The following is a 55,883-nucleotide window of genomic DNA, read 5'->3' as shown; positions in this document are numbered from 1 at the left end:
TTTTAAGCTTGACGCTGCTGCACGGCCTGTTATGGAAACCGTTGCTGTCATCGTGTGTGACTTGCCCGAGGGGGGGCAATCGATGAAACGCCAACCGGATTTACTATGGATTTTGGTTATTTTGTTCGGTTTGGGCGTTGTGACCACCGGTTATGCGCAGAGCTTATGGGCCAACAAGACCGATGCCCCGATCGAGATTGCCCAACAGCCGCAACCCTTCAAGCGTTGAATCCGTCCCGGCGTCGCTGAGCCAGCGCGACGTCTATCGGGCGCAGTACCATCCCTGATCAGTCACGGTGCCCTGTAGCGGCACATCCCAGCTGGCCTGATCCAGTCTCGCGACCTTCTGACATTCATGGGCCAGCCCCAGCAGCTTCGGCTTGCACCAGCTCTTGCGCCGCGCCAGGTAAGCCAGGCTGCGGTCGTAGAAGCCGCCGCCCATTCCCAGGCGTCCACCGTCTTCGTCAAATCCCACCAAGGGCAGGAGCACCAGATCCAGCGCCCAGACCTTGCGTTGGCGTGCGACGTTGATCCTGGGTTCGAGGATGCGAAAGCGGTTGGGGCGCAGTTTTTCTCCGGGCCGTACGCGCTGGAAGACCATCTTGGTCCGTGGCCAGGCACTGAGCACAGGCAGGTACGTGGCCTTGCCCCGGCGTTGCGCGGCACGTAGCAGCAGGCGCGGATCGATCTCTCCGTCAGTGGGCAGGTACAGGGACAGGTGTCGGGCTCGGCGAAACACTGGATTGTGCGCCAGCTGGCGGTACAGTCCGCTGGCGGCCTGGCGTTGCTGGGCAGGTGTCAGGGAGCGACGGGCTTTACGCAGCATGCGTCGAAGTTGCGGGCGGGAAAGCGGCGCAGGTTCGGTCATGGAGGAGGCTATGGAAAGTCGGACATGGCAGAACAGCCTACCCGGAAAAACCAATGCCAGCATGGATAACTGGCATTGGCTGAGAATTCAGGCTCCCCAGGCGAACCGCTGTCGACTTAGCCCTTGAACCCGAAAGTTCAAGGCGGAAGATGCAGCAGGCTTTAAGGCTTTCCGTCTAGCGGACATGCACACCAGCCCAACGTGCAACTTCCAGGGTAGTGCGAATCGGCTCAGGGACATCGCCAACTGGCAAGCACCCCAGGGAGTGGCGGGAGTATACCGCAACCGCTGTCAGGAATCAGCCTTGCTTGCGTCCGAATCGGTGGCCAGGACCAGGTCGACGCGTTCCAGAAGATCGCGCACTTGTTCGCGAGTGGTGGCGCTGGCCTGCACATCCGGACGCTCCTGGCGGTGCAGCAGATCGTGGGTGATGTTCAGCGCGGCCATGACCGCGATGCGATCGGCACCGATGACTTTGCCGCTGCTACGGATCTCGCGCATCTTGCCGTCCAGGTAACGGGCTGCGCTCACCAGATTGCTGCGCTCTTCCTGGGGGCAGATGATCGAATACTCTTTGTCGAGGATCTGCACGGTAACGCTATTGCTTGAACTCATGAGTCTTGCTCCAGGGCCTTGAGGCGCGAAATCATCGATTCGACCTTACGCCGGGCGATTTCGTTTTTTTCAATGAGGTGCGCGCGTTCCTCGCGCCAGGTCTTTTCCTGAGCTAATAAGAGTGCGTTTTGACTCTTTAGTTGCTCGACCCGGGTAATAAGCAGTTCGAGTCTGGCCATCAGTGCGTGCAGGTCGGTGTCTTCCATTGTGTCCCACTGAAGTTGGTCTGATGAGTGGCAACTGGCTGGGCAGCGCCTGGACGGCCCGATCAGTCCTGGCGCATCGGGTGCTGTCGGTCGGCAATCTGTCCGTCGCCTCAGGCCCCGCGGACCGCTGTAACGGGGCGCAAGGCGCAACGCGGCGCTGGCAATGAATGATGACACGCCCTACGATACAAGGCCTTCATTCTAGACATTGCGCCGCTTGGCGCCTAGCTGCCCATGCCCATTCAGAATTCCCCGTACAACGCCTTCGCCACCCTGCTCAGCAGCAGCGGTCATCCTGTTTCTCCTGCCGAATTGCACGGCCTGTTGCTGGGCCGTAGTTGCGCTGGCGCCGGCTTCGAGGTCGACGGCTGGCTGGTGGACGCTTCCGAGCTGCTCGAAGGCGAGCCACAAGAAAATGTGCGCAACGCCCTGATCGGCCTGCAGGAAATGGTCAAGGGCGAGCTCACCAGCGACGACATGACCGTGGTCCTGCTGCTGCCCAGCGACGACGCGCCATTGACCGAACGTGCCGCGGCCCTGGGCCAATGGTGCCAGGGTTTCCTCGCCGGTTTCGGCCTCAATTCCCGTGACAGCAGCGCCCTGAGCGTCGAGGCCACGGAAGTGTTGCAGGACCTTGCAGCCATCGCTCAGGTACAGGATGCGCTGGAAGAGTCCGACGACGGTGAAAGCGACTACATGGAAGTGATGGAGTACCTGCGGGTCGCGCCATTGCTGCTGTTCACCGAAACCAACAAGACCGTTGCACCGGCTACCAAGCCTTCTCTGCACTGACTGACAGGGAACTGCATCTGCCCATGACTCATATCCCTAGAGCGGAATACAGCCGTCGCCGCAAGGCGCTCATGGCGCAGATGGAGCCCAACAGCATCGCGATCCTGCCGGCGGCGGCCGTGGCCATTCGCAACCGCGATGTGGAGCACGTCTACCGCCAGGACAGCGATTTCCAATACCTCAGCGGTTTTCCCGAGCCCCAGGCCGTGATCGTGCTGATGCCCGGTCGCGAGCATGGCGAGTACGTGCTGTTCTGCCGTGAGCGCAATGCCGAGCGGGAGCTGTGGGATGGCCTGCGGGCTGGCCAGGAAGGCGCGATCCGTGACTACGGTGCGGACGATGCGTTTCCCATCACTGATATCGACGACATTCTCCCGGGGCTGATCGAAGGTCGTGACCGGGTCTATTCGGCCATGGGCAGCAACCCCGAGTTCGATCGCCACCTGATGGACTGGATCAACGTGATCCGCTCTAAAGCGCACCTCGGCGCCCAGCCGCCGAACGAATTCGTTGCCCTGGATCATTTGCTGCACGACATGCGCCTGTATAAATCGGCGGCGGAAGTGAAGGTGATGCGCGAAGCCGCACGGATTTCCGCCCAGGCCCATATCCGGGCCATGCAGGCCAGTCGCCCCGGATTGCACGAGTTCAGTCTGGAAGCCGAGCTGGACTACGAGTTCCGCAAGGGCGGGGCGAAGATGCCGGCTTATGGTTCCATCGTCGCGGCCGGGCGCAACAGCTGCATCCTGCACTACCAACAGAATGATGCCCTGCTCAAGGACGGTGATCTGGTGTTGATCGACGCCGGTTGTGAAATCGACTGCTATGCCAGTGATATCACCCGGACCTGGCCGGTCAACGGTAAGTTCTCGCCCGAGCAGAAGGCGATCTACGAACTGGTGCTGGCGGCCCAGGAAGCGGCGTTTGCCGAGATCGCCCCGAACAAGCACTGGAACCAGGCCCATGAGGCAACGGTCCGGGTGATCACCGCCGGTCTGGTGAAGTTGGGTCTGCTGGAAGGCGCAGTCGACGAGCTGATTGCCAGTGAGGCTTACAAGACGTTTTACATGCACCGCGCCGGGCATTGGCTGGGCATGGATGTACACGATGTCGGCGAGTACAAGGTCGGCGGCGAGTGGCGGGTGTTGGAGGTCGGCATGGCGCTGACCGTGGAGCCGGGCATCTACATCTCCCCGGACAACCAGCAAGTGGCGAAGAAGTGGCGCGGCATTGGCGTGCGCATCGAGGACGACGTGGTAGTGACCAAGCAGGGCTGTGAAATTCTGACAAGCGGCGTGCCGAAAAGCGTCGCCGAGATCGAGGCGCTGATGGCAGCAGCCCGAGTTCAGGCCTCATGAGCCGGGTCAATCTGGCCATCATCGGTGGCGGCCTGGTCGGCGCAAGCCTGGCCCTGGCCCTGCAGGCCGGAGCCAAGGCCCGCGGCTGGAAGATCGTGCTGATCGAACCCTTCGCCCCTGGCGGCAGCTTCCAGCCCAGCTACGATGCGCGTTCTTCGGCACTGTCCTTTGGCGCCCGACAGATCTACCAGCGCCTGGGCTTGTGGCAAGCGATCTCCCGGCGCGCCGAGCCGATCAAGCAGATTCATGTGTCCGACCGTGGGCGGTTTTCCACTGCGCGCCTGTCGGCCATGGAAGAAGGGGTTCCGGCCCTGGGTTATGTGGTGGAAAACGCCTGGCTCGGTCAATGCCTGTGGCAAGGACTGGACAAGGACGTGATCAGCTGGCGCTGTCCGGCGGAGGTCACTCGCCTGGAGCCTCTGGAAGGCGGTTATCGCCTGACCCTGAATGACGAAACCACACTGGAATGCGACCTCGCGGTGCTCGCCGACGGTGGCCGCTCCGGCCTGCGCGAACAATTGGGTATCGGGGTCAAGAATCGCCCCTATAACCAGAGCGCGCTGATTGCCAACATCACCCCCAGCGAAGCCCACAACGGCATGGCCTTCGAGCGCTTCACCGATGACGGGCCGATGGCGTTGCTGCCATTGCCGGAAAATCGCTGCGCGCTGATCTGGACCCGCCAGGGCATGGACGCTCAGCGTCTGGCCGACCTGGATGACCGGAGTTTCCTCAGTGAGTTGCAGGGCGTGTTCGGTTACCGCCTGGGCACCTTGAAACAAGTGGGGGCGCGGCATTTGTATCCGCTGTCCCTGGTAGAAGCCGAAGAACAGGTGCGCTCCCATCTGGTGGTGCTGGGCAATGCCGCCCACAGCCTGCATCCGATTGCCGGACAGGGCTTCAACCTGTCGCTGCGTGATGCCCAGGCCCTGGCGGATGCCTTGCTGGCCAGCGAGCAGCTGCCGGGCGATTTTGCCGTGCTGCAGGCTTATCGCGAGCGCCAGCGCCTGGACCAGAGCCTGACCGTGGGTTTCTCCGATCAGGTCACGCGGCTGTTCGGCAGCAAGCTGCCGCTGCTGTCGGTGGGGCGCAATCTTGGCTTGCTCGGACTGGACCTGCTGCCCCCGGCCAAGCGCTGGTTCGCGCGCCAGGCCATGGGCCTGGGCACTCGTCCGGATGCGTGAGTGGCTGACTCGACGTGTCGGCAAGGCACGCTTGCTGCGCTGGGTGATGAACCTGTATCCGCCCTATCTGGGGGCAGGTGTGCGGATTCGCCAGATCAGCGCGGATTTCCGCGAAGTCCAGGTCTCCATGGGGCTGGGCTGGTACAACCGCAACTATGTCGGCACCCAGTTCGGTGGCAGCCTGTATTCGATGGTGGACCCGTTTTTCATGCTGATGCTGATGGAGAACCTGGGACGCGACTACATCGTCTGGGACAAGGCCGCGGCCATCGACTTCATCGCCCCGGGCAAGGGGCCGGTGTTTGCTCGGTTCAGCATTGACCAGGCGCTGCTCGACGAAGTGCGCCAGCAGACCGCAACGGGCGAGAAGTACCTGCCGCAGTTGCAGGTAGAGATTCATGACGGCTCCGGCACCCTGGTGGCGCGGGTCGATAAAACCCTTTATGTGCGGCTCAAGCCGCAAGCGAGACAGGCCTAAAGCATGGAAATGCGCGCAGATGTGCTGATTGTCGGAGCCGGAATGGTCGGCAGTGCCTTGGCGTTGGCGTTGCAGGGCAGCGGCCTGGAAGTGCTGCTGCTCGATGGCGGCTCCCTGAGTGTCAAACCCTTCGACGCCGAGTCGCCATTCGAACCCCGGGTCAGTGCCTTGTCGGCCGCCAGCCAGCGGATTCTGCAGCGCCTTGGCGCCTGGGACGGTATTGCCGCACGGCGCAGTAGCCCCTACTGCGACATGCAGGTCTGGGACGGCAGCGGCACCGGGCAGATTCACTTCTCGGCCTCCAGCGTGCATGCCGAGGTGTTGGGGCATATCGTCGAGAACCGCGTGGTTCAGGATGCCTTGCTTGAGCGTTTGCACGAGTGCGACATCGGTTTGTTGGCCAATGCCCGCCTGGAGCAGATGCGCCGCTCCGGCGATGACTGGTTGCTGACCCTGGCGGACGGCCGGGTCCTGCGGGCACCTTTGGTCATCGCCGCCGATGGCGCCAACTCGGCCGTGCGTCGCCTGGCCGGCTGCGCCACCCGGGAGTGGGATTACCTGCATCACGCCATCGTCACCAGTGTGCGCAGCAGCCAGCCCCATCAATTGACCGCCTGGCAGCGATTCACCGACACCGGCCCGTTGGCGTTTCTGCCGTTGGTACGGGACGGGCAGCACGACTGGTGCTCCATCGTCTGGTCCACCACGCCCACCGAGGCCGAGCGCTTGATGGCCCTGGATGACGCCGCGTTTTGCGCTGAGCTGGAGCGTGCCTTCGAAGGTCGCCTGGGCACAGTGCTCAGCGCCGACCCTCGGCTTTGCGTGCCGCTCCGCCAGCGCCACGCCAAGCGCTACGTGGCCGAAGGCCTGGCCCTGATCGGCGACGCCGCCCATACCATTCATCCGCTGGCGGGACAGGGGGTCAACCTGGGTTTCCTCGATGCCGCGGTGCTGGCCGAAGTACTGCTGCAAGCGGCCAGCCGTGGCGAGCGCTTGGCCGAGGTCAAGGTACTGAGCCGTTTCGAGCGTCGGCGCATGCCTCACAACCTGGCGCTGATGGCGGCCATGGAAGGCTTCGAGCGGCTGTTCCAGGCCGATCCGTTGCCGCTGCGCTGGCTGCGCAACACTGGCCTGAAGATGGTCGACCAGATGCCCGAGGCCAAGGCGCTGTTCGTGCGTCAGGCACTTGGCCTGAGCGGCGATCTACCGGAGCTGGCCCAAGCGTAGGCGCCGGCTGGCCGGCGGAGCTTCCTGGCGGACGACCCTACGCAACATCTGGTAACGTCTCGACGCCAGGTTCGGTTGAGAAGGCAAATGGGAGTCCTTATCATTTCGCCTCATTTTATAATTGAGAGACTGCTCCCATGTTGGCACCGAAGCGTCTACTGACCGCCCTGGCACTCACTTTCATCGGCACCGCCGCCCATGCTGCCGATGAAGTCGTGGTCTACTCCTCGCGTATCGATGAGCTGATCAAGCCGGTGTTCGATGCCTACACCCAGAAGACCGGGGTGAAGATCAAGTTCATCACCGACAAGGAAGCGCCGCTGATGCAGCGGATCAAGGCCGAGGGCGAAAACGCCACCGCCGACCTGCTGCTCACCGTAGACGCCGGCAACCTCTGGCAGGCCGAGCAGATGGGCATCCTGCAACCGTTCACCTCCAAGGTCATCGACAGCAACATCCCTCTGCAATACCGCTCTTCCAACCACGCCTGGACCGGCCTGAGCCTGCGGGCGCGGACCCTGGCCTACTCCACCGAGCGGGTCAAACCTTCCGAACTGACCACCTATGAAGCCCTGGCCGGCAAGCAGTGGGAAGGCCGTCTGTGCCTGCGTAGCGCGAAGAAGGTCTACAACCAGTCGCTGACTGCCACCTTGATCGAGACCCACGGCGCGGCGAAGACCGAAGAGATCATCAAGGGCTGGGTCAACAACCTGTCCACCGATGTGTTCTCCGATGACATCGCGGTGTTGGATGCGATCAACGCCGGCCAATGCGACGTTGGCATCGTCAACACCTACTATTACGGCCGCCTGCACAAGCAGAAGCCCGACCTGGCGGTAAAACTGTTCTGGCCGAACCAGGGCGATCGCGGGGTGCACGTCAACCTGTCGGGTATTGGCCTGACCAAGTACGCGCCGCATCCGGAGGCGGCCAAGGCGCTGGTGGAGTGGATGACCACGCCTGAAGCGCAGAAGATCTTTGCCGACGTCAACCAGGAGTTCCCGGCCAACCCGGCGGTGGCGCCTTCTGCGGAAGTGGCCAGTTGGGGCAAGTTCGTGGCCGATACCCTGCCGGTTGAGATCGCCGGCAAGCGCCAGGCCGAGGCCATTCGCTTGATGGACCGCGCTGGCTGGAACTGAGACTGCCGTTATACTGCGCCCCGCTTTTGCGGGGCGTTTTGTTTAACGGCCTGCCATAGGAGCGGGCTTGCCCGCGATGGCGCCGCCGCTTCCCCTTGTACGTTCCACCTGCCCGAGAGTTCTTTGTGGCCCATCCTGCCCAACGTCGCTGGTATCCCCTGGTCTTCGCCGTAGCGGCCCTGGTCCTGTTGCCGCTGAGTGTGCTGCTGCTGTCCTGGCAGGCCGTCGACCAGCAGATCTGGTCTCACCTGTGGGACACGCAGATGCCGCGTCTGTTGAGCAACACCCTGACCCTGGTGTTCGGGGTCGGCGTTGGCGTCACGCTGCTGGGGGTGAGCCTGGCCTGGCTCACCAGCCTCTGCGAGTTTCCCGGGCGGCGCTGGCTGGATTGGGCGCTGATGCTGCCCTTCGCGATCCCGGCCTATGTACTGGCCTTTGTCTTCGTCGGCCTGCTGGATTTTTCCGGACCGGTGCAAAGTCTGCTACGGGAATGGTTCGGCACAGGCTTGCGGCTACCGAGAGTGCGCTCCACCGGCGGCGTGATCCTGGTGCTGGTGCTGGTGTTCTATCCCTACGTCTACCTGTTGGCACGCAACGCCTTCCTGGCCCAGGGCAAAGGGTTGATGGAGGCCGCTCGGGTGCTTGGGCAGTCGCCCTGGCAGGCTTTTTGGCGCGTGGCGCTGCCGATGGCGCGGCCGGCCATCGGCGCTGGGGTCGCCCTGGCACTGATGGAGACCCTGGCGGATTTCGGCGCGGTGTCGGTGTTCAACTTCGACACCTTCACTACCGCTATCTACAAGACCTGGTACGGGTTTTTCAGTCTATCCAGTGCCGCGCAACTGGCCAGCCTGTTGCTACTGGCGGTGATGCTGGTGCTGTACGGCGAGCGGCGGGCCCGCGGCGCCAGTCGCACCGGCAACGAGCGGCCCCGGGGCAAGGCGCTGTACCACCTGTCTGGGCTCAAGGCCATGGCGGCTACGGGCTGGTGCCTGCTGGTATTTGCCTGTGCCTTCGTGATCCCGCTGCTGCAACTGCTGGTGTGGTTCTGGCAGCGCGGGCGCTTCGACCTGGATGAGCGCTATGCCGGGCTGATTGTCCACACCCTGTACCTGGGAGGCATGGCGGCGCTGATCACCGTCAGCGTGGCTTTGCTGTTGGCATTCGCCCGACGCTTGGCGCCGACCCGAGGCATCCGCGCCGGGGTTAGCCTGGCCAATCTCGGTTACGCCTTGCCCGGCTCGGTGCTGGCGGTATCGATCATGCTGGCCTTCAGCTATCTGGACCGGGAACTGGTGATTCCGTTGTCCGGCTGGTTGGGCGGGGCCGGCAAGCCGCTGTTGCTGGGTAGCCTGTCCGCCTTGTTGCTGGCCTACCTGGTGCGTTTTATCGCGGTGGCCTACGGACCGCTGGAAAACAGCCTGGAGCGGATTCGCCCGTCGCTGCCTGAAGCCGCGCGCAGCCTGGGGGTGGGTGGGCCGCGACTGTTTTTCAAAGTGTATCTACCGCTGTTGCTGCCCGGGACCCTGAGCGCGGCCTTGCTGGTGTTCGTCGATGTGCTCAAGGAAATGCCCGCCACCTTGCTGATGCGCCCGTTCGGCTGGGACACGCTGGCGGTGCGGATCTTCGAGATGACCAGCGAAGGGGAGTGGGCCCGGGCCTCGTTGCCGGCGCTGACCCTGGTGCTGGTGGGGCTGCTGCCGGTGATTGGCCTGATTCGTCGCTCGGCCCATCGAATCGGTTAGGTGCCAGCCTTCCACCTTGCGGCTACAATGCGCGGCATTCGGTGCGGCCTGTTGTTTGGCCGGGACGCTGAAATCGGCTGCAAGCCATCTATTTCAAGGCTTTCACCCTAGCAGCGCCAGTCCGCACCCTCGCCACGCCCGGAAGGAGAAACCCATGGGACAGCGTACGCCTCTGTATGACCTGCATCTCGCCCTCGGCGCGAAAATGGTCGATTTTGGCGGTTGGGATATGCCTTTGCATTACGGCTCGCAGGTCGAGGAGCACCATCAGGTGCGACGTGATTGCGGTGTGTTCGATGTATCGCACATGACCGTGATCGATGTCAGCGGCGCTCAGGCCAAGGCCTGGCTCCAGCACTTGCTGGCCAATGATGTCGAACGTTTGCAGCACCCTGGCCAGGCCTTGTACAGCACCATGCTCAATGAGCGCGGCGGCATCGTCGACGACATGATCGTCTATCGCCTCGAGGACGCTTATCGCCTCGCGCTCAACGCCGCCACCCGGGACCAGGATCTGGCCTGGATGCAGGCGCAGTTGGGTGAGTTCCAGGTGCAACTGCGCGAGCGACCGGAGCTGGCCATGCTGGCGATCCAGGGACCTCAGGCCCGGCACAAGATCGCCGAGCTGGTGACCCAGTCCCGTGGCGCCCTGATTCAACAGCTCAAGCCTTTCGAAGCCGGCACCGACGGTGACTGGTTCATCGCCCGCACCGGCTACACCGGTGAGGATGGACTGGAAATCGTCCTGCCCGCCGATCAGGCGCCGGCCTTTTTCAACGATCTGGTGGGAGCGGGGATCTCGCCCATCGGCCTGGGCGCCCGGGATACCCTGCGCCTGGAAGCCGGCATGAACCTCTACGGCCAGGATATTCACCAGGATGTTTCGCCCTTGGCGGCGAACATGGCCTGGAGCATTGCCTGGGAGCCGTCGTCACGCAAATTCATCGGTCGTACCGCTCTGGAGGCCGAGCGAGCGTCCGGGGTGAAGCAGAAACTGGTGGGGTTGGTACTGGAAGAGCGTGGGGTTTTGCGCGCGCATCAAGTGGTTCGCATCGCCGATGTTGGCGAAGGTGAGATCACCAGTGGTAGTTTCTCCCCTACGCTGAGTAAATCGATCGCACTGGCGCGGGTGCCGATGGCCACCGCTGACCGTGCCGAAGTGGAAATCCGCGGCAAGTGGTACCCGGTCCGGGTGGTCAAACCGACCTTCGTGCGCCACGGCAAGACCTTGATCTAACTATTTCCAGCCGGCATTGCGCCGCTGACACTTCTTTTTGAGGACACAGAACATGAGCGATATCCCTGCCCACCTGCGTTTTGCCGATAGTCACGAATGGGCCCGTCTGGAAGCTGACGGCAGTGTGACCGTGGGTATTAGCGACCACGCCCAGGAAGCCCTGGGTGATGTGGTATTCGTCGAGCTGACGGAAGTTGGCAACGTGTTTGGCGCAGGGGACCAGGCGGGCGTGGTGGAATCGGTCAAGGCCGCTTCCGACATCTATGCCCCGGTGGCCGGTGAAGTGATCGCCGTCAACGAAGAGCTGAGCGCCAGCCCCGAGCTGCTCAACAGCGACCCCTACGGCGCCTGGATCTTCAAGCTCAAGCCAAGCAACCCGGCCGATCTGGAGAAACTGCTGGACGCCGCCGGCTACAAGGCCGCTATCGGCGAGTAAGTCGCTCCTGCAAGCAGGCCCGCTCCCGTTGTGCAGGAGCGAGCTTGCTCGCGAAGGCCCTTTAAGCCTGCAACACCTCTTTCACCGCCGCCACCGCACGTTCCACGTCGGCCTTGCTCATGGCAGTGAACATCGGCAACGAGACGATCAGACGACCGACCCGTTCCGCCACCGGGAACATTCCCTCCTTGAAGCCGCGCTCGCGGTACAGGCTCAGCAAGTGAATCGGCGGATAGTGATAGCCGATGCCGATGCCCCGTTCCTGCATCTGCTTCATGAAGGCGGCACGAGCCGGCTTGCCGTCCTTGCGCTCCGGCAGCACCAGCTGGAACAGGTGCCAGTTGCTGTTGCTGAAGTCCGCCGGCGGTAGTTGGGCGCCATAGCGAGTTTCGAAGTCGCTGCCAAAGCACTCGAAGTAATGTCGGGCCAGCTCGCGGCGGTGGGCGGTGATTGCCTCGATATGGGCAAACTGCCCCAGGCCGATGGCAGCGGCGACGTCGGTCATGTTGAACTTGCCCCCCAGTACATCCACATCCAGACCGTCGAAGCCGTTGCGGGTGACCCCTTGCAGGCGGTACTTCTCGGCCAGGCGCACTTCTTCAGGTGTATTGAGTACCAGGCAGCCGCCCTCGGAGGAGGTGACGTTCTTGTTGGCCTGGAAGCTGAAGGACACGAAGTCGCCACCGGCGCCGATGCGTTGGCCATTCCAGCTGGAACCCAGGGCCTGGGCGGCGTCCTCCACGACTCGCAGGTTGTGTTGTCGGGCCAGGGCGTACAGGCGGGTCATGTCCACCGGCAAGCCGGCCAGGAACACCGGGATGATGGCTTTGGTGCGTGGCGTAATAGCAGCTTCCACCTGGGCCAGGTCGATGTTGCGGGTGATCGGATCAATGTCGGCGAACACCGGCGTGGCACCCACTTCGAGAATCACGTTGGCGGTGGCCACCCAGGAAATCGGCGTGGTGATGACTTCATCTCCAGGGCCGATGCCGGCGATGCGCAAGGCGATCTCCATGGTGCAGGTGCCTGAGTTGAAGGTACGCACGGTGCGTCCGCCGAAGAACTCCGAGAGCTGGGCTTCGAACGCCTGGACCTTGGGGCCGCTGGTGATCCAGCCCGAACGCAGCACTTCGCCGACGGCGGCGATGGTGGATTCATCGATGGTGGGTTTGGAGAACGGCAGGAAAGGCGGTTGGCTCATGACGATGGGGCACCCGATAAGCGGACGATGAGAGCAGGGGTTGCGGCGCACCGGGGCTGGCGCGCGGACGCCCTGCATGATGGTACCGATTGCCTCGGGATGCCAGCGCGTCGACGCGCAGAATCGGCTGCTATGCTGCTTGGCACCCTGTTGCATCGACGCTGAGCGCCGCTTATCGGAGAGAGCCTGCCATGTCCCCGTCGCCATCCCTGAGCCAGTTACGCGAGCCCAACGCATTTCTCCACCGGCACCTGGGGCCTGATGCCGAGGAGCAGCAGGCGATGCTCGCCAGCCTCGGGCTGGGGAGTCGGATCGAGCTGATCGAGCAGACGGTACCGCCGGGCATCCGCCTCAATCGCGCCCTGGACCTGCCACCGGCGCTGGATGAGCAGACGGCCCTGGCCAAGCTCAAGGGGTATGCCGCGCAGAATCAGGTCTGGACCAGCCTGATCGGCATGGGTTACCACGGCACCCTGACGCCGACGGTGATCCTGCGCAACGTGTTGGAAAACCCCGGTTGGTACACCGCCTACACGCCCTACCAACCGGAAATCGCCCAGGGCCGACTCGAAGCCCTGCTGAATTTCCAGCAGATGACCATCGACCTCACCGGCCTCGATCTGGCCAACGCCTCCTTGCTGGATGAGGCCACCGCAGCGGCCGAAGCCATGGCCCTGGCCAAGCGCGTGGCCAAGTCCAGGAGCAATCTGTTTTTTGTCGATGAACACTGCCATCCCCAGACCATCTCCGTGGTGCGCACCCGGGCCGAGGGGTTCGGTTTCGAGGTGATCGTCGACGCTGTGGATAACTTGCCCGCGCATCAGGTGTTTGGCGCGCTGTTGCAGTATCCGGATACCCACGGCGAGATCCGCGACCTGCGGCCGTTGATCGATCAGTTGCATGCCCAGCAGGCCCTGGCCTGTGTGGCCGCCGATCTGCTCAGCCTGCTGGTACTGACCCCGCCCGGCGAGCTGGGGGCCGATGTGGTCCTGGGCTCCTCCCAGCGCTTCGGCGTGCCCATGGGCTACGGCGGTCCTCATGCAGCGTTTTTCGCTTGTCGCGACGAGTACAAGCGGGCGATGCCCGGGCGCATCATCGGCGTGTCCAAGGATGCCCGCGGGCAGGTGGCCTTGCGCATGGCCCTGCAAACCCGCGAGCAGCATATCCGCCGCGAGAAGGCCAACTCCAACATCTGCACCGCCCAGGTGTTGTTGGCCAACATCGCTAGCTTCTATGCGGTCTATCACGGTCCGGCTGGCCTCAAGCGCATTGCCCAGCGGGTGCATCGATTGACCTGCATCCTCGCTGCGGGCCTTGAGCGCCACGGCATAACGCGGGTCAACCGGCACTTTTTCGACACCCTGACCCTGGAGGTGGGCGGCAGTCAGACCGCGATCATCGAGAGCGCCAAGGCGCTGCAGATCAACCTGCGAATTCTCGGCCGTGGCCAGTTGGGCCTGAGCCTCGATGAGACCTGTGACGAAACCACCGTGGCCCGGCTGCTGGACGTGTTTCTCGGCGCGGATCATGGATTGGACGTCGCCGAACTGGATGCCGAGGTGCTGGCCTCGGGTCTTCCTGACAGCCTGTTGCGCCGCAGCCCCTACCTGACTCATCCGGTGTTCAGCGCCCATCACAGCGAAACCCAGATGCTGCGCTACCTCAAACAACTGGAGAACAAGGACCTGGCGCTCAACCAGTCGATGATCCCCTTGGGCTCCTGCACCATGAAGCTCAATGCCAGCAGCGAGATGATCCCCATCACCTGGCCGGAATTCGCCAACCTGCACCCCTTTGCCCCTCGGGAGCAGGCCGTCGGCTACACCTTGATGATCGAGGAACTGGAGCGTTGGTTATGCGCCATCACCGGCTTCGATGCCATCTGCATGCAGCCCAACTCCGGTGCCCAGGGCGAATACGCGGGGTTGCTGGCCATTCGTCGTTACCACGAGAGCCGCCAGCAAGGCGGGCGGCACATTTGCCTGATACCGGCCTCGGCCCATGGCACCAACCCGGCCTCGGCACAAATGGCCGGGATGCAGGTGGTGATCGTCGAGTGCGATGAGGCCGGCAACGTCGACCTGGAGGATCTGACGGCCAAGGCCCAGGCCACCGGTGATCGGCTGTCCTGCCTGATGGCCACTTACCCCTCGACCCATGGCGTCTATGAAGAGGGCATCAGCCAGATCTGTGCAGTTATCCACAGCCACGGCGGCCAGGTGTACATGGACGGCGCCAACCTCAATGCCCAGGTGGGCCTGACTCGGCCTGCGGACATCGGCGCCGATGTCTCGCACATGAACCTGCACAAGACGTTCTGCATTCCCCATGGCGGCGGCGGGCCGGGGATGGGGCCGATCGGCGTGCGAGCCCATCTGGCGCCCTTTGTCGCCAATCACCCGGTGGTGCCCATCGACGGGCCGCTTGCAGAGAATGGCGCGGTCAGCGCGGCGCCCTGGGGCAGCGCTAGTATCTTGCCCATCAGCTGGATGTACATCGCTCTGATGGGGCCGCAACTGGCGGATGCCAGCGAGGTGGCGATCCTCGCCGCCAACTACCTGGCCGCCCAGCTCAGCGGCGCCTTCCCGGTGCTCTATAGCGGGCGTAATGGCCGAGTGGCCCATGAATGCATCCTCGACCTGCGGCCGCTCAAGGCGCTGACCGGGATTACCGAGGAGGATGTGGCCAAGCGTCTGATGGATTACGGCTTTCATGCCCCGACCATGTCCTTCCCGGTGCCGGGCACGCTGATGGTGGAACCCACCGAAAGCGAGTCCAAGGCTGAGCTGGACCGCTTCGTCGAGGCCATGCTGAGCATTCGTGCCGAGATCGCCCAGGTCCAGGAGGGCAATTGGCCGGCCGAGGACAATCCGCTCAAGGGCGCGCCCCATACCCTGGCGGACATCACCGGGATCTGGGAGCGGCCCTACAGCATCGAGCAGGCGGTGCTGCCCAGTGGTCATGCCCGGGCCCACAAGTACTGGCCTGCGGTGAACCGGGTGGACAACGTCTACGGCGATCGCAACCTGTTCTGCGCCTGCGTCCCGGTGCAGGCGTGATTGTGCGCAGGAACTGGCGTCCTGGCGGCTGAGCAGCGGGTCATGGATGTCATGACCCAGGCTGAAGCCGACAAAGCGCAGTTGCTTGAAGTGGTCCACCAGATACACGCAGAACACGCCTGGCTGACTGCAAATGCTCAGGGCGTGATACGGGATCATCAGCGCCTCGCCGTCGGTCTTGGGCAGGTTGCCGTTGCCCTTGTAGAACCAGCCCTGGCGGGTGTTCAGGCTGACCTCGCTGACCTGGGCCAGGAGGCTGTCGCTGGGTTTGAGTGGCGGACGCAGCGGCCCTTGCGGGTGTCCCTCGGAAGGCTGCTGCTCAGGGCCACGTACAGGATCGACGGCAGGCCGAAATGGCTGGCGGCAAACCCGGCCACGGCCGGGGACAGCACGGCAATCGAGGCCACCAGCACGCGGCGGGTGCCCAGACGTTCGATCACGCCGCCCATGCCCAGGGCGGACAGCCCCCAGGTGAAGGCCAGCGCGGCGGACAGGTAGCCCAGGTCCTGATAGTCCAGTTGCAGGTCGTGCATGATCACCGGAAACAGCGGCAGGATGATGAAGCGATCCAGCCCCACCAGCCCGAAACTCAGTGACAGCAACAGCACCATGGATCTTTCGTAACGGCTGTCGGCAGCCGTGGTTGGTATTCCAGCGTTCATCGCTCTGCTTCCTTGAAAACCATGAACCCGGCGCGGCGCGCCGTGAGGGTGCGGCCTGACGTTGCCTTACAGCCCGGCAACGTCAGGTCGGACAGACGCAGGTTTTCCCGTCAGGCGGTCCACTCACCGACGGCCATTTCCGCAGTGAAGCCTGGGCCGAAGGCTGCCAGCAGGCCGATATCGCCTCGATTCAGGTTGGAATCGAACTGCCGCTTGAGCACGTCGAACACCACCACGCTGGCGATGTTGCCGGCTTCCGAGAGGCTGCTGCGCGATTGCGAGACCCGGTTCGAGGCCAGGTCCAGGTGCATCACCAACTCGTCGAGGATCTTGCGTCCCCCGGTGTGGAAGATGAAGAAGTCGTTGTGCGCGCAGTTCTGTTCGAACGTCTCGTAGTTGAGCTTCTCCATCACCGGCGCCACGTCCTTGATGGAATTCATCACCGCCTTGTCCAGGGTGAAGTGGAAGCCGGTGTCCTTCACGTCATATTTGATGTAGTGCTCGCTCTTGGGCAGGAAGAACGACTCGGTCTTCTTGATCTTGAAACCGCCAGCCTGGTCGTCGGCGCGCAGCACGCAGGCCGACACCGCATCGCCGAACAGGGCCGCGGAGATGAAGGCATGCAACTTGGTGTCGTCTGGCTGATAGCACAGCGAAGAGAACTCCAGGGATACGATCAGCACATGGTTGCGAGCATCGAGCCGGGTGAAATCGTTGGCCCGGTTGATGGCCGCGGCACCGGCCACGCAGCCCAGCTGGGCGATGGGCAGTTGCACGGTGGAATTGGGCAGGCCGAGGTCGTTGATCAGGTGCGCGGTCAGCGACGGCATCATGAAACCGGTGCAGGAGGTGACGATCACCATGCGGATGTCGCTGATCTGCAACCCGGCATTCTCGATGGCCTGGCGCGCCGCCGCCGACGACATCTGCCGGGCTTCACGCTCATAGACGATGCTGCGGTGGGTGAAGCCGGTGTGTACCGCCAGTTCGTCGATCGGCAGCACCAGATGGCGCTCGTTGACTTCAGTGTTGGCGATCATGCGTTTGGCCAGGGCCATGCGCGGATGGTCGGCGTGGAGGTTTTCCAGGTGATCAACCATCTGCTGCTGGGTGATCTTGTGTTGCGGAAACATGACGTGTGGGAGGCAAAGAGTAGACATGATGGGTCCTTGGCTCTAAGTAAGCCAATAAGTTAAGGGGTGGGATGAACGAGCCCCATGAAAGACAGGACACCGTTTCCCCCTTACGATAAGGGATAGGCAAACGGTTATGTTTATGGCTAACAGCAACGATAAGAGTGGGGAGCTTTTGGGCCAGGAGCGGCGACGCCGCTGGAGCCCGGAGCAATAGCTGGTCATGGTTCGCGAGAGCCTTGAGCCAGGACAAAGTGTGTCGCTCGGCGCAACGGCATCAATGCCAACCAGTTGTTCCTGTGGCGCAAGCTCTATCAGGACAGGCAGCCTGTCGGCGGTCAGTGCGGGCGAAGCCGTGGTGCCGGCCTCCGAGCTGAGCGACGCGCTCAAGCAGATCCGTGAATTGCAACGGATGTTGGGCAAGAAGACGATGGAAGCAGAAATCCTCAAAGAGGCCGTGGAGATCGCCCGGTCGCGAAAATGGATTGCGCACTCACCCTTGTTGCCGGGGGACGACCAGTGAAGCTGGTCAGTGAATGTCTCGGTGTGGCGCGCTCGCAATTAACAGTTTGAATCAAGCAATCGGTGGTGCCCAAGGCACGGCGCAGCAAGCCTGTGAACGACGCTGAGTTGGTGGTCGAAACCCAACAACAGGTCAGCGAACTGCCCAGCTATGGTTACCGTCGTGTCTGGGGATTACTACGTCGTGCCCGTGAAACCCAGTTGCTACCCGCGATCAACGTACAGCGGGTTTACCGGGTCATGCGTGATCACAACCTGCTGCTTGAGCGCCGGATCAAACAGCCCGGTGTGCCGCGTCGGCACGAAGGCCGTATTGCGGTGCAAACCAGCGATACACGTTGGTGCTCGGACGGCTTTGAGTTCCGTTGCGAGGACGGCGCCAAACTGAGCGTGACCTTCGCCCTGGATTGCTGTGATCGCGAAGCCATCGGCTGGGTCGCGAGCCCGACCGGGTACAGCGGCGATGATATCCGCGACTTGATGCTGGAAAGCGTGGAGAAGCGTTTTGGTGATCAACTGCCCGCCACGCCGGTACGCAGCCCGCAGAGCAACGGCATGGCCGAGAGCCTCGTGAAGACGATCAAGCGTGACTGCGTGGCGCACATGCCCAAGCCAGATCGAGAAACGGCGCTGCGTAACCTGGCCATTGCCTTTGAACACTACAACGAGCAGCATCCGCACAGCGCCTTGAACTATCGCTCACCGAGGGAGTTCAGGCGCTTGGCAGTGGCATCCATTTAACGGGGGAGTTGGTGTCCGGTTTTGTAGAGGCAAGTCCAGTCAGCCATCCCTGGGACGATCCTTACTCCTGTGCGACGGCGTTCTTCGCCAGGATCGCGTTGGCCAGTTCCATGTCAGTGGCCTTGAGGTCGGGATTGTCGGCGCGGACTTTCTGCATGGCGGCTTCCAGGTACGGGCCGCGAATGCTGCCTTCGCTGGCGACGAAGCTGCCGGCGTCGTCCTGGGCGGCGACGATCAGCTTGTGATCCTTGAAGGTCAGGTAAGTGGAGCCGGTGGTGGCGCCGGAGGAAATGACGTTACGCCAGAAGGTGTCGGCCATTGCCGAACCAACGGGAAGAGAAAGCAGGGCAAGGGTGGCGACAGCTATTTTCAGACGCATGATGGGTGACTCCAACTGGGGGTTATCTGCACCGTTTGATTCTAGATACCCCAGCGGAGTTCCGTGACCCATCAGTCAAGGTTTTCGACCAGCAGAATGGCGCCTTCCTGGCCAATCACACGCACCCGGGCGCCCACAGGCGCGTCGGCGCCCTTGGCGATCCACACCCCATCGGCGACCTTGATCCGGCCACGGCCGTCAACGATCGCCTGATGCACCACGAAGGTCTTGCCGACCAGCTCCTGCCCTCGCAGGTTCAGGTTCGGCTGGTCGCTGGGGCGCACCACACTGCGTTGGCGACGCCACCAGTACAGGGCGGTCAACACTGATAGCAGGCCGAACAGGAGGAACTGCACCTCCCAGGTCAGGCCGGGAATCAGAAAGGTCAGGACCCCTACGGCGGCAGCCGCCAGGCCGATCCACAGTAGATAGCCTCCGGCGCCGAACACTTCGAGAATCAGCAATACGGTGCCCAGGGCCAGCCAGTCCCAGAACGATAGTGCGTGCAGGAATGCCAACATGGATCGGGCCTCAGACCTTCTTGCCGTCGAACGTGGCCTTGACGATTTCGCCAATGCCGCCCACGGCGCCTATCACCTGGCTGGCCTCCAGTGGCATCAGGATCACCTTGCTGTTGTTGGCCGACGCCAGCTTGCCCAGGGCATCGATGTACTTTTGCGCGACGAAGTAGTTGATCGCCTGGACGTTGCCGCTGGCGATCGCCTCGGATACCACCTGGGTCGCCCGGGCCTCGGCTTCGGCCTGGCGCTCCCTGGCTTCGGACTCAAGGAAGGCTGCCTGACGTTCACCCTCGGCTTCCAGAATCTGCGCCTGCTTCTTGCCTTCGGCGGTCAGAATGGCCGCTGCCCGCAGGCCTTCGGCTTCGAGGATCTGGGCGCGCTTGACCCGTTCGGCCTTCATCTGCCCGGACATGGCCGCCATCAGGTCGGCAGGCGGGCTGATGTCCTTGATCTCGATACGGGTGATCTTGATCCCCCAGGGTGCGGTGGCTTCGTCAACGGTTCGCAGCAATTTCTCGTTGATGCCGTCACGTTGGCTAAGCATCGCGTCCAGTTCCATGGAACCGAGCACCGTACGGATATTGGTCTGCAGCAGGTTGCGGATGGCGTGCTCAAGGTTGTTGACCTCGTAGGCCGCCTGGGCGGTGTTGACCACCTGGAAGAAGCACACGGCGTCGATCTGCACCGTGGCGTTGTCGGCGGTGATGACTTCCTGAGGGGGAATGTCCAGCACGCTTTCCATGACGTTGATCTTGCGACCGATGCGGTCCATCACCGGAATGATGATGTTCAGCCCCGGCTTGAGGGTGTTGGTGTAGCGACCAAAGCGCTCCACTGTCCACTGGTAGCCTTGGGGCACGACCTTGAAACCCATGAACACCAGGGCCACCGCAAGGCCGACAAAAAGTAACAGTACGCTTCCGATCTGCATAACATTCACCTGTTCAGTCATTGCTCAAGGGCTCGAGGAGCACGAGTGTACGGCGGTGCCCGGCCCCGCGCCGGTATACCTTGGTCCTTGCATCATCAGGACACACATCACCGGCGCGATTCGGGCACGCCGCAAGGTTCAAAGCTGGAAGCGGGTGACCGAGGTTTGCAGGGTCGCCACAGAGTTTTCCATCTGCTCCACCGTTTGGGTCAGCTCACGCATGGCCTGGCTGTTGCGCCGGGCTACCTGACTGATCATCTCCACCCGTTGCGCCACTTCGCTGCTGGCCTTGGACTGCTCGCCGATGGTGTGGGAAATCTCTTCCACCATCAGCGCCGAACGTTGGGCACCCTGGCGAATCTCGTTGATCGAAGTCCCCGCTTGCTGGGCCATGTGCACCCCGTCGCTGACCCGGCTGACCCCGGTTTGCATGCTGCTCACTGCTTGCTCGGTGGTTTCACGGATGCGCTCGATCATGCCGGTGATCTCCCGGGTGGATTGCGCGGTGCGCGCCGCCAGGTTGCGCACCTCGTCGGCGACCACGGCGAATCCGCGTCCGGCCTCGCCAGCCCGGGCCGCTTCGATGGCGGCATTCAGGGCCAGCAGGTTGGTCTGCTCGGCGATGCCATTGATCACCTGGATGATCGAATGGATCTCCTCCGAGGACTGGCCCAGGGCGGTAATGCTCTGGGACGACTGGTTCACTGCCTCGGCGATGTGGCTCATGCCGTCCACGACCCCGAGGATCACCTGGCCGCCGCTGCCGGCCAGGGACTCGGACTGGGCGGCAATGCCCTGGGCGTTGCGGGCGTGCTCGGCGACCTGGGCAATGTTGCTGATCATCTGCTCCATGGCTGCTGCCATGTCGGTGGCGCCGTCGGCCTGCTCGGTGGCGCCGTCGGCGATGCCCAGCGAGGTGTCGCTGAGGCTGTGGGAGCGCCCCCGCAACTCCTCGCTCTCATGGCGGATGGTGGTGATCATCTGCCGCAGGTTGTCCTGCATTTCGCCAAGGGCCTGTTGCAACTGGCCGGCTTCGTCCCGGCTGTCGACACTGATAGGCATGGTCAGGTTGCCCTGGGCGATGGCCCGGGCGGTGGCGACGGATTTTTCCAGGGGCTTGAGGACCCGGATGAGCAATTGGCGGGTCAACAGGCACAGGGCCAGGGCGGCAATCAGACTGCCGCCGATCAGCCACCAGGCGGCTTGGCGTACGGCGGTTTCACTGTCTGCGCTGGTCTGTGCGGTAGCGGCTTCGATCTTGCTGCTCAGTGCCGAGTTGCGGGCCTCCACTTCACTGAAACGTTGAGAAAACTCCGGCATTTGCAGGCGCGCGGCCTGGGGGTCCTTGAGGGCCTGTTCGGCGATGCTTTCGGCCGCATGAATGTAGCTTTCCAGGACCGGCTGCAACTCGCTGATGGCATCGCGAATATCCGGCGCCAGGGGCAGCCGGGCGTTTTCCGCCAGGGCCTTGCGGAACCAATCGCCGTGTTCGCGCAGACTGTTGCGCACCTCCTCTGCGGCCGCGCTGTCGCCGGGTTCGCTGCTCAGAGCCTCCAGCACATCGGCCCGCAGGGCGTCGTGCATCATGTCGGCTTCCAGGTGATTGCGCAGGGCATTGGCATTGACTTCATTGTCATGCAGGGCCTTGGCCAGGCGTGACTGTCCCCAGAGGCCGAGGCCGGCTACCAGGGCAATGGCCAGCAGGCTGAGAACCCCGGAGGCGATCATGTTGTGACGAATATTCATGCCTGGCTTCCTGCTTGTCTTGGCGGTGGTTAAAGCGTAGCCCAGCACTTGGGGTTCGCCTCCGGGCGAGCGGGGCCTGGTTACTGGTTTTCGCTTTGAGGTGTCACCCGCAGCACTTCCTCCAGGCTGGTCAGGCCATCGGCAAGCTTTTGTGCGGCGGCCAGGCGCAGGCTGCGCATGCCGTCGTCGCAAGCCTGGCGACGCAGGCCGGCGAGGTCGAGGTCGTCTCGAACAAGGGCTTTGAGCGGGGTACTCAAGGGCATGATTTCGTAGACGCCGGTACGTCCGTGATAGCCGGTGCCACGGCACTCTGCGCAGCCCACGGCCTTTTTGCTCAGGGGCGGGAGTGACAATTGTCGGGGGGAGGTCAGGCTCTGCCAGTCATCCGGGGCGAGGGCGGCGGGCGCCTTGCAGTGGGGGCACAGGGTACGCAGCAAGCGTTGGGCCATGACGCCGATCAGGGTGGCCTTGATCAGATAGTGAGGCACTCCCAGTTCCAGTAGGCGGCTGATGGCTCCGGGGGCATCGTTGGTGTGCAGGGTGGAGAGCACCAGGTGCCCGGTGAGTGCAGCCTGGATAGCCATTTCGGCGGTCTCCAGGTCGCGGATCTCGCCGATCATGATGATGTCCGGGTCCTGGCGCATCAACGCACGCACGCCGCTGGAAAAGCTCAGGTCGATATTGTGCTGCACCTGCATCTGGTTGAACGCCGGCTCGATCATCTCGATCGGGTCTTCGATGGTGCACAGGTTGATCTCGGGGCTCGCGAGCTTTTTCAAGGTGGTGTAGAGGGTGCTGGTCTTGCCCGAGCCTGTGGGGCCGGTCACCAGGATGATGCCGTGGGCCTGCGCGGTCATGGCTTGCCAACGGTTCAGGTCGTCGGCGGCGAAGCCCAGCTGATCGAAATCCTTGAGCAGCACCTGCGGGTCGAAGATGCGCATCACCAACTTTTCGCCAAAGACCGTGGGCAGGGTCGAGAGCCGCAACTCGATCTCGCTGCCTTCGGGAGTACGGGTCTTGACCCGGCCATCCTGGGGTTTGCGTTTTTCCGCGACGTTCATCCGTCCCAGGCTCTTGAGGCGGCTGACGATGGCCAGGGTCACCTGGGGCGGGAACTGGTAGACGCCGTGCAGCACCCCGTCGATGCGAAAGCGCAGGGTGCCGTGCTCGCGGCGGGGCTCGATATGGATATCGCTGGCCCGTTGCTGGAAGGCGTACTGAAACAGCCAGTCGACGATGTTGATGATGTGGGCGTCGTCGGCATCCGGCTCCTGGTCGCTGGCCCCGAGCTTGAGCAGTTGCTCGAGGTTGCCCGGGCCGCTTGTCCTTTGCTCGCTGCTGGCCCCGCTGACCGATTTGGCCAGGCGATAGAACTCCAGGGTCAGGCGCTGGATATCCACTGGGCTGGCCACCACTCGATGGATCGAGCGCTTGAGGACATGGGCCAGATCAGCCTCCCAGGCGCTGACATAGGGCTGGGCGCTGGCCACGGTGACGCTTTGGGCATCCACCGCCACGGCGAGGATATTGTGCCGCTGGGCGAAGGCGCAGGACATCAGCGGTGTGATGCTGGCGACGTCGATCTGCAACGGGTCGATGCGCAGGTAGGGCTGGCCGGCGCGCCGGGCCAGCCAGGCAGTGAGGCTGTCCAGGTCCAGATGCTGGCCGGGACGCTGCAAGTCCGGCAGATGCTGACTGGCGATCAGTTCCAGGGGATGCAAGGGGTTGCTGGTGCCGTGATGGCGGGCGCTGAGGGCCTGTTCGGCGGCATCCTGGCTGATGCGGCCCTGGGCCAGCAGTTCACGCAGCAGCTCACTGAGGTCCAGCCAGTGATCCTGGGCAATGTGTGCGGCAGCCATGGGGGCTCCTTGGGGCTGTTGTCCAGACGCGGGTCTCTGACCACAAATGGCCAAGAATAGCCCCGCCAGTCTGGGCCGCCGCCTGCCAAGGGTTGCAGGGTTTTTCCGGCCTCAGCCAGCGGCCTGCAGTTGCGCCGGCTCTGCCCGTTCCAGTTCTACCGAGCAGACGCTGATCAGGTTGCGCAACTTGTCGCCGATCACCCGAGCCCGGTGCCAACTCAGGCCGTCGAGTTCCACGTCGATGTGCAGTGTGGCGTCTTGCTGGATCACCGTGACCCGCTGGGGCACCAGAAATTGCAGGGCGAAGTGGTTGAGCACCCGACACAGGACATCGGCTTCGGCCTCGGCCGTCATCTGATAGTGCACGCGACAGTGGACATTGTTCTGGTTCCAGACATCGGCGCGGGATGATTGGCCAGGGGCGGGTTCGAGATGGGGCATGGCAGTCTCCAGATCAGTGGAGAAATTTTTACATTCGGTTTCGGGTATTTCTTATCTAAGATTGAGCGGAATTCATGAAAGTAGAATTGTTTGATTCAAGGTTTTATAGATAAGGGGATTTATTATGCATAGCGAGCTGGACGCCTACGACCGCCGGATACTCGCGTTGCTGCAAGAGGACGCGTCACTTTCCAGTGCGCAGATTGCCGAACAGGTGGGCTTGTCCCAGTCACCGTGCTGGCGGCGGATTCAACGCTTGAAGGAAGAGGGGGTGATCCGTGGCCAGGTGACCTTGCTTGATCGCAAGAAGATCGGCCTTAACACGCAGATCTTTGCCGAGATCAAGCTCAACGCCCACGGACGCTCCAACTTCACCGAGTTCACCGAGGCGATTCGCGGTTTTCCGGAGGTGCTGGAGTGTTATGTGCTGATGGGGGCGGTGGATTTCCTGCTGCGCATCGTGACCGCGGACATCGAAGCCTATGAGCGGTTTTTCTTCGAGAAACTGTCCATGGTGCCCGGCATTCAGGAGGTGAACTCGATCGTTGCCCTGTCGGAGATCAAGTCCACCACCAGCCTGCCGGTACTGCGCTAAGGGGGCGGCTTACATGCGCAGCAGGGTTTTCCAGGCGCGGTTCTGGAACACCGCGATGGCCTGTTGCTTGCGGGCATCGAGGGCTTCGTCGGTAATGGGTTCGTTGGCCAGTTGTGCCAGCTTGTTCAGTTCACCGTAGAGGCGGTCCAGCTCCGGAATGTCCAGCGCGGCGCGGGCGTGGTGCAGCCAGGCCTGGATACGTTCGATCCGCGGTAACTGCTCGGCCAGATCTTCCGGCTGCTGCTGGTAGCGCGGCAGTTGCAGGGAGGTCGCTTCCTCGGCCAGCAGGCGTGGCAGCCAGCTGCCCAGTTGCGCTGCACCCTGGCGGTTGCCACGGGTGTTGCGCTCGGCGGTCCAGGCTCGGGCCAGCAGCCAGCGCGAGGTGTTCAGGGAGAACAGGCCCCAGCGTACGTCCTGCAGTTCCTCGATGAACTGCTCTGGCGCGGCTTTGCGCACGTCTTCATCGTCGAGGCCGGCTTGTACCAGCGGGCGCCAGTCTTCCAGCAGGGCATCCAGGGCGCTACGCAGCTCAGCGGTGGATTGGCGTGGCGCAGCCTGGCCCAGGCTGCTGGCCAGAGCGCGCAGCTCGGCGAGGTTATCCACCCAGTCCTGCAGCAGGCGCCAGTGACCGTTGAAGCGATACTGTTCGGCCAGGCGCTGGCTGCTGCCCAGCAGGTGCCAGGCCAGGGCGGCGAAGGCATCGTCCAGCGGGGTTTCGGCGCTCAGCTGTGGCGCCGGCAGGCTCAAGGAGTAGCTACCGGCATCGAACAGGCGATAGCCACGCTCGGCCTTGCTGATGTCGCAGGGCATCAGGGGCAGGGTGAGGGCCAGCTCCGCCGCCAGTTCCAGCAGAGCAGCGGGCTCGCCTTCACGCAGTTCCAGCTCCAGCTCGCAGATTTCTTCCTTGTGCTTGCCGGCGATCACCTGGCCCAGGTCCAGGGCCGCCTCGATCACCACTTTGGCCTTGCCACGGCCCCAGGCGATTTCCGCACGCTCACGGACAAAGTCGGTGGTGAACAGCGGCTTGAGGGTCTTTTTGTCCAGCTCGGCCAGGGCTTCGGGCCAGCATTCGCCGTCGAGTTTTTTCACGTCGAGCTTGGCTTTGGCCAACGACCAGTCGTACTCGTTGCGCTCGGACAGGCCGGCAACGCTCTGGCCGCTGGTCTTGAGGGTCTGGATCACTGCGTCACCGTCACGACGCAGGCGCAGGGCGACTTTGGCCCGGGCCAGATCGCGCTCTGGGGTGTCGAAGTACTGGTTCATCAGCTCACGGCGTTCCCAGCCACTTTTGTTGCGTTTTTTCAGTAGCGGGTGCTCGCGCAGGGCGGCGAGGGTTTCGCGGCTGACGCGGAGTTTGATTTCGGTTTCTTTCTGCATGGCCGGAAAATCCAGGATCGGGAGTGCAGCCGGGGGAAGAGTTGGCTGCCAAGGCCGTGCAGTGTACAGGACCAGGCGCCCGGAGGCGCCACGACGGTTCCTTCCTCTCACGAGATGCCTCTATGATGGTCCTTATCTTGGGATCTGCGGAGCCAGTTCATGCCATTGCCGTCCATGAAAGATCAGTTCGCTGCACTGATCGCCGCGCCGTCGGTGAGCTGCACTCAAGCGGCGCTGGATCAGTCCAACCGTCCGGTCATCGACTTGTTGGCCAGTTGGCTTGGCGACCTCGGTTTTGCCTGCGATATCCAACAGGTCAGCCCCGGCAAGTTCAATCTGCTGGCCAGCTTCGGCAGCGGTCCCGGTGGCCTGGTACTGGCCGGGCACAGTGATACGGTGCCGTTCGATGCCGCTTTATGGCAGACCGATCCGCTGAAGTTGACCGAGGTCGACGGCCGCTGGGTCGGTCTGGGCAGTTGTGACATGAAGGGCTTTTTCGCCTTGATCATCGAAGCGGTGCGACCGTTGCTGGAGCAGCCATTCAAGCAGCCGCTGCTGATCCTCGCGACCTGTGATGAAGAAAGCTCCATGGCCGGTGCCCGGGCCCTGGCGGAAGCCGGGCGGCCCCTGGGGCGCGCGGCGGTGATCGGCGAGCCCACGGGCCTCAAGCCGATCCGCCTGCACAAGGGGGTGATGATGGAGCGCATCAATATCCTCGGGCGCAGCGGCCATTCCTCTGACCCGCGCCTGGGGCGTAGCGCTCTGGAAGCCATGCACGACGCCATCGGCGAGCTGCGTGGGTTGCGGCTGCTGTGGCAGCGCGAGTACCGCAATCCACAGTTCAGCGTGCCGCAACCGACCTTGAACTTCGGTTGCATCCACGGTGGCGACAACCCCAACCGCATCTGCGGCCAGTGCTCCCTGGAGTTCGACCTGCGTCCCTTGCCGGGCATGGACCCGCAAGTGCTACGCGAGGCGATCCGGCAGAAACTTCAACCCATTGCCGAGCGGCATGAAGTGCAGATCGACTATGCGCCGCTGTTCCCTGCGGTGCCGCCGTTCGAGCAGCCCGAGGACGCTGAGCTGGTGCGGGTGGCGGAGCGGCTTACCGGGCATCGTGCCGAAGCAGTAGCGTTTGGCACTGAAGCGCCTTATCTTCAGCGCCTTGGCTGCGAGACGCTGGTGCTGGGCCCGGGCGATATTGCCTGCGCCCACCAGCCCGGGGAGTACCTCGAAATGTCACGCTTGCAGCCTACTGTGCAGTTGCTACGAGAGTTGATTGAACATTACTGCCTGACGCCGGCCCAATTTCAGTAAATTACCGGCGTCCTGATCCGTACCCATGAGGAGAGTAAGCGTGTTGCCAAGCCTGTTCCGACGATAACCATCAGCCCGCTGTGCGTTTTCCGTTTCGTCCTTTTATAGGCTGCTTTTTATTTACAGGCTCAGGTTCATGCCCGAATACGTCAATTGGCTCCGCCACGCGTCTCCCTATATCAACGCTCACCGTGACTGTACCTTCGTGGTCATGCTCCCGGGCGACGGCGTTGAACACCCCAACTTCGGCAATATCGTCCACGACCTGGTGCTGCTCCACAGCCTGGGGGTTCGCCTGGTGCTGGTGCATGGTTCACGGCCACAGATCGAAGCCCGTCTGGCGGCTCGCGGTCTGGCGCCCCATTACCATCACGGCCTGCGGATTACCGACGCGGCGACCCTGGAGTGCGTGATCGACGCCGTGGGCCAGTTGCGCATTGCCATCGAGGCGCGTCTGTCCATGGACATGGCCTCCTCGCCCATGCAGGGCTCGCGGTTGCGGGTCGCCAGCGGCAACCTGGTGACGGCCCGCCCGATCGGCGTGCTGGAAGGTGTCGACTACCACCACACCGGTGAAGTGCGTCGGGTCGATCGCAAGGGCATCAATCGTCTGCTGGACGAGCGCTCCATCGTGCTGCTGTCGCCTTTGGGGTATTCGCCCACTGGCGAGACCTTCAACCTGGCTTGCGAGGACGTGGCCACTCGCGCCGCCATCGATCTGGGGGCCGACAAGCTGCTGCTGTTCGGTGCCGACCCGGGGCTGCTGGATGAAAACGGCAAGCTGGTGCGCGAGTTGCGCCCGCAACAGGTTCCGGCGCACTTGCAGCGCCTGGGCAGCAATTACCAGGCCGAACTGCTGGATGCCGCTGCCGAGGCCTGTCGTGGGGGGGTGGGACGTAGCCACATCGTCAGTTATGCCGAAGATGGCGCCCTGCTGACGGAACTCTTTACCCGTGATGGCGGCGGCACCCTGGTGGCCCAGGAGCAATTCGAGCGGGTGCGCGAGGCGGCGATTGAAGATGTCGGTGGTTTGTTGGATCTGATCAGCCCACTGGAAGAACAGGGCATCCTGGTACGGCGCTCCCGGGAGGTGCTGGAGCGTGAGATCGAACAGTTCAGCGTGGTCGAGCGCGAGGGCATGATCATTGCCTGCGCTGCCTTGTATCAGATTGCCGACTCCGACGCCGGCGAGCTGGCCTGCCTTGCGGTGAACCCGGAGTATCGTCATGGCAAGCGCGGTGATGAACTGTTGGAAAGGATTGAAACCCGGGCCCGGGCTCAAGGGCTGAAGACCTTGTTCGTCCTCACTACCCGCACCGCCCACTGGTTTCGTGAGCGGGGTTTTGTGCCCAGCAGCGTCGAACGTCTGCCGTCGGCCAGGGCCTCGCTGTACAACTACCAGCGCAATTCGAAGATCTTCGAAAAGGCCCTCTGAGTCTATTTTTCGTTCTGCAATACACAACGCCTCGACCCCAGGATCGAGGCGTTGTCGTTTTCTGCACATGTCAGAAAAATTTCATTTCGACACAAAAACTGTAACAAATTGACGGGAGGATAGGCTCTTAGCCATGATGCGTCGCTTTTTTGATCCTCCATGACGTTTTACGCCCCTGGCGCGGGGGGGACCTTGAAGGGCTGAATCGGGGAAAAATTTTCAGAAATAAGCTTGCGAGTGCCTAGGCCGGGGCTCTCGGCTTTACAGTGGCTAGCGTTATTCCTGAAAGGTATGAAAAAGGACTAAACAATTCTTTTTGGGTTTATGAGTAATTCATTACCCTGCATGGACCAAATCACTGCGATTAGACCATGGTCGTAGACATAGATAGTTACGATTGACTTGTCGGTCACGGTCTGGCGCTAATCGCGCATCTGTGGCACCCGGGCGTTCGATCTGGGGCCAGGAACCACAAGAATTAGAAACGAGAGGAGCGAAACATGAACAAGTCCACCTTGGCCCTGGCTGTGGCCGTAGGGGTTTTGGCGCAGCAGGCAGGCGCCGCCGGTTTCATCGAAGACAGCAAGGCTACCTTGGGGCTGCGCAACTTCTACATCAATACCGATAACCGCGATGGCGATGCCAAAGCTGCGGGCGCTCAGAGTAAGCAGGAAGAGTGGGGCCAAGGCTTCCAACTCAACTTCACTTCCGGTTACACCGAAGGCACCGTCGGTTTCGGTCTGGATGCAATCGGCTTGTTGGGCATCAAGCTGGACTCGGGCGGCGGTACTAACGGCGCCACCTCCACTTCCTATGGCGGCACCGTCTTCCCAAGCAAGTCTAATGGCGAAGCCGTTGATAACTATTCCAGCCTGGGCCTGACTGCCAAAGCCAAGGTCTCGCAGACCGAACTGAAGCTGGGCACCCTGCAGCCAAAACTGCCGGTTATCGTGACCAACGATGGTCGCATGCTGCCGCAAACCTTCCAGGGCGGCCAGATCACTACCAACGAGATCAAGGATTTGACTCTGGTCGGTGGCCAGATCGAGCACGCCAAAGGTCGTAACTCCAGCAACAACGAAGAGTTGTCCATTGCTGGCGCCAATGCTCACACAGCAGCAGGCCGTGATAGCAACAAGTTCATCTACGGTGGCGGTGACTACAAAATCACCAAAGACCTGACGGCTCAGTACTACTACGGCAACCTGCAAGACTTCTACAAACAGCACTTCGTGGGCCTGCTGCACAACTGGGCTATCGGCCCGGGCGTATTGAAGTCTGACCTGCGCTACTTCAACAGCCGTAACGACGGTGCCAATGGCCACGACTCGGCTTACTACACCACCGGTGACTACGGCACTGGCATCACCAAGGGCAAGGTTGATAACCGTCTGCTCAGTGGCTTGTTCCTGTACTCGGTTTCCGGCCACACCTTCGGCGGCGGCTATCAGGTCAGCAACGGTGACAGCGATTTCCCTTGGCTGAACCAGGGTGACGGCTCGTCGGCTTACCTGACCACCGACATGCAGATCCAGAAATTCGCCCGTGCCGGCGAACGCACCTGGCAAGCTCGCTACTCCTACGATTTCGCCAAAGTGGGTCTGCCAGGTCTGACCGCAGGTGTGGTTTACCTGCGTGGCGACAACATCGATACCGCTGGCAAAATCGGTGCAGATACCAAAGCGACCGCAGCCACTGGCCGCTCCGAGTGGGAACGCGACCTGACTGTTGCCTACGTGATTCCGGAAGGTCCGTTGAAAAACCTCGGCCTGACCTGGAAGAACGCCATGTGGCGTAACGACATCCCGGGCCAGCGCGATCAGGACGAAAACCGTCTGATCGTCAGCTACTCGATCCCGCTGTTGTAATAGCGCGATAAAGCCTCGCCCGGCGCAATGCCGGGCGAGGTATTGCTTCAAGTCAGGCCCACCCCCGTGAGCCCTTCCTGAATCCCCCTCTTTGTACAGCTACTCAAGGCCTTCTCGAACCTTGTTGAGAAGGGTGGTCTTCGCCTGCGCGCGCGTCCAGTGAAGAGATTTTTAATATTCAATTTGATTATGAATAAATCGATATTTATTCTTTTTAAATAAACTCCGGTGCAGGCAGAGTAGCTCCATCACGCACTCACAGGAGCAGCACCCCATGAGCCTCAGACTGGGCGACATCGCCCCCGACTTCGAACAGGATTCCAGTGCCGGCAAGATTCGTTTCCACGAGTGGCTGGGCGATAGCTGGGGCGTGCTGTTTTCCCACCCCGCAGACTTCACGCCGGTGTGCACCACCGAGCTGGGTTTCACCGCCAAGCTCAAGGACGAGTTCGCTCAGCGCGGAGTCAAAGCCATTGCCCTGTCGGTGGACCCGGTGGACTCCCATCACCGCTGGATCGAGGACATCAACGAAACCCAGCACACCATCGTCAATTTTCCGATTCTGGCGGACGCCGATCGCAAAGTGTCGGACCTCTATGACCTGATTCATCCCAATGCCAGCGACACGCTGACCGTGCGTTCGCTGTTCGTCATCGACCCGAACAAGAAGATTCGCCTGACCATCACCTATCCCGCCAGTACTGGGCGCAACTTCCACGAAATTCTCCGGGTGATTGACTCGTTGCAACTCACCGACAACTACAAAGTGGCCACTCCGGCCAACTGGCAGGACGGTGACGAGGTGGTGATAGTGCCCTCGCTCAAGGACGAGGAAGAGATCAAACGCCGCTTTCCCAGAGGTTATCGCGCAGTGAAGCCTTACCTGCGCCTGACGCCGCAGCCCAATCGCTGACCCACTCACCGCTGTAGGAGCCGGCTTGCCAGCGAAAGCGGTGGTGAGGCCGGTGCAAGTCTTGCGGACCCTTTCGCGGGCAAGCCCGTTCCTACGCAGAACGCCGAGGTAACAGAACCACAAAGCAGGGGTTTTAAGGCCGTTTCGACGGCCTATTTTTTTGCCTGGAAATCATCGTTCCTTATATTCATTTAAGGAATAAATAAATGAATAAATAAGATTTATGGATATAAAAATAGACTGTTAAGGTCTGTTCAGTCCGGCGAGATCGCATCCCGCGAATCGCTTTATCTTGTTCAAGGAATCCCCTGCATGCTGGTGGTCTCTCTCGGTGGCAGTCCCAGCCAACGCTCCCGTTCCGGGGTGCTGCTGGAGTTGGCCAAGCGCTGGTTGCAGCAGCAAGGCGTGGAAGTGGTCAGTTACCAGGTGCGGGACTTCCCGGCCGAGGATCTGCTTCACGCTCGCTTTGACAGCGCCATGGTCATCAACCTGCTGCAACACATTGAACAGGCCGACGGCCTGCTGATCGCCACACCGGTGTACAAGGCGTCGTTTTCCGGGGCGCTGAAAACCCTGCTCGATCTGCTGCCGGAACGCGCACTGAGCCACAAGGTGGTGCTGCCCATGGCCACAGGCGGCAGCATCGCCCACATGCTGGCGGTGGATTACGCACTCAAGCCTGTGCTCTCGGCACTCAAGGCCCAGGAAATGCTCCAGGGCATCTTTGCCGAGGACAGCCAGATCGCTTATGGCGAAGGCAGTGTGCAGCCGCAGCTGGCCGAGGCTCTGGAGCTGCGTTTGAAAGAGGCTCTGGAGCAGTTTCACAGCGCCATGGCCCGTCGCCCCAAACCGCTGGACCCCCATGTATTGAATGAACGCCTGTTGAGTGCTCGCTGGAGCATTTGAGCCACACCCCTGATTTGAAGTACTGGCCTTACTCGCCCGCCAACGGGCAAGCAGGTGCAGCCACAACCCCACAGCAAAAAGGAGAGCGCCATGCGCCCTGTCATTTTGCGTCGCGGTCTGGTCGCTCTGTTTGCTGCGGCTGTGTCCTTCGGCGCCATTGTTCAAGCTCAAGCCGAGACCTTGCGTATCGGTTATCAGAAGTACGGCACCCTGGTGCTGCTCAAGGCCAAGGGCACTCTGGAAAAGCGCCTGGCGCAGCAGGGCGTGGACGTGAAGTGGACCGAGTTTCCTGGTGGTCCGCAGTTGCTGGAAGGGCTGAACGTCGGTTCCATCGACTTCGGCGTGACTGGCGAAACCCCGCCGGTGTTCGCCCAGGCCGCCGGTGCCGACCTGCTCTACGTGGCCTACGAACCACCGGCGCCCCATAGCGAAGCCATCCTGGTGCCCAAGGACTCGCCGATCAAGTCGGTGCAGGACCTCAAGGGCAAGAAAGTGGTGCTGAACAAGGGCTCCAACGTTCATTACCTGCTGGTCCGCGCCCTGGAAGACGCCGGCCTCAAGTACAGCGACATCCAGACCGTGTTCCTGCCTCCGGCCGATGCCCGAGCGGCGTTCGAGCGTGGCAGCGTCGACGCCTGGGTGATCTGGGACCCCTACCAGGCGGCAGCCGAGCAGCAACTGCAGGCACGCACGCTGCGTGACGGCAGTGGCATCGTCGACAACCACCAGTTCTACCTGGCGACCAAGCCCTACGCACAGCAGCACCCCGAGGTGATCAAGACCCTGGTGGAAGAAGTGCGGGCCGTGGGCGAGTGGTCCAAGGCCAACCCGCAGGAGGTCACCCAGCAAGTGGCGCCGTTGCTGGGCCTGTCTACCGATATCACCCTGACCTCGGTGAAACGCCAGGGCTACGGTGCGGCCTTCCTGACCCCGGAAGTGATCACCGCGCAGCAGAAAATCGCCGACAGCTTCTATCAGCTCAAGCTGATTCCCAAGCCGCTGAGCGTCAAAGACGTGATCTGGACGCCCCCTGCCGCCGTGGCCAAAGCGCCGTAAATCGACCCCTTAGGAGACAACTCCATGAGCCTCAACATCTTCTGGTTTCTGCCCACCCACGGCGACGGCCATTACCTTGGCACCGCCGAAGGCGCTCGCGCCGTGGATCATGCTTACCTGCAGCAGATCGCCCAGGCCGCCGACCGCCTGGGGTTTGGCGGGGTGCTGATCCCCACCGGGCGCTCCTGCGAGGATTCCTGGTTGGTGGCGGCGTCGCTGATTCCGGTGACCCAGCGTCTGAAGTTCCTGGTCGCCCTGCGCCCCGGGATCATTTCCCCGACGGTGGCGGCGCGTCAGGCGGCAACCCTGGATCGCTTGTCCGGTGGCCGGGCGCTGTTCAACCTGGTGACCGGGGGTGATCCGGACGAACTGGCCGGCGATGGCCTGTTCCTCGACCATGAAGAGCGTTACCAGGCCTCCGTGGAGTTCACCCGTATCTGGCGCCGGGTGCTGGAAGGCGAAACCGTGGACTATGACGGCCAGCACATCAGCGTGAAGGGCGCCAAGCTGCTCTATCCACCGCTGCAGCAACCGCGCCCGCCGCTGTATTTCGGTGGCTCTTCGGAAGCCGCCCAGGACCTGGCCGCCGAGCAGGTGGACATGGTCCTGACCTGGGGCGAGCCACCGGCCGCCGTGGCCGAGAAGATCCAGCAAGTGCGGGACAAGGCAGCCAAGCTCGGACGCTCCGTGCGCTTCGGCATCCGCCTGCACGTGATTGTGCGGGAAACCAATGCCGAGGCCTGGCAGGCCGCCGAGCGCCTGATTTCCCATCTGGACGACGACACCATCGCTCGGGCCCAGGCTTCCCTGGCGCGCTTCGATTCCGTGGGCCAGCAGCGCATGGCGGCCCTGCATGGGGGGCGTCGCGACAAGCTGGAAGTCAGCCCCCATCTCTGGGCTGGGGTGGGTCTGGTGCGTGGCGGCGCCGGCACCGCACTGGTGGGCGACGGCCCTACGGTGGCGGCGCGGATGAAAGAGTATGCGGACCTGGGCATCGATACCTTCATCTTCTCCGGTTATCCACACCTGGAAGAGTCCTATCGAGTGGCCGAGTTGCTGTTTCCGCACCTGGATATCGAACGGCCCAAGCTGCCCGAAGCCGCCGGTTACGTCAGCCCGTTCGGGGAGATGGTCGCCAATGACATCCTTCCCAAAGCCGCGTCCCAGAGCTGAGGTGCGGCCATGAATGGACAACGCATAGTGCATCGGCTGGCGCCCTGGGGGCTGCCGTTGCTGCTGCTCGCGGTGTGGCAACTGTCGGTGTCGGCGGGTTGGCTGTCGACCCGCATCCTGCCGGCTCCCAGCGCGGTGATCGAAGCCGGGATCAGCCTGGTCCGCAGCGGCTATATCTGGACCCACCTGGCTATCAGTGGCTGGCGTGCGGGGCTGGGCTTTGTCATCGGTGGCGGTATCGGCCTGGTGCTGGGCTTCATCACTGGCTTGTCGAAATGGGGTGAGCGCTTGCTGGACAGCTCGGTGCAGATGATCCGCAACGTACCGCACTTGGCGCTGATTCCCCTGGTGATTCTGTGGTTCGGCATCGACGAGTCGGCGAAGATTTTCCTGGTGGCGCTGGGCACTCTGTTCCCGATCTACCTCAACACGTACCACGGCATTCGCAACGTCGATCCGGCGCTGGTGGAAATGGCCCGTAGCTACGGCTTGTCGGGGTTTGCGCTGTTTCGCCAAGTGATCCTGCCGGGAGCCTTGCCCTCGATCCTGGTGGGCGTGCGTTTTGCCCTGGGCTTCATGTGGCTGACCCTGATCGTCGCGGAAACCATCTCCGCCAGCTCCGGCATCGGCTATCTGGCCATGAACGCCAGGGAGTTCCTGCAGACCGATGTGGTGGTGCTGGCCATCGTCATGTATGCGCTGCTCGGCAAGCTTGCAGACCTTGCGGCTCGGGGCCTGGAACGGGTCTGGCTGCGCTGGCATCCGGCCTATCAAGTGGCCAGGGGAGATGCCCAATGACGGCTCAACAACCTCCACGGCTGCTGCGGGGCATTCCCCTGGCCGTGCGCAAATTGCAAAAGACCTTTGGGGCGCGGCAGGTGCTGCGGGAAATCGATCTGCACATTCCTGCCGGTCAGTTCGTGGCTGTGGTGGGCCGCAGCGGTTGCGGCAAAAGCACCTTGCTGCGCCTGCTGGCCGGTCTCGACCAGCCTTCGGGCGGTGAGTTGCTGGCCGGTTCTGCGCCCTTGAGTGCAGCCATCGAAGACACCCGGCTGATGTTCCAGGAGGCGCGTTTGCTGCCCTGGAAGAAAGTCATCGACAACGTTGGGCTCGGCCTCAAGGGCAACTGGCGGCCCCAGGCCCTGGAAGCCCTTGAGGCGGTGGGCCTGGCGGATCGCGCCCATGAATGGCCGGCGGCGCTGTCAGGTGGCCAGAAGCAGCGGGTGGCCTTGGCGCGAGCCCTGATTCACCAGCCGCGACTGTTGCTGCTGGACGAGCCGCTGGGAGCACTGGATGCCCTGACCCGGATCGAGATGCAGCAGTTGATCGAGCGTTTGTGGCAGCAACATGGCTTCACCGTATTGCTGGTGACCCACGATGTCAGCGAAGCCGTGGCAATTGCCGATCGGGTGATCCTGATCGAAGACGGCGAGGTGGGCCTTGACCTGCACGTCGAGCTGCCACGCCCGCGGGTGCGCGGTTCCCATCGCCTGGCGGCCCTGGAAACCGAAGTCCTCAATCGCGTGCTGTCACTGCCAGGCTCACCGCCGGAGCCGGAACCCGTTTCACCCTTACCCACGCAGTTGCGCTGGGCTCTTTAAAACAGCGACTCATATTCGACCCCAGGAGAAATACCATGACCATTAAAGCCATCAACGTTCGCAATCAGTTCAAGGGAACCATCAAGGAAATCGTCGAAGGTGATGTGCTGTCGGAAATCGACGTGCAGACCGCTTCCGGGATTGTCACTTCGGTGATCACCACCCGTTCGGTCAAGGAGCTGGAACTGTCCATCGGCAGCGAGGTGATTGCCTTCGTGAAATCCACCGAGGTATCGATCGCCAAGTTGTGAGCGATGCAGTGCAACAGCCCCGAAGGGTGCGAGTCCTTCGGGGCTTTTTTCATGGACGCTGTAAATAACGGTCAGATTTGATACTTTCCCTGCTTTCGGCAAGGCCTGAACAGTACAAACATGACAACAGAGCAGGGTCCAAACGTAGGGTATCTGGAGTTTGATCGCGATCGCTGGTCAGCTCTGCGGGCCGCAGAACCCATGAGTCTGTCACCGTCCGAGATGGAGACGCTGACCAGTCCGACCCAGCCCATGGCGCCCGAGGAGGTGAGGCAGATCCTGCTCCCGCTGTCGCGCCTGCTGCATTTGCATGCGGCCCAGGTACAGTCACTCAAGGCCCCCCAGGCAGGTTTCAAGGCGCCTTATGTCATAGGTGTTTCCGGCAGTGTCGCGGTGGGCAAAAGCAGTTTTGCCAGGGTCCTGGCGGCCCTTCTGGCCTATTGGCCGGACAAGCCCAATGTGCATCTGGTGACTACGGACTCCTTTCTTTTCCCCCTGGCGACCCTTCAGGAAAAAAATATCCTGCACCGCAAGGGATTTCCCGAGTCCTACGATGAGCCGTTGTTCGTGGATTTTCTGCAGTCGGTGTGCAGGAAGGGCGAGTCCGTGAAGATCCCCATCTACTCCCACGTCCGCTACGACATCCTGGCCGATGAGGCGCAGTCGGTGGAGGCTCCGGACATCATCATCCTCGAAGGCCTGAATGTTCTGCAGGGGGAGCAGGGGCAAGGCCTGAGCTCCCTGGATTTCATCGACTTCTCCATTTACGTCGATGCGTCCGAGGAGGCGATCAAAGCCTGGTACCTGGAGCGCTTTGTCTACTTGAAGAACACCGCTTTCCAGGCGGCAGATTCCTATTTCAACAAGTACAAGGGGCTTTCGGACCTTGATGCCTTGTCGGTGGCGTCCGATACCTGGGACCGGGTCAATCTGAAGAATCTCGTCGAAAACATCCTGCCGACCCGGGAACGGGCGAACCTGATCATTCACAAATCAGCGGATCACAGCATCGACAGGTTGCTGCTGCGGCAGGTGTGAGCGCTCAGAGCGGCGTTGGGCGCTTGGGCAGGTAGGGCGGCAAGTAAAGGCTCAGGTAGGCATCGAAGACCCGCATACCTTCCTCCGCCATGCGCGGGGTGATCTGCCCGTGCTGCTGCACCGATCGCGCGTACACCCGGTCTCCCAGCTCCATGGCCAGGGCGAATACATCCACATCCTGGGGCAGTGTCGGCAGCTCGAAGTGGTGATTGAACAGCTTGTGCATCAGGTCACCCAGCTCAATGTCGTGCTGGCGATCGGCCTGGGTGACTTCCGTCAAACCGTGCTGGGCAAGGATCAACTGGCGGGCCGCCGCATCCTCGCCGTAGATGTCGAGCATGCGTTGTTCGACCAGGCGTGACAGGTCCCGCCAACTGTCGAGCCGGTCGTGGTCGATGGGCGCTTGCAGGCAGGCGCGAAACGCCGCGTGAACATCGGCGGTCAGTGCTTCCAGCAGGGCCGGCACACTGGCAAAGAAGTGATAGACCGAGGACGGTGGAATCTGCGCCCGTTCGGCCACGCTGTAGATCGACAGGCTGGCCACACCCTCGCTGGCGAGCAGGGTCCGGGCGGCGTCGAGTATCGAGTCGATCCGGGCCTGGCTGCGTGCACGGGGTTTGCGAAGAGGGGCGGTGCGCGTCATCGGTGTCTCCTACTGGGCAGCGGGCATTGTACGCGAGAGCGTCAGAATTCCTGTATCCGCCGGCCATGGATCAGTGGCACAAAAAAACGCCGCGGGGCTGTCAGCTCCGCGGCGTTGTTTTTTTGCAACAACCGCTTAAACGGTGTGCAGGTACCAGTTGTACTCGAGGTCGGAGATGGAGTGTTCGAACTCTTCCAGCTCGCTCTCTTTGCAGGCCACGAAGATATCGATGTACTTCGGATCGATGTACTTGGCCATTACCTCACTGTCGTCCAGCTCGCGCAGGGCATCGCGCAAGTTGTTCGGCAGGCTCTGCTCGTTCTGCTCGTAGCTGTTGCCTTCGGTCGGCGCCGGTGGCTCGATCTTGTTGGTCAGGCCGTGGTGCACGCCCGCCAGGACCGAGGCCATCAACAAGTACGGGTTGGCGTCGGCGCCAGCGACCCGGTGTTCCAGGCGCACGGCATCGGCCGAACCGGTCGGCACCCGCAGGGCCACGGTACGGTTGTCCAGGCCCCAGCTCGGCGAGTTCGGCACATAGAACTGTGCGCCGAAACGACGGTAGGAGTTGACGTTCGGGCAGAGGAAGGCCATCTGCGCCGGCAGGGTCTCGAGCACACCGCCGATCGCGTGACGCAGTGCGGCGTTCTGCTCGGGATCCTCGCTGGCAAAGATGTTCTTGCCATCTTTATCCAGAACCGAAATGTGGACGTGCAGACCGTTGCCCGCCTGGCCTGGGTAAGGCTTGGCCATGAAGGTGGTATCCATCTCATGGTCGTAGGCGATGTTCTTGATCAGGCGCTTAAGCAGTACCGCGTAGTCGCATGCCTTGATCGGGTCGGCCACGTGGTGCAGGTTGACTTCGAATTGTGCCGGGGCACTTTCCTTGACGATGGCGTCGGCCGGGATGCCTTGTTCCTTGGCACCTTCCAGAATGTCCTGGAGGCAGTCGACGTACTCGTCGAGATCGTCGATCAGGTAGACCTGGGTGGAGTGCGGGCGTTTGCCGGAGATCGGCGAACGTGGCGGTTGTGGACGGCCGTTCACGTTCTCCTGGTCGATCAGGTAGAACTCCAGTTCGAAGGCGGCGCAGATGGTCAGTCCCAGTTCGTCGAACTTGGCTACGACCTGGCGCAGTACTTCTCGTGGATCGGCGAAGAACGGATCGCCTTCAAGCTCGTGCATGGTCATCAGCAGTTGCGCGGTAGGACGCTTCTGCCAGGGCTCGTTGCACAGGGTATCGGGGATTGGATAGCAGATTCGGTCAGCATCGCCGATGTCCAGGCCCAGGCCGGTGCTTTCCACCGTAGAGCCATTGATATCCAGGGCAAACAGGGAGGCCGGCAGGTTGATGCCTTTCTCGTAAACCTTGTGGAGGCTGGTGCGTTCGATGCGCTTGCCGCGCACCACACCATTCATATCCGCAATCAGAAGGTCAACGTACAGAACCTCAGGATGTTCCTTAAGGAACGCGTTCGCTTCGTTGAGCTGAACGGCACGCGGGGGTACCGACATGATGCAACACCTTTGTTGTTAAAAATATCAATCATTGATCTTTTCTGGTTTCAGTCAACCCGAACGGCATGCCGAAGTCAAGTAAGGCTCTTTACGCCCCAATAAAGGGCTGGCGAGGCTCTTTTGGGGCAAAACAGGGCGTTTTTTGGGACTCGACTGCCTCGGGTAGCGCAGACTTGAGCGGGCCGTGTTGTATTTTTTACGGGGGTGTTGTGTAAAAAAATGAACAAGGCTAAGCTCGAATCAAACCCATAACAGCAATAATACCGGGGTGTTTCATGTCTCGCCTGCCGTTAATCGGCATCACCGCCTGCTCCAGGCAGATCGGTCTGCATGCCTATCACATCAGTGGCGACGAGTATGTACAGGCAGTAGCCAGCGCAGCCCAGGGCGTGCCGGTGATTCTTCCGTCCATGGCGCAGTTGCTTTCCCCGTCCGATATTCTGGACGGTCTGGACGGCATCCTCTTTACCGGTTCTCCCTCCAATATCGAACCTTTCCATTACCAGGGGCCTGCCAGCGCACCGGACACTGCTCATGATTCTGCACGGGACGCGGCCACTCTGCCGCTGTTGAATGCCGCCGTCGAAGCCGGTGTTCCGGTGCTGGGCATCTGTCGCGGATTCCAGGAAATGAATGTAGCCCTGGGCGGCAGCCTTCATCAGAACGTGCATGACGTGCAGCCGTTCATGGACCACCGCCATGATGACGAGCCTGGTCAGCCCCTGGATGCCTGGTACGCGCCTGCCCATGATCTGCACGTCCAGGCGGGTGGGGTCCTGGCAAATCTGGGCCTGCCGCAGAAGATTCAAGTCAACTCGATTCATGCTCAAGGCGTTGAACGTCTGGCGCCGGGCCTGCGGGTCGAGGCGCTGGCGCCTGACGGTCTGGTGGAGGCCATCTCGGTCGAGGGAGGCAAGGCATTTGCTTTGGGGGTGCAATGGCACCCCGAATGGCAGGTAAGCTGCAATCCTCACTATCTGGCCATCTTCCAGGCTTTTGGTGATGCCTGCCGCAAACGGGCAAAACAACGCGACGCCGAAGCGTCACACAACGCCTGACTTAATAGAGAGTCAGGAAACTCAGCCTAGAGGCATTTATGAGTAACAACCTCGACCAGCTCACCGATTGGTTGAAAGACCACAAGATCACAGAAGTCGAATGCATGATCGGCGACTTGACCGGTATCACCCGGGGCAAGATCTCGCCGACCAACAAGTTCATTGCCGAAAAAGGCATGCGCCTGCCCGAGAGCGTGCTGTTGCAGACCGTGACCGGCGACTATGTCGAAGACGACATCTATTACGAGTTGCTGGACCCGGCGGACATCGACATGATTTGCCGCCCCGACCAGAACGCGGTGTACCTCGTGCCCTGGGCCATCGAACCTACTGCCCAGGTGATCCACGACACCTACGACAAGCAGGGCAACCCCATCGAGCTGTCGCCCCGCAACGTCTTGAAAAAGGTGCTCAAGCTCTACGCCGACCACGGCTGGCAGCCCATCGTGGCGCCGGAGATGGAGTTCTACCTGACCAAGCGCAGCGACGACCCGGACTACCCGCTGCAGCCGCCGATCGGCCGTTCCGGCCGCCCTGAAACCGGTCGTCAGTCGTTCTCCATCGAAGCGGCCAACGAATTCGATCCGCTGTTCGAAGATGTCTACGACTGGTGCGAACTGCAGGAGCTGGACCTGGACACCCTGATCCATGAGGACGGCACGGCGCAGATGGAGATCAACTTCCGTCACGGCGACGCCCTGTCCCTGGCCGACCAGATCCTGGTGTTCAAGCGCACCATGCGCGAGGCGGCCCTCAAGCACGACGTGGCGGCCACCTTCATGGCCAAGCCCATGACCGGCGAGCCTGGTAGCGCCATGCATTTGCACCAGAGCATCATCGACATCAACACCGGCAAGAACGTCTTCTCCAACGAAGACGGAACCATGAGCCAGCTGTTCCTCAACCACATTGGCGGGCTGCAGAAGTTCATCCCCGAGTTGCTGCCGCTGTTCGCTCCCAACGTCAACTCGTTCCGCCGCTTCCTGCCCGATACCTCGGCGCCGGTAAACGTCGAGTGGGGCGAAGAGAACCGCACTGTGGGCCTGCGGGTGCCGGATGCCGGACCGCAGAACCGTCGGGTGGAAAACCGCCTGCCGGGCGCCGACGCCAACCCTTACCTGGCCATTGCTGCCAGCCTGCTGTGCGGCTTCATCGGCATGGTCGAAGGCCACAACCCGAGCGCGCCAGTGGTCGGTCGTGGTTATGAACGACGCAACCTGCGCCTGCCGTTGACCATCGAGGACGCCTTGGAGCGTATGGAAAACAGCAAGACCATCGAGAAGTACCTGGGCCAGAAGTTCATCACCGGCTATGTCGCGGTGAAGCGGGCCGAGCATGAAAACTTCAAGCGCGTGATCAGTTCGTGGGAGCGGGAATTCCTGCTGTTCGCCGTCTGATTCGCCGGGCGCCGCTGCCCCCCAGCGGCGCCTTCACTGACACTTAGGAGAGATTGATGACTCATAAAAACCCGCAAACCCGCGAGTGGCAAACCCTCAGCAGTGATCACCACCTGGCGCCTTTCAGTGACTTCAAGCAATTGAAGGAGAAGGGGCCGCGGATCATCACCCATGCCAAGGGTGTTTACCTCTGGGACAGTGAAGGCAATCAGATTCTCGACGGCATGGCCGGCCTGTGGTGCGTAGCCATCGGCTATGGCCGTGACGAACTGGCGGAAGCCGCCAGCAAGCAAATGCGCGAACTGCCCTATTACAACCTGTTCTTCCAGACCGCCCACCCGCCGGTGCTGGAGCTGTCCAAGGCGATCGCCGATATCGCGCCAGAAGGCATGAACCACGTGTTCTTCACCGGTTCCGGCTCCGAAGGCAACGACACCATGCTGCGCATGGTCCGCCATTACTGGGCGATCAAGGGCCAGCCGAACAAGAAGACCATCATCAGCCGGGTCAATGGCTACCACGGCTCCACCGTGGCCGGTGCCAGCCTCGGCGGCATGACCTACATGCACGAACAGGGCGACCTGCCGATTCCGGGTATCGTTCATATCCCGCAACCGTACTGGTTCGGTGAAGGTGGCGACATGAGCCCCGAAGAGTTCGGTATCTGGGCGGCCAACCAGTTGGAAGAGAAGATCCTGGAACTGGGTGTGGATAACGTCGGTGCCTTTATTGCCGAGCCGATCCAGGGCGCTGGCGGCGTGATTGTGCCGCCGGACAGCTACTGGCCGTGGATCAAGGAAATCCTCGCCAAGTACGACATCCTCTTCGTCGCCGACGAAGTGATCTGTGGCTTCGGCCGCACCGGTGAGTGGTTCGGTAGCGATTTCTACGACCTCAAGCCCGACATGATGACCATCGCCAAGGGCCTGACCTCCGGCTATATCCCCATGGGCGGCCTGATTGTCCGTGACGAAGTGGTGGCGGTGCTCAACGAGGGCGGCGATTTCAACCACGGTTTCACCTACTCCGGCCATCCGGTGGCCGCAGCCGTGGCCCTGGAAAACATCCGCATCATGCGCGATGAAAAAATTATCCAGCGCGCCCATGAAAAAGCGGCACCCTATTTGCAGAAACGTCTGCGTGAGCTGAGTGATCACCCCTTGGTGGGTGAGGTTCGCGGGGTAGGCCTGCTGGGGGCGATCGAGCTGGTCAAGGACAAGGCCACCCGCGCGCGCTATGAAGGCCGCGGCGCGGGCATGATCTGCCGACAGTTCTGCTTCGATAACGGTCTGATCATGCGTGCCGTGGGCGACACCATGATCATTGCGCCACCGCTGGTGATCAGCGAGGCGGAGATCGACGAACTGGTGGCCAAGGCGCGCAAGTGCCTGGATCTGACCTTGAGTGTGCTGCAGAACTGAGTGCTAGGCTTTGAGCGTGGTGCTTGCGGGCACGGCGCTCGAAGCAAATATAAAGGATGGGTCTTTCCTTGAAAGCCGGCCTTGGATCTTGCCAGACTACCCGCCGTTTTGGTTGCCCCGAGACTGGCCGCTGAGCGAGTGGTTAAAAAAGAATAATTGGAGCATTACGCATGAAGGCATTAGGTATGAAGTTAGCTGGCAAGACCCTCCTCGCCATGTCCCTGATGGGCGTGATGGCGGCGGCAGCGCAGGCGGACGATAAAGTACTGCACGTTTACAACTGGTCCGATTACATCGCCCCGGACACCATCAAGAAATTTGAAGCCGAGTCGGGCATCAAAGTGGTCTATGACGTGTTCGACAGCAACGAAACCCTGGAAGCCAAGTTGCTCGCCGGCAAATCCGGTTACGACGTGGTCGTGCCTTCCAACAACTTCCTGGCCAAGCAGATCAAGGCCGGTGTCTATCAGGAACTGGACCAGTCCAAGTTGCCGAACTGGAAGAACCTCAACGAATCGCTGCTCAAGGCGGTATCGGTGAGCGACCCGGGCAACAAGCACGCCTTCCCTTACATGTGGGGCTCGATCGGCATCGGTTTCAACGCCGAGAAGGTCAAGGCGGTATTGGGTGCCGACGCACCGACCAACTCCTGGGACCTGCTGTTCAAGCCGGAAAACGCCGAGAAGTTGAAGGCTTGTGGCGTCAGTTTCCTCGATTCGCCAACCGAGATGATTCCGGTGGCGCTGCACTACCTGGGCTACCCGACCGACAGTCAGGACAAGAAGCAACTGGCTGAAGCCGAAGCCCTGTTCCTCAAGATCCGTCCTTCGATCGCCTATTTCCACTCGTCCAAGTACATCTCCGACCTGGCTAACGGCAATATCTGCGTCGCCGTGGGTTACTCGGGCGATATCTATCAGGCCAAGGCTCGTGCCGCCGAAGCCGGTGACAAGGTCAAGGTCAGCTACAACATTCCGAAAGAGGGTGCTGGCAGCTTCTACGACATGGTCGCCATCCCTAAAGACGCGGAAAACGTCGACGGCGCCTACAAGTTCATGACCTTCCTGCAAAAGCCTGAAGTCATGGCCGAAATCACCAACGCCGTGCGTTTCCCCAACGGTAACGCGGCTGCAACCCCGTTGGTCGATAAAGACATCACCAGCGACCCGGGCGTTTACCCGCCAGCTGACGTACAGGCCAAGCTGTACGCGATTGCCGACCTGCCGGCCGCGACCCAGCGCATCCTGACCCGCAGCTGGACCAAGATCAAATCCGGCAAATAAGCCAATTTGCAGCACCACCTGTTGCCGTCATCGTGGCGAGGGCGGCAACAGGTAACAATTAAATGACAGAAAGTTTTGCTGGATTGGTTTATCGAGGGTAAGTTGCGCGCCGGTTTTGTTGCTGGGCAGCTCGGAGGCTGTCAGGTAGCGCGGGGCAACTTGGGCCCAACTATTTAAGAGGACCTCCACTTGCCTATTTCTTTATTTCGCAAAGCCATGCTGGTCGCCGCCAGCCTGACGCTGGTGGTTGGCGCGCAGGCTGCACCGGCCGTGCATATTTATAACTGGTCCGACTACATCGGTCAGAACACCCTGGCCGAATTTGAAAAAGCCACGGGCATCAAGCCGGTGTATGACGTTTTCGACTCCAACGAAACCCTGGAAGGCAAGTTGCTGGCCGGTCGTACCGGTTATGACGTGGTGGTGCCGTCCAACCACTTCCTGGGCAAACAGATCAAGGCCGGGGCTTTCCAGAAACTCGACAAGAGCCTGCTGCCTAACTACTCCAATCTCGATACGGCGCTGCTCAAGCGTCTGGAGATGAACGACCCGGGCAACCAGTACGCGGTGCCGTACCTGTGGGGCACCAATGGCATTGGCTACAACGTCGACAAGGTCAAGGCCGTGCTGGGCGTGGACAAGATCGACTCCTGGGGCGCGCTGTTCGAGCCGGAGAACATCAAGAAGCTCAACAGCTGCGGCGTGGCCTTCCTCGATTCTGCCGATGAAATGATGCCCACGGTCCTCAATTACCTGGGTCTGGATGCCAACAGCACCAACCCCCAGGACTACAAGAAGGCCGAAGCCAAGTTGCTGGCGGTGCGTCCCTACGTGACCTACTTCCACTCGTCCAAGTACATCTCGGACCTGGCCAACGGCAATATCTGCGTGGCCATCGGCTTTTCCGGCGACGTGTTCCAGGCCAAGGCCCGGGCTGCCGACGCTGGCAAGGGCGTGAACATCGCCTACGCGATTCCGAAGGAAGGCGGTGCCCTGTGGTTCGACATGCTGGCGATCCCCAAGGACTCGACCAACGTCAAGGAGGCTCACGCCTTCATTAACTATTTGCTGCAACCTGAGGTGATTGCCCAGGTCAGTGACTACGTCGGTTACGCCAACCCCAACCCCGGGTCGGACAAGCTGATGGAGCAGTCCATTCGCACCGACGAAGCGGTTTATCCACCGCAAGCTGTACTCGACAAGACCTACGTGTCCATCGAGTTGCCACCCAATATCCAACGCTTGATGACCCGTAGCTGGACCAAGGTCAAGACGGGTAAGTAGTTCCACAGGCTCAAACTATCCAAGGTCCGCCCACGTGGGGCGGGCTGCAAATTTTGTTGGGAGTTTCGCAAATGGCAGTTGCCTCCGGCGCCTATAAGAAAGCCCTCGAGGGCGACCAGACACCTAAGCAGGTGCTGGTCAAAATCGACCGGGTCACGAAGAAGTTCGACGAGACGGTTGCCGTGGACGATGTGTCCCTGGAAATCAAGAAGGGCGAGATCTTCGCCCTGCTCGGCGGCTCGGGTTCGGGCAAGTCCACCTTGTTGCGGATGCTGGCCGGTTTCGAACGGCCAACGGAGGGGCGAATCTTCCTCGATGGTGTGGACATCACCGACATGCCGCCCTATGAGCGGCCGATCAACATGATGTTCCAGTCCTACGCGCTGTTCCCGCACATGACCGTGGCCCAGAACATCGCCTTCGGCCTCAAGCAGGACAAGATCCCTGCGGCCGAAATCGACGCCCGGGTGGCGGAGATGCTCAAGCTGGTACAGATGAGCCAGTATGCCAAGCGCAAGCCGCACCAGCTGTCCGGTGGCCAGCGCCAGCGCGTGGCTCTGGCCCGTTCCCTGGCCAAGCGTCCCAAGCTGTTGCTGCTGGACGAACCCATGGGCGCCCTGGACAAGAAGCTGCGCTCGCAGATGCAGCTGGAACTGGTTGAGATCATCGAGCGCGTAGGCGTGACCTGCGTGATGGTGACCCACGACCAGGAAGAGGCCATGACCATGGCCGAACGCATCGCCATCATGCACCTGGGCTGGATCGCCCAGATCGGCAGCCCGATCGATATCTACGAGACTCCGGTCAGCCGCCTGGTCTGCGAATTCATCGGCAACGTCAACATCTTCGAAGGTGAAGTGGTGGACGATGCCGAAGGTCACGCCCTGATCACCTGCAAGGACCTGGACCGCAGCATCTATGTCGGCCACGGCATCAGTACCTCGGTGCAGGACAAGTCGGTGACCTACGCGATCCGCCCGGAAAAGCTCCTGGTGACCGCCGAGATGCCGACCTGCGAGTACAACTGGTCCAGCGGCAAGGTGCACGACATTGCCTACCTGGGCGGCCACTCGGTGTTCTACGTCGAGTTGCCGAGCGGCAAGCTGGTGCAGTCCTTCGTGGCCAACGCCGAGCGTCGCGGCGCGCGGCCGACCTGGGGTGACCAGGTTTACGTCTGGTGGGAAGACGACAGCGGCGTGGTACTGCGCTCATGAACATGCGAAAGCTCAAGCGCCGACTCAATCGAATAATTCCCGGTGGCCGTCAGCTGGTCATCGGGGTTCCGTTCATCTGGCTGTTCCTGTTCTTCATGCTGCCGTTCTTCATCGTGCTGAAGATCAGCTTCGCCGAAGCGGACGTGGCCATTCCGCCGTATACCGAGATCTACAGCTACGTCGACCAGAAGCTGCAGGTGCTGCTCAACCTGGGCAACTACGCGATGCTGGGGGACGACGAGCTGTACATCGCCGCCTACCTCGGCTCGCTTAAGATGGCGTTCTTCAGCACCATCCTCTGCCTGCTGATCGGCTACCCGATGGCCTATGCCATCGCCAGTGCCCGTAAAGAGCTGCAGACGGTGCTGGTGCTGCTGATCATGATGCCGACCTGGACCGCGATCCTCATCCGCGTCTATGCCTGGATGGGCATCCTCAGCAACAACGGCCTGCTCAACGGCTTCTTGATGTCCATGGGCTGGATCAATGAGCCGCTGCAGATCCTCAACACCAACATCGCGGTGTACATCGGCGTGGTCTATTCCTACCTGCCGTTCATGATCCTGCCGCTGTACGCCAACCTGGTGAAGCACGACACCAGTCTGCTGGAGGCCGCGGCCGACCTGGGTTCGAGCACCTTCAACAGCTTCTGGAAGATCACCGTACCGCTGTCCAAGAACGGCATCATCGCCGGTTGCATGCTGGTGTTCATCCCGGTGGTGGGCGAGTTCGTGATTCCGGAACTCTTGGGCGGCCCGGAAACCCTGATGATTGGTAAGGTGCTCTGGCAAGAGTTCTTCAACAACCGTGACTGGCCGGTGGCATCTGCCCTGGCGGTGGTGATGCTGGCGATCCTGATTGTGCCGATCATCCTGTTCAACCGCAGTCAGGCCAAAGAAATGGAGGGCAAGGAATGAAGCGCTTCAGTTTCTCAAGCATGATGCTGGTGCTGGGCCTGTTGTTCATCTACCTGCCGATGCTGATCCTGGTGATCTATTCGTTCAACGCCTCGAAACTGGTGACGGTATGGGGCGGCTGGTCGATCAACTGGTACATCGGCCTGCTGGATAACACTCAGCTCATGGGCTCGGTCCTGCGCTCCCTGGAAATCGCCTGCTACACCGCCGTTGCCGCGGTGGCCCTGGGCACCCTGGCGGCGTTCGTCCTGACCCGGATTACTCACTTCAAGGGCCGCACCCTGTTCGGTGGCCTGGTGACGGCGCCGCTGGTGATGCCTGAAGTGATCACCGGTCTGTCGCTGTTGCTGCTGTTCGTGGCCATGGCCCAGGCGGTCGGCTGGCCTCAGGAGCGTGGCATCGTCACCATCTGGATTGCCCACACCACGTTCTGCGCGGCCTATGTGGCGGTGGTGGTGTCGGCTCGCCTGCGCGAGCTTGACCTGTCCATCGAAGAGGCGGCCATGGACCTGGGCGCGCGGCCGTGGAAGGTGTTCTTCCTGATCACCATCCCGATGATCGCGCCGTCCCTGGCAGCGGGGGGCATGATGTCCTTCGCCTTGTCCCTTGATGACCTGGTCCTGGCGAGCTTCGTCTCTGGCCCGGGCTCCACCACCTTGCCGATGGAAGTGTTCTCGGCGGTGCGCCTGGGGGTCAAACCGGAGATCAACGCTGTGGCCAGCCTGATCCTGCTGGCGGTGTCCTTGGTGACCTTCCTGGTCTGGTTCTTCAGCCGCCGCGCCGAAGAAGCTCGCAAGCGCGCGATCCAGCAAGCCATCGAAGAGAGTGCTGCCGACTCCTGGAAGCAGCCGGACGTACGTCGGGCCCAGGCGCCGGAAGCGCTCTGACCTCAGGTTCGCAACACCTCAGGTTCGCAATAAAAAACCTCGCCCCCTAACCGGGAGCGAGGTTTTTTATTGCCCCATGCTGCCTGTTTCGCCGTAGGAGCGCTCAGGGGCGGCGCGCCGGCAGCAGCTTCAGGGTGCTGCGGGTGTTGGCGGTGACTTCCTCTTCGCTGAAGTGCGCCTGTTGGTAGACCCCTTCGATGTAGGCCTCGGCCTGGTCGTCGTAGTGCTTGTCGAACAGCACGCCGCTCTGGCCCACCGGGTTGATGGTCAGGCTGTGGGCCGGGTCGGCGAAGTCGATGATGCGCCGGGTCGAGGGGCCATACACCACGGACCAGGGCGCCGGACCGATCTTGGCGGTGAGGTTGTTCGGCACTTCATGGCTGCCCGGGGCGTCCAGGGGGCCGACGTTGAATACCCGGTCCAGAGGCTTCTGCATCCCCAGCGGGTGGCCGTGGGTCAGGGTATGGGCGCTGCCCCAGCGCCATTGTGCGGGGTTGGCGCCCAGGGTGCGCTTGAGGTGGTCGATACTGGCGCGCCAGGCCACCTTGACCGTGTCGGCGCGGCTTTCACGCTGGGGCGTGGTGCGGTTGTCCCACCAGGGGGAATCGGGATCGGCCGCCAGCCGGGGCAGGGCAGCATCCACCACTCGGGCCTGGATCAGGGCATCGAAATAGGCGTCACCGAGTTTTTCATGGAAGGTGGCGTTGGCCAGCTCGAACAGGAATTGGTTGAACAGGGTGGCGCTGGTGGAGTCCAGCGGGTAGTCGCCCTGCCACCTGGCCAGTTGCTCCACCAGCTTCAGTTCCTCGGGCGCGCCGACCACTTCCCGCAGCACGGGCAACAGCGGTGCCAGCAGGCGCGGCCCGTAGGCGGTTGTCGTGCCCAGCTGCAGCTTCTGGGTGTTTTCCAGGTCCCATTTCACGCTTTTGTCACTGAGCTGACGGTCCAGTTGCTGGCCCCGGTCGGCGAGGTTGTAGTAGCCGGGGATCTCCATGCCGGTCGGGGAGACGGGCTGGAAGTTGGCGGAGACGATATAGCCCCTGGCCGGGTTCTCTTCCTGGGGGTTGGCGCTAAAGGGGTAGAAGCCCTCCTTGTCAGCCATGGCGGTGCTGCCGTCGAGCAGGAACGCCGGTTTCGCCCCGGTCGGGCGCTTGGGCAGCAGCGCCGCCGCCCACCAGCCGATATCGCCCTTGGCGTTGGCCCAGACAATGTTCAGGCCGGGGGCGTGGACCTTGGCGGAGGCCGCTCGGACCTTGGCCAGGGTATCGGCGCGGTTGAGCTGGTAGAAACCATCGAGGATCGGGTTGGGGGTTTCCAAAAAGCCCCACCACATGGCCACCGGGGCCTTGCCCACGGTGGTGCCGAGCATGTCGTTGATGATCGGGCCGTGGGGCGACTGGCGCAGGGTCAGGGTCACCGGCGCCTGGCCCTTGACTGCAATCTGCTGCTCGCTGCTGATCAGATCGACCCATTTGTCATGGAACCAGACCTGATTGGGGTTCTCCGGGTTGACCTTCTCGACGATCAGGTCGAGATCGTCGTTCTGGAACATGGTCAGGCTCCAGCCGAAGTCCAGGTTGTGGCCTAGGAAGGCGAAGGGCACCAGGGCCTGATGATGGCCGTAGAGTTCGAAGCCCGGCGCCGAAAGCTGTGCCTCGTACCACACCGACGGCAGGGAGTAGCGGATGTGCGGATCGCCGGCCAGCAGCGGGCGTCCGCTCTTGGTCCGAGCGCCAGCCACAGCCCAGGCGTTGCTGCCTTCGAATTGCGGCAGTCCGGCCTCGCTCAGGGCTTGCTGGCTCAGGAGGGCGATCTGCCCCAGGTCCTGCCAGTCGACAGCGGCCAGGGGCAGGGACGGTTGCGGCTTGCCTTTGGCCAGCACGCCCTTGGGCTGCCAGTCGAGGTCGAAGACCTTCAGGTAATCGTTGCCCAACTGGTCGCGGATGTAGGTCAAGAGCGGTTCGGTGCGAAAGGCCATGGCGAAGCTGTAGGCCATGAAACCGGCGACGCTGACGGTGTCTTCTGCGGTGAATGGCCGCTTGTGGATGCCCAGAACATCGAACTCCATGGGGCTGGCGTGGCTGTCCTGATACTGGTTGATGCCATCCAGATAGGCTTCCAGGGCCTTCCAGGCGGGAGACTGACGGTCGAGCCCGGCCACATAGCTGTCAGCGCGCTCGCGGATGCGCAGGCTGCGGAACAGTTTGTCGGTATCCAGTAGCTTGGGCCCCAGGACCTCTGCCAGTTCGCCCCGGGACAGGCGCCGCAAGACTTCCATCTGGAACAGTCGGTCCTGGGCGTGGACGTAACCCAGGGCGCGATACAGGTCGGTTTCGTTCTCCGCGCGGATATGGGGCACGCCACGCTCGTCGTAACGCACAGTGACCGAGCCTTGCAGGCCACGGACTTCCACCTGGCCCTGACGCGTCGGCTGCTTGCTGTAGAGATAACCGACGACACCCGCCAGCACGGCGAGGATCAGGACAGCGACGACGGTCAGGCTGCGTTTCATGCGGGCTCCTTGCTGTTGTTTTCAGTGCCGCCCTGGAAGAGCAGCAGAGATTTAGCACAAGTCATGGGCCTCGCGCAGGAGGCAGTCCTTGAATAGTCGCGAATGCCTTTAATTGGCAGTGACTGGCCAGGGACAGTAGCAGCCTACCGCCAGGGTGTGGGTGGCATTGATCTGGCGATGGTTCTCCAGCGCCTGGAGGATAGGCTCGATGAAGCTGTTGCTGGAGTTGCAGGTCAGGCCTTCGCTGTAGGGCCCGAAGTAGGCCAGCTTGCCGTTGCGGTCCCAGATCGCCACCGCCGGACTGGCGGGAATCTGTTCGGCACCGGGCAGGCTGTCGAGGGGCTTCAGGTGGCCCAGGGTGGCGGGCAGTTGGCCTTGGCTGCCGGGCTTCTGCACGGAATAGAACTCCACGCCCCGCGGACCATAGGTTTCGATCAGTTCAGCCAGGTGCTGCTGGTTGCCGACGTTGCAGGGGCAGGCCGGGTCCCAGAAGTGCACCAGGCGGATGGCCCCGGGGCCGGCCAGCTCGGCGGGCAGTTGCAGCGGGTCGCCGGAGAACACCGCGGTGTGTTCACTGAAGGCCCGCAGATAGCGTCCCTGGAACCAGTCGTAGGCGCACCACAGCACCACGGCGCAGATCAGGACGAGCAGGCTGGCAAGCAGGGAGGTGCGGTAAGGCTGGCGCATTAAGATCGGTCCTCGAAGGTCGCGTAGCTTGCCATGCTTGCCGCGACAGATGAATATCGCAGGCCTAGAAAGCCTGTTTTATCCCCGGTGCCCCCCGCTTTGGAAAATCCCATGTCCGTGACCTTCGACCCCGACCACCTGCGTGCCAGTCTGCAACCTCTGGTGGCTGGGCAGCCCTTGTCGGTGGAGGCCCAGGCCTATCAGCGCTTCTATGGGCTGGACTTCGCCGGACGGGCGCTCGTGCCACGCAGTCGCCTGGGGCGCTTTCAAGTGGAGGGCTACGAGGTGGTCACGCAGGTGTGGTGGCCGGAGCAGCCACAGGCAACGCTGTTTCTGTTCCACGGTTTCTACGATCACATGGGCTTGTACCGGCATGTGATCGAGTGGGCTCTGCAGCGCCGCTTCGTGGTGATTTCCTGTGACCTGCCGGGGCATGGCCTGTCCAGTGGCGAGCGCGCCAGCATCGATGATTTCGCGGTGTATCAACAGGTACTGCAAGGACTGTTCGCCGAGGCGCGGTCTCTGGAGTTGCCCCAGCCCTGGCACTTGTTCGGGCAAAGCACCGGTGGCGCGATCATCATGGATCACTTGCTCAATCAGGGCGCCGAGAGCCCGGCCCAGGGGCAAGTGGTGCTGCTGTCGCCCTTGGTGCGACCTCGAGCCTGGGGCTGGTCGATGCTCAGCTATTACCTGTTGCGGCCATTTGTCAGCGGGATTGCCCGGCGCTTCAGCGAGAACTCCAACGATCCGGATTTTCTTGCCTTCCTCCAGTCCGATCCGTTGCAGCCACAACGTTTGCCCACTGCCTGGGTTGGCGCGTTGGCGCGTTGGATCAAGCGGCTGGAAGCCGCCCCGCGCAGTTCAAGGCAGCCGCTGATCGTGCAGGGGCAGGCGGACATGACGGTGGACTGGGAGCACAACCTGCAAGTGATTCGCGGTAAGTTCACGGCCCCCGAGGTCTTGATGCTGCCGGAGGCGCGGCATCACCTGGCCAATGAAATTCCCTTGTACCGCGATCAGTACTTCGCCTTTCTGACCCAGCACGTCTGAGCCGCGGGAGATGGGTGTAGCCGCTGCCGTAGGCTGCGAACGGCCCGAAGAGTCGCTGGAGGTTCGGCGCTGGATTGCCAGGCAAGGTCCTGCGCAGCTTTGCGCAGCCTCGCGGGCTCGGCAGCGGCTACAGGTGAGTTGGCTGGATCAGGGGGCGAGGCTGGAGGTACTCTGGCCGACCGCCAGGCCGGCGCGAATCGCTGCCAGGGCTGCCTGGTAATAGGCCTTGCCCTCAGTGGATTCGGCGAAGGTTGCGAATTCTTCCAGCTCGGTGTCGGACAGGTCCCGGTAAACGTACAGCAGGGTGTTGTTCAGGTCGTTGCCGATCTGCTGCATCAATCGCTGGCGCTGACCGTTGAGCATGCCCTGGGCCTGCCCCCCTCCCAGCAGGCCGGGAATCATCTGGCTCAGGCTGTCTGCGGCGACTCCGGCGATCGCCAGGCTGACTTCCGCGCCGGCCTCCTTGGCCGGTAGTGCCTGGGCCAGGTGGCCGATGATCAATTGGCGGTTATCGCTGACCTGCATCTTCGGCAGGCCCTGAGCATTCTTGGCCAACTGGTCGCGACGGGTGGCCAGCAGTTCGGCGGCGACGATCTTGCGGCCCAGGGGCGACTGGAAGAAAGCCAGGGCGGGGGCGGGATTGGCGAGATGCCGGCGCAGTTGCTCTTCGGCGCGACGGTCCACGGCCTGGGGCGCAAAGCGCTGGTTACTGTTGTCCACCAGGGCCTGGTAGACCGCCGGCGGCAAGCTGTTCTGGTAGCGCTGCTGGGCGGCGCTGAGGGCATCGTTGAAATGCGCGCGCTGTTCCGGCCAACCGGCGACCTTGTACAACTGGTCGTGGCTGTCTGCCCAGGCAGGCAAGGCGCAGAACATCAACAGTGAGAAAAGCAAACGGCGCATAAGGACTCCTGTCAGCAGGCGACTATTCTCCGGGGCAAGGCGATGGTTGTCGAGAATTCGTATCAGGATCGCCCGCTAAAGTAATGAATGGAAAATGCATTGGAAAAAAATGCGTGATCCTCCGCTCTGTGGCTCTGTCAGATTTATCTGATGCTGGATACTATGCGCGCCATGCAAATACCCTCTGATCATCCGCTGTTGTTGCGTATCGTCGACGACCTGGCCGCCTGTGGCTGGTCGCAGCAGAATGTTTTCCTGCCCGAGGGTCTGACCCTCGAACTGGCGGCTGAGTGCCGTAAACGTGCAATAGAAGGTGAACTGGCGCCTGCGGCGGTAGGGCGAGGCCCGGCTCAGGAGATACGCGAGGGTATTCGCGGCGACCATATCCAGTGGCTCGAGCCCGGCCAGGCCGAGGCCGTCGATACCTATCTGGGGTTGATGGACAGCCTGCGCGAGGCCCTCAATCGAGGCCTGTTTCTCGGGCTTGAGGATTTCGAGTGTCACTTCGCGATGTACCCGCCGGGCGCCTTCTACAAGCGTCACGTGGATCGCTTTCGCGATGACGACCGGCGCATGGTGTCGGCCGTGATCTACCTCAACTCGCAATGGTTGCCCGAACACGGCGGGCAACTGCGCATGTACCTGAACGATCAGGAACCATACGATGTAGCCCCCGTCGGGGGGCGGCTAGTGGTGTTTCTCTCTGGCGAGGTGCCCCATGAAGTCCTCCCAGCGACCCGGGAACGCCTGTCCTTGACTGGCTGGTTCCGGCGTCGTGGTAACGAGCCGTTCTGATGATGCACAAGATTCTGGTCAGTCGCTGTCTGTTGGGCCACCGCGTACGCTACGACGGCGGTGCCAGCGGCCCCTTCGATCAATTGTCCAGCTGGTTGCAAGAGGGCCGGGTGGTTGCCTTGTGCCCGGAGGTGGCCGGCGGCTTGCCGACGCCACGGGCGGCCGCGGAGATTTCGGGCGGGCAGGGCGTCGAGGTGTTGGATGGCAAGGCTTCAGTGCTGACCTCTGAGGGGGAGGATGTCAGCGCCGAGTTTCTCTCCGGTGCCCGGCAAGCCCTGGAACTGGTGCGCAAGCACGGAATCCGTATCGCCGT

52 protein-coding genes, 1 other RNA gene and 2 pseudogenes (2 of these 55 cut by a window edge) are annotated in these 55,883 nt (G+C 62.0%); 35 read left to right on the top strand and 20 right to left on the bottom strand.

The features are described from left to right. On the top strand, positions 1-229 hold the 3' portion of the coding sequence (locus PQT43_RS18325; RefSeq protein WP_102862188.1) for a hypothetical protein. Its footprint begins 68 nt before the window's first position; the window shows 229 of its 297 coding nt (coding positions 69-297); its start codon lies beyond the left edge, outside the window; its stop codon occupies positions 227-229. Positions 230-262: 33 nt separating this feature from the next. On the opposite strand, the gene PQT43_RS18320 is transcribed toward PQT43_RS18325, so the two are convergent. The 4 genes from PQT43_RS18320 to PQT43_RS18305 all read right to left on the bottom strand — a co-directional run bounded on the left by PQT43_RS18320 (position 263) and on the right by PQT43_RS18305 (position 1,689). Next, complete coding sequence (locus PQT43_RS18320; RefSeq protein ID WP_272754403.1) at positions 263-868, bottom strand: 5-formyltetrahydrofolate cyclo-ligase; 606 nt, start codon at positions 866-868, stop codon at positions 263-265. A gap of 89 nt (positions 869-957) precedes the next feature. Next, positions 958-1,136, bottom strand: a non-coding RNA gene (gene ssrS, locus PQT43_RS18315) — 6S RNA. 23 nt (positions 1,137-1,159) lie between these two features. Then, a complete protein-coding gene (locus PQT43_RS18310; protein ID WP_016962902.1) occupies positions 1,160-1,483 on the bottom strand; it encodes a cell division protein ZapA in 324 nt (107 codons plus the stop codon). Continuing rightward, positions 1,480-1,689 (bottom strand): TIGR02449 family protein, encoded by a 210-nt coding sequence (locus tag PQT43_RS18305; protein WP_011064144.1) that lies wholly within the window; start codon positions 1,687-1,689, stop codon positions 1,480-1,482. Before PQT43_RS18305 ends, PQT43_RS18310 begins: the two co-directional genes overlap by 4 nt. 234 nt (positions 1,690-1,923) lie before the next feature. Here PQT43_RS18305 and PQT43_RS18300 point away from each other — a divergent pair, with 234 nt between their 5' ends. The 9 genes from PQT43_RS18300 (at position 1,924) to gcvH (ending at position 11,282) form a co-directional block, all read left to right on the top strand. After that, positions 1,924-2,481 carry a YecA/YgfB family protein gene (locus PQT43_RS18300; RefSeq protein WP_272754402.1) on the top strand — a complete coding sequence of 186 codons (558 nt, stop codon included), beginning with the start codon at positions 1,924-1,926 and terminating at the stop codon, positions 2,479-2,481. A 23-nt stretch (positions 2,482-2,504) separates the two neighbouring features. Further along, entirely contained in the window at positions 2,505-3,839 is a 1,335-nt protein-coding gene (gene pepP / locus PQT43_RS18295) for a Xaa-Pro aminopeptidase (protein ID WP_272754401.1), read from the top strand. After that, a complete protein-coding gene (gene ubiH / locus PQT43_RS18290; RefSeq protein WP_272754400.1) occupies positions 3,836-5,023 on the top strand; it encodes a 2-octaprenyl-6-methoxyphenyl hydroxylase in 1,188 nt (395 codons plus the stop codon). Before pepP ends, ubiH begins: the two co-directional genes overlap by 4 nt. Next, entirely contained in the window at positions 5,016-5,501 is a 486-nt protein-coding gene (locus PQT43_RS18285) for a DUF4442 domain-containing protein (RefSeq protein WP_102881233.1), read from the top strand. Before ubiH ends, PQT43_RS18285 begins: the two co-directional genes overlap by 8 nt. A 9-nt stretch (positions 5,502-5,510) precedes the next feature. Beyond that, positions 5,511-6,728, top strand: coding sequence for a 2-octaprenyl-3-methyl-6-methoxy-1,4-benzoquinol hydroxylase (locus tag PQT43_RS18280; RefSeq protein ID WP_170001849.1), 1,218 nt, complete (start codon positions 5,511-5,513; stop codon positions 6,726-6,728). A 137-nt stretch (positions 6,729-6,865) separates the two neighbouring features. Further along, positions 6,866-7,867, top strand: coding sequence for an extracellular solute-binding protein (locus tag PQT43_RS18275; RefSeq protein WP_123390009.1), 1,002 nt, complete (start codon positions 6,866-6,868; stop codon positions 7,865-7,867). Between the two features lie 125 nt (positions 7,868-7,992). Then, on the top strand, positions 7,993-9,609 hold the full coding sequence (locus PQT43_RS18270) for an ABC transporter permease (protein WP_102881231.1): 1,617 nt from the start codon (positions 7,993-7,995) through the stop codon (positions 9,607-9,609). Between the two features lie 154 nt (positions 9,610-9,763). Further along, the gene (gene gcvT, locus PQT43_RS18265) at positions 9,764-10,846 is read left to right on the top strand and encodes a glycine cleavage system aminomethyltransferase GcvT (RefSeq protein ID WP_102862179.1); all 1,083 of its coding nucleotides are present in this window, start codon (positions 9,764-9,766) and stop codon (positions 10,844-10,846) included. Positions 10,847-10,898: 52 nt separating this feature from the next. Beyond that, a complete protein-coding gene (gene gcvH, locus PQT43_RS18260; RefSeq protein ID WP_102881230.1) occupies positions 10,899-11,282 on the top strand; it encodes a glycine cleavage system protein GcvH in 384 nt (127 codons plus the stop codon). 61 nt (positions 11,283-11,343) lie between these two features. Here the strand turns inward: gcvH and PQT43_RS18255 are convergent, their stop codons facing one another. Then, complete coding sequence (locus tag PQT43_RS18255) at positions 11,344-12,483, bottom strand: DegT/DnrJ/EryC1/StrS family aminotransferase (protein ID WP_253084071.1); 1,140 nt, start codon at positions 12,481-12,483, stop codon at positions 11,344-11,346. Between the two features lie 191 nt (positions 12,484-12,674). Here PQT43_RS18255 and gcvP point away from each other — a divergent pair, with 191 nt between their 5' ends. Next, positions 12,675-15,542: an aminomethyl-transferring glycine dehydrogenase gene (gcvP, locus tag PQT43_RS18250; RefSeq protein ID WP_272754399.1), complete on the top strand. Its 2,868-nt coding sequence runs from the start codon at positions 12,675-12,677 to the stop codon at positions 15,540-15,542. Between the two features lie 224 nt (positions 15,543-15,766). Here gcvP and PQT43_RS18245 read toward each other — a convergent pair whose 3' ends face one another. Both PQT43_RS18245 and PQT43_RS18240 read right to left on the bottom strand, forming a co-directional pair. Further along, complete coding sequence (locus PQT43_RS18245) at positions 15,767-16,204, bottom strand: MFS transporter (protein ID WP_267269088.1); 438 nt, start codon at positions 16,202-16,204, stop codon at positions 15,767-15,769. Positions 16,205-16,314: 110 nt separating this feature from the next. Then, positions 16,315-17,364, bottom strand: a complete 1,050-nt coding sequence (locus tag PQT43_RS18240) for a type III polyketide synthase (RefSeq protein ID WP_272754398.1) — start codon at positions 17,362-17,364, stop codon at positions 16,315-16,317. Between the two features lie 196 nt (positions 17,365-17,560). On the opposite strand from PQT43_RS18240, the pseudogene PQT43_RS18235 reads away from it, so the two are divergent. Beyond that, positions 17,561-18,600, top strand: a pseudogene (locus PQT43_RS18235) (IS3 family transposase). A 61-nt stretch (positions 18,601-18,661) separates the two neighbouring features. On the opposite strand, the gene PQT43_RS18230 reads toward PQT43_RS18235, so the two are convergent. The 7 genes and pseudogenes from PQT43_RS18230 to PQT43_RS18205 form a co-directional block, all read right to left on the bottom strand. Next, positions 18,662-18,979 carry a DUF2388 domain-containing protein gene (locus PQT43_RS18230; protein WP_123389996.1) on the bottom strand — a complete coding sequence of 106 codons (318 nt, stop codon included), beginning with the start codon at positions 18,977-18,979 and terminating at the stop codon, positions 18,662-18,664. Between the two features lie 71 nt (positions 18,980-19,050). Next, positions 19,051-19,500: an NfeD family protein gene (locus PQT43_RS18225; RefSeq protein ID WP_102862165.1), complete on the bottom strand. Its 450-nt coding sequence runs from the start codon at positions 19,498-19,500 to the stop codon at positions 19,051-19,053. A 10-nt stretch (positions 19,501-19,510) separates the two neighbouring features. Further along, complete coding sequence (locus tag PQT43_RS18220; RefSeq protein WP_102862164.1) at positions 19,511-20,431, bottom strand: SPFH domain-containing protein; 921 nt, start codon at positions 20,429-20,431, stop codon at positions 19,511-19,513. Between the two features lie 138 nt (positions 20,432-20,569). Beyond that, entirely contained in the window at positions 20,570-21,283 is a 714-nt protein-coding gene (locus PQT43_RS31475; protein WP_371826187.1) for a methyl-accepting chemotaxis protein, read from the bottom strand. A gap of 141 nt (positions 21,284-21,424) precedes the next feature. Beyond that, positions 21,425-21,751, bottom strand: a pseudogene (locus tag PQT43_RS31470) (HAMP domain-containing protein); the annotation flags it as partial. Between the two features lie 506 nt (positions 21,752-22,257). After that, on the bottom strand, positions 22,258-24,036 hold the full coding sequence (locus PQT43_RS18210) for a GspE/PulE family protein (protein ID WP_272754396.1): 1,779 nt from the start codon (positions 24,034-24,036) through the stop codon (positions 22,258-22,260). A gap of 111 nt (positions 24,037-24,147) precedes the next feature. Beyond that, complete coding sequence (locus tag PQT43_RS18205) at positions 24,148-24,477, bottom strand: hypothetical protein (protein WP_102881221.1); 330 nt, start codon at positions 24,475-24,477, stop codon at positions 24,148-24,150. Between the two features lie 124 nt (positions 24,478-24,601). Between PQT43_RS18205 and PQT43_RS18200 the strand changes: the two genes are divergently transcribed. After that, the gene (locus PQT43_RS18200; protein WP_065902318.1) at positions 24,602-25,072 is read left to right on the top strand and encodes an Lrp/AsnC family transcriptional regulator; all 471 of its coding nucleotides are present in this window, start codon (positions 24,602-24,604) and stop codon (positions 25,070-25,072) included. Between the two features lie 9 nt (positions 25,073-25,081). Here PQT43_RS18200 and PQT43_RS18195 read toward each other — a convergent pair whose 3' ends face one another. Next, on the bottom strand, positions 25,082-26,449 hold the full coding sequence (locus PQT43_RS18195; protein ID WP_102862160.1) for a CYTH domain-containing protein: 1,368 nt from the start codon (positions 26,447-26,449) through the stop codon (positions 25,082-25,084). 159 nt (positions 26,450-26,608) lie between these two features. Here PQT43_RS18195 and argE point away from each other — a divergent pair, with 159 nt between their 5' ends. From argE to coaA, 11 genes are all read left to right on the top strand, one after another. After that, entirely contained in the window at positions 26,609-27,766 is a 1,158-nt protein-coding gene (gene argE, locus PQT43_RS18190) for an acetylornithine deacetylase (protein ID WP_272754394.1), read from the top strand. 136 nt (positions 27,767-27,902) lie between these two features. Continuing rightward, positions 27,903-29,201: an amino-acid N-acetyltransferase gene (argA, locus tag PQT43_RS18185; RefSeq protein WP_102862158.1), complete on the top strand. Its 1,299-nt coding sequence runs from the start codon at positions 27,903-27,905 to the stop codon at positions 29,199-29,201. 500 nt (positions 29,202-29,701) lie between these two features. After that, a complete protein-coding gene (locus tag PQT43_RS18180; RefSeq protein WP_267269085.1) occupies positions 29,702-31,069 on the top strand; it encodes an OprD family porin in 1,368 nt (455 codons plus the stop codon). A gap of 274 nt (positions 31,070-31,343) precedes the next feature. Next, entirely contained in the window at positions 31,344-31,982 is a 639-nt protein-coding gene (locus PQT43_RS18175) for a peroxiredoxin (protein WP_102862156.1), read from the top strand. 312 nt (positions 31,983-32,294) lie between these two features. After that, positions 32,295-32,888: an NADPH-dependent FMN reductase gene (ssuE, locus tag PQT43_RS18170; protein WP_102862155.1), complete on the top strand. Its 594-nt coding sequence runs from the start codon at positions 32,295-32,297 to the stop codon at positions 32,886-32,888. A gap of 90 nt (positions 32,889-32,978) precedes the next feature. Beyond that, the gene (locus tag PQT43_RS18165; protein WP_170001763.1) at positions 32,979-33,944 is read left to right on the top strand and encodes a sulfonate ABC transporter substrate-binding protein; all 966 of its coding nucleotides are present in this window, start codon (positions 32,979-32,981) and stop codon (positions 33,942-33,944) included. A 24-nt stretch (positions 33,945-33,968) separates the two neighbouring features. Further along, positions 33,969-35,117, top strand: a complete 1,149-nt coding sequence (gene ssuD, locus PQT43_RS18160; RefSeq protein WP_272754393.1) for an FMNH2-dependent alkanesulfonate monooxygenase — start codon at positions 33,969-33,971, stop codon at positions 35,115-35,117. 9 nt (positions 35,118-35,126) lie between these two features. Next, the gene (gene ssuC / locus PQT43_RS18155) at positions 35,127-35,915 is read left to right on the top strand and encodes an aliphatic sulfonate ABC transporter permease SsuC (protein ID WP_272754391.1); all 789 of its coding nucleotides are present in this window, start codon (positions 35,127-35,129) and stop codon (positions 35,913-35,915) included. After that, on the top strand, positions 35,912-36,718 hold the full coding sequence (ssuB, locus tag PQT43_RS18150; RefSeq protein WP_102881218.1) for an aliphatic sulfonates ABC transporter ATP-binding protein: 807 nt from the start codon (positions 35,912-35,914) through the stop codon (positions 36,716-36,718). The genes ssuC and ssuB overlap by 4 nt, the downstream gene beginning before the upstream one ends. A 35-nt stretch (positions 36,719-36,753) precedes the next feature. Then, the gene (locus tag PQT43_RS18145; RefSeq protein WP_011064106.1) at positions 36,754-36,969 is read left to right on the top strand and encodes a TOBE domain-containing protein; all 216 of its coding nucleotides are present in this window, start codon (positions 36,754-36,756) and stop codon (positions 36,967-36,969) included. A gap of 120 nt (positions 36,970-37,089) precedes the next feature. Next, positions 37,090-38,007, top strand: coding sequence for a type I pantothenate kinase (gene coaA / locus PQT43_RS18140; protein ID WP_102881217.1), 918 nt, complete (start codon positions 37,090-37,092; stop codon positions 38,005-38,007). 4 nt (positions 38,008-38,011) lie between these two features. Here coaA and PQT43_RS18135 read toward each other — a convergent pair whose 3' ends face one another. Next, positions 38,012-38,650 carry a TetR/AcrR family transcriptional regulator gene (locus PQT43_RS18135; protein WP_110594277.1) on the bottom strand — a complete coding sequence of 213 codons (639 nt, stop codon included), beginning with the start codon at positions 38,648-38,650 and terminating at the stop codon, positions 38,012-38,014. A 135-nt stretch (positions 38,651-38,785) separates the two neighbouring features. Next, a complete protein-coding gene (locus tag PQT43_RS18130; protein ID WP_085581012.1) occupies positions 38,786-40,162 on the bottom strand; it encodes a glutamine synthetase family protein in 1,377 nt (458 codons plus the stop codon). A gap of 278 nt (positions 40,163-40,440) precedes the next feature. Here PQT43_RS18130 and PQT43_RS18125 point away from each other — a divergent pair, with 278 nt between their 5' ends. From PQT43_RS18125 to PQT43_RS18090, 8 genes are all read left to right on the top strand, one after another. Then, complete coding sequence (locus tag PQT43_RS18125; protein WP_102881215.1) at positions 40,441-41,223, top strand: gamma-glutamyl-gamma-aminobutyrate hydrolase family protein; 783 nt, start codon at positions 40,441-40,443, stop codon at positions 41,221-41,223. Between the two features lie 38 nt (positions 41,224-41,261). After that, on the top strand, positions 41,262-42,620 hold the full coding sequence (locus tag PQT43_RS18120; protein WP_102862147.1) for a glutamine synthetase family protein: 1,359 nt from the start codon (positions 41,262-41,264) through the stop codon (positions 42,618-42,620). 56 nt (positions 42,621-42,676) lie between these two features. Next, positions 42,677-44,041, top strand: coding sequence for an aspartate aminotransferase family protein (locus PQT43_RS18115; protein WP_272754388.1), 1,365 nt, complete (start codon positions 42,677-42,679; stop codon positions 44,039-44,041). A 185-nt stretch (positions 44,042-44,226) separates the two neighbouring features. Next, positions 44,227-45,324, top strand: coding sequence for a polyamine ABC transporter substrate-binding protein (locus PQT43_RS18110; protein WP_102881213.1), 1,098 nt, complete (start codon positions 44,227-44,229; stop codon positions 45,322-45,324). 189 nt (positions 45,325-45,513) lie between these two features. Beyond that, on the top strand, positions 45,514-46,608 hold the full coding sequence (locus tag PQT43_RS18105) for a polyamine ABC transporter substrate-binding protein (protein ID WP_272754387.1): 1,095 nt from the start codon (positions 45,514-45,516) through the stop codon (positions 46,606-46,608). A gap of 71 nt (positions 46,609-46,679) precedes the next feature. Then, entirely contained in the window at positions 46,680-47,822 is a 1,143-nt protein-coding gene (locus PQT43_RS18100) for an ABC transporter ATP-binding protein (protein ID WP_041120308.1), read from the top strand. Between the two features lie 35 nt (positions 47,823-47,857). Beyond that, on the top strand, positions 47,858-48,739 hold the full coding sequence (locus PQT43_RS18095; RefSeq protein ID WP_170001853.1) for an ABC transporter permease subunit: 882 nt from the start codon (positions 47,858-47,860) through the stop codon (positions 48,737-48,739). Continuing rightward, positions 48,736-49,626, top strand: coding sequence for an ABC transporter permease subunit (locus PQT43_RS18090; protein ID WP_267269082.1), 891 nt, complete (start codon positions 48,736-48,738; stop codon positions 49,624-49,626). The genes PQT43_RS18095 and PQT43_RS18090 overlap by 4 nt, the downstream gene beginning before the upstream one ends. Positions 49,627-49,729: 103 nt before the next feature. On the opposite strand, the gene PQT43_RS18085 is transcribed toward PQT43_RS18090, so the two are convergent. Together PQT43_RS18085 and PQT43_RS18080 are read right to left on the bottom strand one after the other, a co-directional pair. Continuing rightward, the gene (locus PQT43_RS18085; RefSeq protein WP_272754385.1) at positions 49,730-52,138 is read right to left on the bottom strand and encodes a penicillin acylase family protein; all 2,409 of its coding nucleotides are present in this window, start codon (positions 52,136-52,138) and stop codon (positions 49,730-49,732) included. Positions 52,139-52,246: 108 nt separating this feature from the next. Continuing rightward, positions 52,247-52,825, bottom strand: coding sequence for a DUF6436 domain-containing protein (locus PQT43_RS18080; protein WP_102881210.1), 579 nt, complete (start codon positions 52,823-52,825; stop codon positions 52,247-52,249). Positions 52,826-52,936: 111 nt separating this feature from the next. On the opposite strand from PQT43_RS18080, the gene PQT43_RS18075 reads away from it, so the two are divergent. Next, on the top strand, positions 52,937-53,875 hold the full coding sequence (locus tag PQT43_RS18075; protein WP_123389977.1) for an alpha/beta hydrolase: 939 nt from the start codon (positions 52,937-52,939) through the stop codon (positions 53,873-53,875). Between the two features lie 147 nt (positions 53,876-54,022). On the opposite strand, the gene PQT43_RS18070 is transcribed toward PQT43_RS18075, so the two are convergent. Then, a complete protein-coding gene (locus PQT43_RS18070) occupies positions 54,023-54,775 on the bottom strand; it encodes a DUF2059 domain-containing protein (RefSeq protein WP_102862138.1) in 753 nt (250 codons plus the stop codon). Between the two features lie 162 nt (positions 54,776-54,937). On the opposite strand from PQT43_RS18070, the gene PQT43_RS18065 reads away from it, so the two are divergent. After that, the gene (locus tag PQT43_RS18065; RefSeq protein ID WP_181433937.1) at positions 54,938-55,570 is read left to right on the top strand and encodes a 2OG-Fe(II) oxygenase; all 633 of its coding nucleotides are present in this window, start codon (positions 54,938-54,940) and stop codon (positions 55,568-55,570) included. 2 nt (positions 55,571-55,572) lie between these two features. Beyond that, a protein-coding gene (locus PQT43_RS18060; protein WP_272754441.1) for a DUF523 domain-containing protein crosses the window boundary here: on the top strand, positions 55,573-55,883 show its 5' portion. It continues 172 nt past the right edge of the window; the window shows 311 of its 483 coding nt (coding positions 1-311); it begins with the start codon at positions 55,573-55,575; the stop codon falls past the right edge of the window.

Origin of the sequence: Pseudomonas sp. BLCC-B112, assembly GCF_028550695.1 — a bacterium.
In the GTDB taxonomy this organism is placed as follows: Bacteria; Pseudomonadota; Gammaproteobacteria; order Pseudomonadales; family Pseudomonadaceae; genus Aquipseudomonas; species Aquipseudomonas danubii.
The sequence above is the reverse complement of the archived record's forward strand: the minus strand, read 5'-3'. Positions and strand labels throughout refer to the sequence as shown.

Excerpts from the sequence above, each read along its gene's own strand:
- pepP (WP_272754401.1), top strand. The coding sequence starts at position 2,505 with ATGACTCATATCCCTAGAGCGGAATACAGCCGTCGCCGCAAGGCGCTC.
- PQT43_RS18220 (WP_102862164.1), bottom strand. The coding sequence starts at position 20,431 with ATGCAGATCGGAAGCGTACTGTTACTTTTTGTCGGCCTTGCGGTGGCC.
- PQT43_RS18070 (WP_102862138.1), bottom strand. The coding sequence starts at position 54,775 with ATGCGCCGTTTGCTTTTCTCACTGTTGATGTTCTGCGCCTTGCCTGCC.
- PQT43_RS18230 (WP_123389996.1), bottom strand. The coding sequence starts at position 18,979 with ATGCGTCTGAAAATAGCTGTCGCCACCCTTGCCCTGCTTTCTCTTCCC.
- PQT43_RS18210 (WP_272754396.1), bottom strand. The coding sequence starts at position 24,036 with ATGGCTGCCGCACACATTGCCCAGGATCACTGGCTGGACCTCAGTGAG.
- ssuB (WP_102881218.1), top strand. The coding sequence starts at position 35,912 with ATGACGGCTCAACAACCTCCACGGCTGCTGCGGGGCATTCCCCTGGCC.
- PQT43_RS18245 (WP_267269088.1), bottom strand. The coding sequence starts at position 16,204 with ATGAACGCTGGAATACCAACCACGGCTGCCGACAGCCGTTACGAAAGA.
- gcvT (WP_102862179.1), top strand. The coding sequence starts at position 9,764 with ATGGGACAGCGTACGCCTCTGTATGACCTGCATCTCGCCCTCGGCGCG.
- ubiH (WP_272754400.1), top strand. The coding sequence starts at position 3,836 with ATGAGCCGGGTCAATCTGGCCATCATCGGTGGCGGCCTGGTCGGCGCA.
- PQT43_RS18100 (WP_041120308.1), top strand. The coding sequence starts at position 46,680 with ATGGCAGTTGCCTCCGGCGCCTATAAGAAAGCCCTCGAGGGCGACCAG.
- ssuE (WP_102862155.1), top strand. The coding sequence starts at position 32,295 with ATGCTGGTGGTCTCTCTCGGTGGCAGTCCCAGCCAACGCTCCCGTTCC.
- ssuC (WP_272754391.1), top strand. The coding sequence starts at position 35,127 with ATGAATGGACAACGCATAGTGCATCGGCTGGCGCCCTGGGGGCTGCCG.
- PQT43_RS18075 (WP_123389977.1), top strand. The coding sequence starts at position 52,937 with ATGTCCGTGACCTTCGACCCCGACCACCTGCGTGCCAGTCTGCAACCT.
- PQT43_RS18120 (WP_102862147.1), top strand. The coding sequence starts at position 41,262 with ATGAGTAACAACCTCGACCAGCTCACCGATTGGTTGAAAGACCACAAG.
- PQT43_RS18275 (WP_123390009.1), top strand. The coding sequence starts at position 6,866 with ATGTTGGCACCGAAGCGTCTACTGACCGCCCTGGCACTCACTTTCATC.
- gcvH (WP_102881230.1), top strand. The coding sequence starts at position 10,899 with ATGAGCGATATCCCTGCCCACCTGCGTTTTGCCGATAGTCACGAATGG.
- PQT43_RS18180 (WP_267269085.1), top strand. The coding sequence starts at position 29,702 with ATGAACAAGTCCACCTTGGCCCTGGCTGTGGCCGTAGGGGTTTTGGCG.
- PQT43_RS18130 (WP_085581012.1), bottom strand. The coding sequence starts at position 40,162 with ATGTCGGTACCCCCGCGTGCCGTTCAGCTCAACGAAGCGAACGCGTTC.
- PQT43_RS18165 (WP_170001763.1), top strand. The coding sequence starts at position 32,979 with ATGCGCCCTGTCATTTTGCGTCGCGGTCTGGTCGCTCTGTTTGCTGCG.
- PQT43_RS18285 (WP_102881233.1), top strand. The coding sequence starts at position 5,016 with ATGCGTGAGTGGCTGACTCGACGTGTCGGCAAGGCACGCTTGCTGCGC.
- PQT43_RS18135 (WP_110594277.1), bottom strand. The coding sequence starts at position 38,650 with ATGACGCGCACCGCCCCTCTTCGCAAACCCCGTGCACGCAGCCAGGCC.
- PQT43_RS18255 (WP_253084071.1), bottom strand. The coding sequence starts at position 12,483 with ATGAGCCAACCGCCTTTCCTGCCGTTCTCCAAACCCACCATCGATGAA.
- PQT43_RS31475 (WP_371826187.1), bottom strand. The coding sequence starts at position 21,283 with ATGGAGCAGATGATCAGCAACATTGCCCAGGTCGCCGAGCACGCCCGC.
- argE (WP_272754394.1), top strand. The coding sequence starts at position 26,609 with ATGCCATTGCCGTCCATGAAAGATCAGTTCGCTGCACTGATCGCCGCG.
- coaA (WP_102881217.1), top strand. The coding sequence starts at position 37,090 with ATGACAACAGAGCAGGGTCCAAACGTAGGGTATCTGGAGTTTGATCGC.
- PQT43_RS18320 (WP_272754403.1), bottom strand. The coding sequence starts at position 868 with ATGACCGAACCTGCGCCGCTTTCCCGCCCGCAACTTCGACGCATGCTG.
- PQT43_RS18115 (WP_272754388.1), top strand. The coding sequence starts at position 42,677 with ATGACTCATAAAAACCCGCAAACCCGCGAGTGGCAAACCCTCAGCAGT.
- PQT43_RS18085 (WP_272754385.1), bottom strand. The coding sequence starts at position 52,138 with ATGAAACGCAGCCTGACCGTCGTCGCTGTCCTGATCCTCGCCGTGCTG.
- PQT43_RS18300 (WP_272754402.1), top strand. The coding sequence starts at position 1,924 with ATGCCCATTCAGAATTCCCCGTACAACGCCTTCGCCACCCTGCTCAGC.
- PQT43_RS18240 (WP_272754398.1), bottom strand. The coding sequence starts at position 17,364 with ATGTCTACTCTTTGCCTCCCACACGTCATGTTTCCGCAACACAAGATC.
- PQT43_RS18175 (WP_102862156.1), top strand. The coding sequence starts at position 31,344 with ATGAGCCTCAGACTGGGCGACATCGCCCCCGACTTCGAACAGGATTCC.
- PQT43_RS18305 (WP_011064144.1), bottom strand. The coding sequence starts at position 1,689 with ATGGAAGACACCGACCTGCACGCACTGATGGCCAGACTCGAACTGCTT.
- PQT43_RS18205 (WP_102881221.1), bottom strand. The coding sequence starts at position 24,477 with ATGCCCCATCTCGAACCCGCCCCTGGCCAATCATCCCGCGCCGATGTC.
- PQT43_RS18225 (WP_102862165.1), bottom strand. The coding sequence starts at position 19,500 with ATGTTGGCATTCCTGCACGCACTATCGTTCTGGGACTGGCTGGCCCTG.
- PQT43_RS18110 (WP_102881213.1), top strand. The coding sequence starts at position 44,227 with ATGAAGTTAGCTGGCAAGACCCTCCTCGCCATGTCCCTGATGGGCGTG.
- PQT43_RS18080 (WP_102881210.1), bottom strand. The coding sequence starts at position 52,825 with ATGCGCCAGCCTTACCGCACCTCCCTGCTTGCCAGCCTGCTCGTCCTG.
- PQT43_RS18310 (WP_016962902.1), bottom strand. The coding sequence starts at position 1,483 with ATGAGTTCAAGCAATAGCGTTACCGTGCAGATCCTCGACAAAGAGTAT.
- PQT43_RS18200 (WP_065902318.1), top strand. The coding sequence starts at position 24,602 with ATGCATAGCGAGCTGGACGCCTACGACCGCCGGATACTCGCGTTGCTG.
- ssuD (WP_272754393.1), top strand. The coding sequence starts at position 33,969 with ATGAGCCTCAACATCTTCTGGTTTCTGCCCACCCACGGCGACGGCCAT.
- PQT43_RS18145 (WP_011064106.1), top strand. The coding sequence starts at position 36,754 with ATGACCATTAAAGCCATCAACGTTCGCAATCAGTTCAAGGGAACCATC.
- PQT43_RS18065 (WP_181433937.1), top strand. The coding sequence starts at position 54,938 with ATGCGCGCCATGCAAATACCCTCTGATCATCCGCTGTTGTTGCGTATC.
- PQT43_RS18195 (WP_102862160.1), bottom strand. The coding sequence starts at position 26,449 with ATGCAGAAAGAAACCGAAATCAAACTCCGCGTCAGCCGCGAAACCCTC.
- PQT43_RS18125 (WP_102881215.1), top strand. The coding sequence starts at position 40,441 with ATGTCTCGCCTGCCGTTAATCGGCATCACCGCCTGCTCCAGGCAGATC.
- gcvP (WP_272754399.1), top strand. The coding sequence starts at position 12,675 with ATGTCCCCGTCGCCATCCCTGAGCCAGTTACGCGAGCCCAACGCATTT.
- PQT43_RS18090 (WP_267269082.1), top strand. The coding sequence starts at position 48,736 with ATGAAGCGCTTCAGTTTCTCAAGCATGATGCTGGTGCTGGGCCTGTTG.
- PQT43_RS18280 (WP_170001849.1), top strand. The coding sequence starts at position 5,511 with ATGCGCGCAGATGTGCTGATTGTCGGAGCCGGAATGGTCGGCAGTGCC.
- argA (WP_102862158.1), top strand. The coding sequence starts at position 27,903 with ATGCCCGAATACGTCAATTGGCTCCGCCACGCGTCTCCCTATATCAAC.